Origin of the sequence: Chryseobacterium sp. HMWF035, assembly GCF_003094695.1 — a bacterium.
GTDB lineage: Bacteria > Bacteroidota > Bacteroidia > Flavobacteriales > Weeksellaceae > Chryseobacterium > Chryseobacterium gambrini.
Genome location: NZ_QEHP01000033.1, coordinates 1 through 41148, shown reverse-complemented (window position 1 = coordinate 41148; position 41148 = coordinate 1). Strand labels below are relative to the sequence as shown.

At 35.1% G+C, this 41148-nt stretch carries 46 protein-coding genes and 1 riboswitch; of the genes, 24 read left to right on the top strand and 22 right to left on the bottom strand.

What is annotated here, in order from left to right; translation table 11 throughout:
* The 6 genes from DD829_RS06020 to DD829_RS05995 all read right to left on the bottom strand — a co-directional run.
* Positions 1 to 701: PIN-like domain-containing protein (locus DD829_RS06020; protein WP_165814843.1), on the bottom strand; the 701-nt coding region annotated here is incomplete at its 3' end.
* Positions 702 to 852: 151 nt separating this feature from the next.
* Positions 853 to 1590 carry an SDR family oxidoreductase gene (locus tag DD829_RS06015; RefSeq protein ID WP_108411316.1) on the bottom strand — a complete coding sequence of 246 codons (738 nt, stop codon included), beginning with the start codon at positions 1588 to 1590 and terminating at the stop codon, positions 853 to 855.
* 69 nt (positions 1591 to 1659) lie between these two features.
* Positions 1660 to 2244, bottom strand: a complete 585-nt coding sequence (locus DD829_RS06010) for a TetR/AcrR family transcriptional regulator (protein WP_076396469.1) — start codon at positions 2242 to 2244, stop codon at positions 1660 to 1662.
* A gap of 100 nt (positions 2245 to 2344) precedes the next feature.
* Positions 2345 to 2884 carry a GNAT family N-acetyltransferase gene (locus tag DD829_RS06005; protein WP_116547620.1) on the bottom strand — a complete coding sequence of 180 codons (540 nt, stop codon included), beginning with the start codon at positions 2882 to 2884 and terminating at the stop codon, positions 2345 to 2347.
* 3 nt (positions 2885 to 2887) lie between these two features.
* Positions 2888 to 3211, bottom strand: a complete 324-nt coding sequence (locus DD829_RS06000; RefSeq protein ID WP_116547619.1) for a hypothetical protein — start codon at positions 3209 to 3211, stop codon at positions 2888 to 2890.
* A 160-nt stretch (positions 3212 to 3371) separates the two neighbouring features.
* Positions 3372 to 4046: a hypothetical protein gene (locus tag DD829_RS05995; RefSeq protein WP_123906820.1), complete on the bottom strand. Its 675-nt coding sequence runs from the start codon at positions 4044 to 4046 to the stop codon at positions 3372 to 3374.
* Positions 4047 to 4188: 142 nt separating this feature from the next.
* On the opposite strand from DD829_RS05995, the gene pafA reads away from it, so the two are divergent.
* Entirely contained in the window at positions 4189 to 5835 is a 1647-nt protein-coding gene (gene pafA / locus DD829_RS05990) for an alkaline phosphatase PafA (protein WP_108409611.1), read from the top strand.
* 62 nt (positions 5836 to 5897) lie between these two features.
* Here pafA and DD829_RS05985 read toward each other — a convergent pair whose 3' ends face one another.
* From DD829_RS05985 to DD829_RS05955, 7 genes are all read right to left on the bottom strand, one after another.
* Entirely contained in the window at positions 5898 to 6494 is a 597-nt protein-coding gene (locus DD829_RS05985; protein ID WP_108409610.1) for a Crp/Fnr family transcriptional regulator, read from the bottom strand.
* Positions 6495 to 6686: 192 nt separating this feature from the next.
* The gene (locus tag DD829_RS05980; protein ID WP_116547617.1) at positions 6687 to 6998 is read right to left on the bottom strand and encodes a barstar family protein; all 312 of its coding nucleotides are present in this window, start codon (positions 6996 to 6998) and stop codon (positions 6687 to 6689) included.
* Positions 6999 to 7064: 66 nt separating this feature from the next.
* The gene (locus tag DD829_RS05975; protein ID WP_116547616.1) at positions 7065 to 7373 is read right to left on the bottom strand and encodes a GIY-YIG nuclease family protein; all 309 of its coding nucleotides are present in this window, start codon (positions 7371 to 7373) and stop codon (positions 7065 to 7067) included.
* Between the two features lie 45 nt (positions 7374 to 7418).
* Positions 7419 to 7919: a ribonuclease domain-containing protein gene (locus tag DD829_RS05970; RefSeq protein WP_108410602.1), complete on the bottom strand. Its 501-nt coding sequence runs from the start codon at positions 7917 to 7919 to the stop codon at positions 7419 to 7421.
* A 305-nt stretch (positions 7920 to 8224) separates the two neighbouring features.
* The gene (gene nadE, locus DD829_RS05965; protein ID WP_108410603.1) at positions 8225 to 9016 is read right to left on the bottom strand and encodes an NAD(+) synthase; all 792 of its coding nucleotides are present in this window, start codon (positions 9014 to 9016) and stop codon (positions 8225 to 8227) included.
* 58 nt (positions 9017 to 9074) lie between these two features.
* Entirely contained in the window at positions 9075 to 9602 is a 528-nt protein-coding gene (locus DD829_RS05960) for a GNAT family N-acetyltransferase (RefSeq protein ID WP_185140306.1), read from the bottom strand.
* Between the two features lie 6 nt (positions 9603 to 9608).
* A complete protein-coding gene (locus DD829_RS05955; protein WP_108409360.1) occupies positions 9609 to 10247 on the bottom strand; it encodes a hypothetical protein in 639 nt (212 codons plus the stop codon).
* Between the two features lie 51 nt (positions 10248 to 10298).
* Here DD829_RS05955 and DD829_RS05950 point away from each other — a divergent pair, with 51 nt between their 5' ends.
* The 12 genes from DD829_RS05950 to DD829_RS05890 all read left to right on the top strand — a co-directional run bounded on the left by DD829_RS05950 (position 10299) and on the right by DD829_RS05890 (position 19347).
* Complete coding sequence (locus DD829_RS05950; RefSeq protein ID WP_108409359.1) at positions 10299 to 11282, top strand: gliding motility protein GldB; 984 nt, start codon at positions 10299 to 10301, stop codon at positions 11280 to 11282.
* A gap of 55 nt (positions 11283 to 11337) precedes the next feature.
* Entirely contained in the window at positions 11338 to 11664 is a 327-nt protein-coding gene (gldC, locus tag DD829_RS05945) for a gliding motility protein GldC (protein ID WP_076396489.1), read from the top strand.
* A 98-nt stretch (positions 11665 to 11762) separates the two neighbouring features.
* Complete coding sequence (locus DD829_RS05940; protein ID WP_108409358.1) at positions 11763 to 12902, top strand: cystathionine gamma-synthase; 1140 nt, start codon at positions 11763 to 11765, stop codon at positions 12900 to 12902.
* A 377-nt stretch (positions 12903 to 13279) separates the two neighbouring features.
* Positions 13280 to 13759: a nuclear transport factor 2 family protein gene (locus DD829_RS05935; RefSeq protein ID WP_108411060.1), complete on the top strand. Its 480-nt coding sequence runs from the start codon at positions 13280 to 13282 to the stop codon at positions 13757 to 13759.
* A 60-nt stretch (positions 13760 to 13819) separates the two neighbouring features.
* On the top strand, positions 13820 to 14260 hold the full coding sequence (locus tag DD829_RS05930) for a GNAT family N-acetyltransferase (protein WP_108411061.1): 441 nt from the start codon (positions 13820 to 13822) through the stop codon (positions 14258 to 14260).
* 87 nt (positions 14261 to 14347) lie between these two features.
* Positions 14348 to 14851: a DinB family protein gene (locus DD829_RS05925; protein ID WP_108411062.1), complete on the top strand. Its 504-nt coding sequence runs from the start codon at positions 14348 to 14350 to the stop codon at positions 14849 to 14851.
* Positions 14848 to 15282 (top strand): hypothetical protein, encoded by a 435-nt coding sequence (locus DD829_RS05920; RefSeq protein ID WP_123906819.1) that lies wholly within the window; start codon positions 14848 to 14850, stop codon positions 15280 to 15282. Before DD829_RS05925 ends, DD829_RS05920 begins: the two co-directional genes overlap by 4 nt.
* Before the next feature lie 703 nt (positions 15283 to 15985).
* Complete coding sequence (tnpA, locus tag DD829_RS05910; RefSeq protein WP_116547614.1) at positions 15986 to 16411, top strand: IS200/IS605 family transposase; 426 nt, start codon at positions 15986 to 15988, stop codon at positions 16409 to 16411.
* 208 nt (positions 16412 to 16619) lie between these two features.
* Positions 16620 to 17168, top strand: a complete 549-nt coding sequence (locus DD829_RS05905; protein ID WP_108411006.1) for an L-threonylcarbamoyladenylate synthase — start codon at positions 16620 to 16622, stop codon at positions 17166 to 17168.
* Between the two features lie 100 nt (positions 17169 to 17268).
* On the top strand, positions 17269 to 17613 hold the full coding sequence (locus tag DD829_RS05900) for a nuclear transport factor 2 family protein (protein ID WP_108411007.1): 345 nt from the start codon (positions 17269 to 17271) through the stop codon (positions 17611 to 17613).
* Between the two features lie 24 nt (positions 17614 to 17637).
* Complete coding sequence (locus tag DD829_RS05895; protein ID WP_108411008.1) at positions 17638 to 19059, top strand: CCA tRNA nucleotidyltransferase; 1422 nt, start codon at positions 17638 to 17640, stop codon at positions 19057 to 19059.
* Positions 19060 to 19347, top strand: a complete 288-nt coding sequence (locus DD829_RS05890) for a hypothetical protein (RefSeq protein WP_108411009.1) — start codon at positions 19060 to 19062, stop codon at positions 19345 to 19347. It abuts the gene before it with no gap.
* A 123-nt stretch (positions 19348 to 19470) separates the two neighbouring features.
* On the opposite strand, the gene DD829_RS05885 is transcribed toward DD829_RS05890, so the two are convergent.
* From DD829_RS05885 to cdd, 3 genes are all read right to left on the bottom strand, one after another.
* A complete protein-coding gene (locus tag DD829_RS05885; RefSeq protein WP_108409362.1) occupies positions 19471 to 20514 on the bottom strand; it encodes a DUF5074 domain-containing protein in 1044 nt (347 codons plus the stop codon).
* 16 nt (positions 20515 to 20530) lie between these two features.
* Entirely contained in the window at positions 20531 to 22360 is a 1830-nt protein-coding gene (locus tag DD829_RS05880; RefSeq protein WP_108409363.1) for a TonB-dependent receptor plug domain-containing protein, read from the bottom strand.
* Positions 22361 to 22390: 30 nt separating this feature from the next.
* Positions 22391 to 22567: riboswitch (cobalamin riboswitch) on the bottom strand.
* 1134 nt (positions 22568 to 23701) lie between these two features.
* Positions 23702 to 24184 (bottom strand): cytidine deaminase, encoded by a 483-nt coding sequence (gene cdd / locus DD829_RS05875; RefSeq protein WP_076396514.1) that lies wholly within the window; start codon positions 24182 to 24184, stop codon positions 23702 to 23704.
* 97 nt (positions 24185 to 24281) lie between these two features.
* On the opposite strand from cdd, the gene namA reads away from it, so the two are divergent.
* From namA to DD829_RS05860, 3 genes are read left to right on the top strand one after another with little or no spacing between them, the layout of a single operon-like run.
* Positions 24282 to 25334 carry an NADPH dehydrogenase NamA gene (namA, locus tag DD829_RS05870; RefSeq protein ID WP_108409933.1) on the top strand — a complete coding sequence of 351 codons (1053 nt, stop codon included), beginning with the start codon at positions 24282 to 24284 and terminating at the stop codon, positions 25332 to 25334.
* A 38-nt stretch (positions 25335 to 25372) separates the two neighbouring features.
* Positions 25373 to 25663, top strand: coding sequence for a DUF2752 domain-containing protein (locus tag DD829_RS05865; RefSeq protein ID WP_116547613.1), 291 nt, complete (start codon positions 25373 to 25375; stop codon positions 25661 to 25663).
* 30 nt (positions 25664 to 25693) lie between these two features.
* Complete coding sequence (locus tag DD829_RS05860) at positions 25694 to 26017, top strand: CCC motif membrane protein (protein ID WP_116547612.1); 324 nt, start codon at positions 25694 to 25696, stop codon at positions 26015 to 26017.
* Between the two features lie 148 nt (positions 26018 to 26165).
* On the opposite strand, the gene DD829_RS05855 is transcribed toward DD829_RS05860, so the two are convergent.
* Positions 26166 to 27701, bottom strand: a complete 1536-nt coding sequence (locus DD829_RS05855; RefSeq protein WP_116547611.1) for an endonuclease — start codon at positions 27699 to 27701, stop codon at positions 26166 to 26168.
* Positions 27702 to 27921: 220 nt separating this feature from the next.
* On the opposite strand from DD829_RS05855, the gene DD829_RS05850 reads away from it, so the two are divergent.
* Complete coding sequence (locus DD829_RS05850; protein ID WP_123906818.1) at positions 27922 to 28236, top strand: hypothetical protein; 315 nt, start codon at positions 27922 to 27924, stop codon at positions 28234 to 28236.
* 63 nt (positions 28237 to 28299) lie between these two features.
* On the opposite strand, the gene DD829_RS05845 is transcribed toward DD829_RS05850, so the two are convergent.
* Both DD829_RS05845 and DD829_RS05840 read right to left on the bottom strand, forming a co-directional pair.
* Positions 28300 to 28824, bottom strand: a complete 525-nt coding sequence (locus DD829_RS05845; RefSeq protein WP_076396528.1) for a DUF4136 domain-containing protein — start codon at positions 28822 to 28824, stop codon at positions 28300 to 28302.
* A gap of 1 nt (position 28825) precedes the next feature.
* Positions 28826 to 29008, bottom strand: coding sequence for a DUF5522 domain-containing protein (locus DD829_RS05840; protein ID WP_029294953.1), 183 nt, complete (start codon positions 29006 to 29008; stop codon positions 28826 to 28828).
* A 40-nt stretch (positions 29009 to 29048) separates the two neighbouring features.
* Here DD829_RS05840 and DD829_RS05835 point away from each other — a divergent pair, with 40 nt between their 5' ends.
* From DD829_RS05835 to hemL, 4 genes are all read left to right on the top strand, one after another.
* Positions 29049 to 29375 (top strand): hypothetical protein, encoded by a 327-nt coding sequence (locus DD829_RS05835; protein ID WP_116547610.1) that lies wholly within the window; start codon positions 29049 to 29051, stop codon positions 29373 to 29375.
* Between the two features lie 231 nt (positions 29376 to 29606).
* Positions 29607 to 30515 (top strand): 1-aminocyclopropane-1-carboxylate deaminase/D-cysteine desulfhydrase, encoded by a 909-nt coding sequence (locus tag DD829_RS05830; protein ID WP_116547609.1) that lies wholly within the window; start codon positions 29607 to 29609, stop codon positions 30513 to 30515.
* Between the two features lie 15 nt (positions 30516 to 30530).
* Positions 30531 to 31589, top strand: coding sequence for a glucosaminidase domain-containing protein (locus tag DD829_RS05825; protein WP_108409370.1), 1059 nt, complete (start codon positions 30531 to 30533; stop codon positions 31587 to 31589).
* 73 nt (positions 31590 to 31662) lie between these two features.
* Positions 31663 to 32946, top strand: coding sequence for a glutamate-1-semialdehyde 2,1-aminomutase (hemL, locus tag DD829_RS05820; protein ID WP_108409369.1), 1284 nt, complete (start codon positions 31663 to 31665; stop codon positions 32944 to 32946).
* A gap of 100 nt (positions 32947 to 33046) precedes the next feature.
* On the opposite strand, the gene DD829_RS05815 is transcribed toward hemL, so the two are convergent.
* The 3 genes from DD829_RS05815 to DD829_RS05805 form a co-directional block, all read right to left on the bottom strand.
* Positions 33047 to 34210 (bottom strand): hypothetical protein, encoded by a 1164-nt coding sequence (locus DD829_RS05815; RefSeq protein ID WP_228408136.1) that lies wholly within the window; start codon positions 34208 to 34210, stop codon positions 33047 to 33049.
* A gap of 193 nt (positions 34211 to 34403) precedes the next feature.
* A complete protein-coding gene (locus DD829_RS05810; RefSeq protein WP_108409368.1) occupies positions 34404 to 35627 on the bottom strand; it encodes a hypothetical protein in 1224 nt (407 codons plus the stop codon).
* 31 nt (positions 35628 to 35658) lie between these two features.
* Entirely contained in the window at positions 35659 to 38271 is a 2613-nt protein-coding gene (locus DD829_RS05805) for a TonB-dependent receptor plug domain-containing protein (protein WP_108409367.1), read from the bottom strand.
* Positions 38272 to 38458: 187 nt separating this feature from the next.
* Here DD829_RS05805 and DD829_RS05800 point away from each other — a divergent pair, with 187 nt between their 5' ends.
* The 3 genes from DD829_RS05800 to DD829_RS05790 all read left to right on the top strand — a co-directional run bounded on the left by DD829_RS05800 (position 38459) and on the right by DD829_RS05790 (position 40944).
* The gene (locus DD829_RS05800) at positions 38459 to 39136 is read left to right on the top strand and encodes a response regulator transcription factor (protein ID WP_076396546.1); all 678 of its coding nucleotides are present in this window, start codon (positions 38459 to 38461) and stop codon (positions 39134 to 39136) included.
* A 51-nt stretch (positions 39137 to 39187) separates the two neighbouring features.
* Positions 39188 to 40219: a sensor histidine kinase gene (locus DD829_RS05795; RefSeq protein ID WP_116547608.1), complete on the top strand. Its 1032-nt coding sequence runs from the start codon at positions 39188 to 39190 to the stop codon at positions 40217 to 40219.
* A 131-nt stretch (positions 40220 to 40350) separates the two neighbouring features.
* The gene (locus DD829_RS05790; protein WP_108411714.1) at positions 40351 to 40944 is read left to right on the top strand and encodes an IS1096 element passenger TnpR family protein; all 594 of its coding nucleotides are present in this window, start codon (positions 40351 to 40353) and stop codon (positions 40942 to 40944) included.
* Positions 40945 to 41148: the final 204 nt, after the last annotated feature.

The window sequence follows — 41148 nt, the reverse complement described above, 5'->3', positions numbered from 1 at the left end:
CCATAAGGATCATCAGGTTTATCTTTTATATCACCTAATCCAGGAAAAATTGTACGTGTTTTATTTAAGATATTTTCAATTTCGTTAGGTTTAATATCTTTTTTTAAATAATCGAATTTTGTTTTTAAAAGTATTGTTTCTTCATTATTTAGATTATCAATATGATTACATTGATATAGTAAATCTAGAAATTTATCTTTCCAAATTAAATTTTTAAATTCAGAATATTTATTGTCAGAATCTTTATTTAATTGATCAAGAATTAATTCTAATTCGTCCTTATGCTTCATTATTTCGGTTTCAACATATGGATAATCTTTTAATATAACTTTATGTTGTTCAATGAAATTTTTAAGTTGATTAACGATATTCGAACTAAAATCTGTAGGGATTTTTTTAGTAACCTTTTCAAAAAATTTCTTTATTACATCTTCTCTATTCTTCAAGAATTCTTTTTGAACCTGATGTGTAATTATAATTCTTTTTTTATTTTCATTTATAAAATCGAATAATTTTTCTCTCGCTGTAAAGGAAATACTATAGTATCTTAAAAGAACATTTGTATCTAAAAAAATTGGAAAATCAGTTTCTAATTTTAAAACCTTATCAAAATTTTTGGTATATCTATCTAAACATTCTTTATATGTTTTAATATCACAATTATTTAATTTGCTAACAAAATTTGTTTCTTCTGTAATCATTCGAATGGTTGAATTAGTTTGTATCAAATTTAATAAATTCATCCTTTATAAACTACGGATAACAGTAAAATTAAAACAAAAAAATCTCCCACGAAAAACCCATGAGAGATAAAATATATGGAATCAATTCCAATCAGGAACGATGAAATTTTTAATTATTGAAAGCTGCAAAGGCTCCTTCTGTAGCGGCGAAGAAATTGTCGTATAGTAAACCTGTATTTCCGACACGAATTTCATAAATATCTTCCTGAAGAGCTTTCACCAAATCATTCGCAACATCTGAAGCCGGAATTCCGTTTTCCAAACCGCCAATTTCTGCAGAGAAATCTGTGGCAACCAATGGTGGCATTAATTCAAAAACTTTTATATTAGTATCTTTTGCCAGCTCGTATCTCAACGATTTTGTGTGAGAATGAAGAGCAGCTTTTGAATCTGAATATGTAGGAAGATTTGCCCCCGGAACAAATCCTACAATTGATGAAACATTCACGATAGCAACTTCATTCTGTTGTTTCAACAGAGGAAGGAATTTTTCTGAAAGTCTGATCGGCGCAAAATAATTGGTTGTGAATTCTGCTACAGCTTTACTGTAAGCATCTCCGTCATTTGCAATATTGTAAACATAGGCATTTCCGGCATTGTTGATTAAAATATTCAATCCTCCGAAACTGGTTTTTACTTCTTCATACAACCTGTTGACATCATTTTCATCTGTAATATCCGCCTGAATTGTGAAAACATTCTCCAGATCTTTCGCTGCAGCATCTAATTTTTCTTTGTTTCTTCCTACGATGATGATTCTGTTGGCCGGGCTTAATGCTTTTGCGATTTCTAAACCGATTCCTGAACCTCCGCCAGTAATTAAAATTGTGTTGTCTGTTGTGTTCATAATAATTTGTTGTTTAAGTTATACTAAATTGTTTATTGTACTATTTGGTACAAAATAGAATAAAATTTTTTATTGTAGTATTTTAAGATTCATTTCAATAAGAGAATGAAGAGTTTCAGGAGAATGTTCCATTCTTCTTGTGACGTGAATTCCATTCCACAGATTAATTAGATGACAAGCCAGAATTTCCGGACTTTCCTGAGTTTTTAATCTTCCTTTTTCCTGAGCTTTTTTAATTGCTTCGAAAAAGATTTTCTGTAAACCTTTAAGTAATTCTGCAGTTAATTTCTTAATGTCCTGATCTTTTTCCGACAGTTGAACCAAGGCATTCCCCAAATAACATCCCCTTTCTGCATCGCAGTCTTTCACATGCGCAAGGTTTAAGAAAAACTGTCTTATAAATTCAATCTCGTCATCAGAATTTTCAATAGCCTGAACCATTTTCAGATTAAAATTTTCAGCAAACTGTTTAATTGACCGGAGATATAATTCCTGTTTTCCACCTTTAAAAGCCAGATAAAAACTTCCTTTCCCGATTCCCATGGCATTCAGCAATTCGTCTGCGGAAGCGGTGTCGTAGCCTTTATTTCTAAAAACTTCGGTCGCTTTTTGTATCGCTTCCTGCTCGTCGAATATTTTTGGTCTTCCTGCCATTTCTTTATTTTGATGAGACAAAGGTATACAATTGTACTATTTGGTACAAAATAAATTTTCAAATATCTTTAATAGTTTATGTCGATAATGTTCTGTTTTTCTACGTCAAAACATCAAAACTCATAAACAAAGCCGTTTCAGTGGAATCATTGTAGAGTTTTGTATTAATTCCCGTAAATTGAAATCCTGCCTTCCGGAAAAATTTTACTGCAGGATAATTGGTATTGCGAATTTCAGTTTCCACAATTCTGCACTGCAATTTTCTGGCTTCAAGATTGATATTTTTGATCAGTAACCTTCCAAGATTCTGCCTCCGGAATTTTTCATTGATCCATATATTTTCAATAAAAAGACTGTTGTTTTTCAGTCTGTAATCGCAGATAATCCAGCCCGTCAGTTCCTCTTTTACATAAACGCCGAAAGAATGACTTTGCTGAATAATGGCATTTAAATACTCAATATCATAGAAGCCGGGCTCCAAGATCTTTTTATAATATTGATTTTTTTCTCTTAGGGTAAATTCAAAAGAATATCCGGTTTCGATGGTTGAAACCACAAAAATTTTTTCAGTTTCATAACCCTTGAAATCCTGATTTAAAAAGAGATTTTCTGTAAATGGAGCTAATCTTCGGATTTCCATCAGTTAGAATTTAGAATTCTGAGCATGAAATCTGCTTTTTGTTGCGTACAACCAGATCTGTATCATCACAAGAACAGAAATCACAATAATCCTTATCATGGCATTTTCCGAAAATCTTTCGCGGATCACTTCCATGTAATTGATCTTTTCAATGGTAAATTCCTTAAGCTGATCGATATTGGTAAAAGCATTTACCTTTCCGACTTCTGAATTGATTTCGGCTTCATTCAGCGTTGCCGCAACGTTGATGAGGTTGATATTGCTAATAAACAGCCATCCGAATAACAATAGAGATACCGAAAGAAGAAAAGGTCTGATAATTTTCATGAATAGAAATATTTTGAAGTGGAACAAGATGTGTTTTTACATTAATTTCAAAGCTAATTAAAATCGATTTAATATCAATAAAATAATGAAAATGTTTTTTAAAGAAGTTACTTGAAAATAATATTGTTGTAAATTCTGAAATTTTATCATTTCATAATAATCAATTGATGATTACGAATTTTTTACAAAAAACATCTTTGTCTTTTTCAAAATAATTAGGAGAAGTTTCTTTTAATTGATGTCTTGTAAGTTCTGTAATTACTTTGTAGTTAGAATATTTAACAATATTGTACTTGGTAATTCTATAATCGAAAGGTAGATCGATTGATGCATATTTAACTTTTTTATCTTCGAATTGATAATAATTAATGATTTGTTTTCCAGGATAAGAATGTCCTACATCAAAAATAATTTTACCTTCATCCAGAATTAACGGATAATTTTCTGTGAAATATATTGTTTCATTATCTTCATTAAATAATAGAAAATCATCAACTTCAAATGCATTCAGTTTGAAAATGTAAAATTTTTTTTCTTTTGTAATTAAAAAAATGTTTTGTCTTTGACTACAATAAGAGATTTCTGAAATTTCTCCTCTGGAAAAAGTTTTAGCTTGAATACAATGAGTAGAAATCTTGTTGGGAAATTTTTTCTGAAATTCTGTGTAAAGCTTCTCATTTTCTTTTATTAACGGTTTTTTGGATAATACAACCGTATCTTTTAGTGATGATAAGTAATCTGATTGATTTATAAATCTTATAGAAGTATTTGTATTAGATTCTACATTGAAATTAAAATCATCACAATCAAATGGAATATATTTTTGAGCAGACAATTTTATGAACGGAACGGCTATTAAAAACAACACAAAATATTTCATAGTTATTAAGTCAAATTAGAACTTTAAAATTAATTATAATTTCACACATCAAAACTTTCAAAACCCTTAAATTTGTTGTCAATAAAAATTTTACTGGATGCTTAGGAAAATTTCGGTTGCGGCGGCTGCTTTTTTGTCCGTCCTTACAATCAATGCGCAGAAGAACAAAAATTCTCAGTTGGAGAGACCAAAACTGGTAGTAGGTTTGGTTGTGGATCAGATGAGGTGGGATTATTTATACCGTTTTTATAACAAATACGGCAACGAAGGCTTCAAAAGACTTTTAAATACAGGATATTCTTTAAATAACATTCATATTCCCTATGTTCCTACCGTTACAGCTTTAGGACACACTTGTATCTACACAGGTTCTGTTCCGGCAATTCACGGGATCGCAGGAAACGACTGGACGGATAAGGAAACAGGGCAAAATGTCTACTGTACCACAGATGAAAGTGTAAAACCTGTAGAAACAGCCAATGCTAAAGTAGGGAGTCATTCTCCGAAAAATCTCTGGTCTACCACAGTTACGGATGAGCTGAGACTTGCCACCAACTTTCAGGGAAAAGTAATCGGTGTTTCTTTAAAAGACAGAGCTTCCATTTTACCGGCAGGACACACACCGAACGGAGCATTCTGGTTTGATGATTCCACCGGAGATTTTATTACAAGCTCTTGGTATATGAATGATCTTCCGCAGTGGGTAAAAACCTTCAATTCTCAGGATCTACCGGATAAATTGGTTGCCAACGGCTGGAATACCTTACTTCCGATCGATCAGTACACAGAAAGTTCTCCGGATAATTCTTCATGGGAAGGATTGTTGGGAAGTGCCAAAACCCCTACGTTTCCTTACAGTAATTTAGCAGCAGATTATCAGGCTAAAAAAGACAATATCCGTTACACGCCATTCGGAAACACATTAACGCTGAAATTAGCCGAAGCAGCTGTAGAAGGTGAAAAGTTAGGAGGAGACGATATTGTGGATATGTTAGCCATCAATTTGGCATCGACGGATTATGCAGGACATAAATTTGGTCCGAATTCCATCGAAGTGGAAGATGTTTATCTGAGACTTGATAAAGATTTAGCACAGTTTTTCAATTATCTGGATTCTAAAGTAGGAAAGGGGCAATATACGGTTTTCCTTTCAGCAGATCATGGCGGTGCGCATTCTGTAGGCTTTTTACAGGAACATAAGATCACCACAGGTTTCTTCGGAGACGGAATGGACAAAAATGTCAATCTTAAGTTAAAAGAAAAATTCGGGGTTGATAAACTGATCAATGCAGTGGATAATTACCAGATTTATTTCGACAGGAAATTACTCAAAGAAAATAATATTAAATTAGAAGACGTTGTAGATTTCACCGTAAAAGAAATTGAAAGTGATCCTTCAGATTTATACGCTGTTCCGGTAAATAAAGTTTCAGAATCTTCTATTCCGGAGCCGATTAAACAAAGAATCATCAACGGAATCAACAGACAGAGAAGTGGTGATATTCAGTTGATTTCACATGATTCCATGCTTCCTCCGTATTCAAAAACAGGGACAACGCACAGTGTATGGAATTCTTACGACTCGCATATTCCTTTAATATTTATGGGATGGGGAATTCAGCACGGTGAAAGCAATAAAGCGTACTTCATGACCGATATTGCACCTACAATTTCTTCATTGCTTAAAATTCAGTTTCCAAGCGGAAATGTAGGAAATCCGATTACGGAAGTGATTGGAAAATAGTACTTTCCTGTAAAGATAAATGATAAAATCCTTAACCAAAAAGTTAAGGATTTTTTTTGTTTTTAAACATAAATTTTACTGTTGTCGATCTTTACCATATTCTGCTGTTCCATTTTTTTAATTGCGCGGATTACGGTTTCTATCCGCATTCCTGTGAGCGATGCTAACTGCTGTCTTGTATAAGGAACTACAAAGGAGAATTGTTCTTCAAAACCAAAATGCGCTTTTACATGAGACATAATAAGAGTAAGCTTTGTAATCGGATCTCTGAAAGAAAAAGGTGCTGCAGTGATGTGTCTGTAACGCATACGGTCTGCGGTGTAAGAATACACAGAAAGCAGAAGTTCAGGCTTTTCTAATAAGAGTTTTAAGAATTTGCTTTTTTCAAGCCTGATGATTTCACAATCTGTAATCGCAACTCCGCTTACAGCATACTTTTTATTGTGGAAAATATACGTTTCGGCAAGACAATGACCATCGAAAGGAATCCCATGAATGAATTCTTTGCCGTCTTCCAGAAAGCTGCTCAGCTTTACCGTTCCGGTTTTTATCTGCAGATAATATTTGGGACTGCTTTCTTCTTTAAAAATATAATCGCCGGAATTATAGTGTTGCAGTTCAGCACCATGAGAAAACAGGAGGTTTTCACAAATGATCATAAGTCTTAATTATTAATTTGATCTAAAATTAACAATTTGAAAGGGGGATTAAAAATTTATTAATACCACATAGATGCCTTACAGATGCCTTATTTTAAGAGATGAATCAGCAGTATTCTAAGCATTTTTATTAGATATTAAAAACTTTATAAATGAAAAACCCGCAGATTATTCCGCGGGTTGTAGATTATATTATTCTTCCTCTTCGTTCAGATCGTCTTCATCATCTTCATACTGTTCGAGAAAATAAGTGAACGTGAAGTCTTCCGTTTCTTCCTCAGCGTCTTCAAGCGTGAGAAGAAGATCTTCAAAAATTTCCAGCTGATCGACCGTCATATTTACAAATTCAATATGAAGAGGCATTTCCAGTTCTCCGGTAATCACATCAGAAAGTGCATCCAGGTTATCTCCGAAATGATCCGGAAGTTTGATCTTTTCTTTCAGTTTGGCATAGAAATCTTCATAATCTCCGATGTCCGTAAAATCTATATATATTGTACTCATAACTTTATTTTTAATTTTAAATCAGTGAGCGTAAGTCATTGCGAGGAGCTAAGCGACGAAGCAATCTCAATAAGGATTCATAATATCTCTAATGTCTTCAATTAAATCTTTCCATTCAGGATTGAATGAATTAATTAAATCTAACTTGTCTTGCCGAGATCCAGCTTTTATTTGCTTTTCTCTAAAAATTGCATCTCCAATTTCCTGAAATGCTTCCCAATAAACTAATTTATGTAAATTATATTTTGCAGTAAAACTTTGTTGATATTGATTTTCCTTATGTTGTTGAACGCGTTTGGGCAAGTTTGAAGTAACTCCTGTATATAGAGTAGTGTTGTTTTTATTAGTCATAATGTAAATAAAACCTACTTTCATATTTTTAGATTGCTTCGTCTTTTCGCTCCTCGCTATGACCTACAACTACTGTTTCTCAAAACTTTTATAATGGTTTTTCGTCAGATAAACATTACCGTCTTTCGTGAAAACAATCCGGTCTGCATTTCTGTTTCCGCAGTGATAATTTACATCCGCTTCAAAATACTTTTCACCTTCAGGCAATGTTTTTTCCCTGTTGCTGAAGTGATCTCCGCCAATCGCTTTTCCCGGCAAAACCTCACACAGATTCCCTTTGGAAGGATTCCAACCCATCTTTCTTGCTTCATTTTTGGTGATGTAATACTCAGGAAGCTGATGATTTTTTTTAACATAAGCAATAACCTTTTTTTCTTCTGTCAACTGATCAATAGATTCCTGACTCGAATATGCCGAACCCGAAATCTCAGAACTGCCGTATTCAATTCTTGGATTTTTGGAGGAAATTTCCTTTTTATCCGCAATGAAGTTATTATAAACGTACATCACAGACATCCCGAAAAGAAGCCCTAAACAAATGAAAAAGACAGATCTTATTTTACCATTCATAGTATTAAATTAAAAAATGTAACAATAAGTTTGTTTAAACTTTTATTAAACCGCAAAAGTAACAAAAGACAATCTTAAAGCGAATTTCTATAATAACCAAAGCGCTCAAAAGAATAAAAATCAAAGATTTTTAAAAACTATTGTGAACTTTTTCATTTATAATGATCAACTTTAAATAAAAGTTTAGTTCACCTTTTGTCACTTTTGCGGTTAATTCTGAAATAGTTTAAACAACTTTAATGTATCAATCTATCAGTTTAGCAATCCATTGTTACATTGTTAAACTTTTAAATTGTTACATTAATTTATGCTCTCCAGTCTTCCGGAATATCGCAGATCGGAATCGGAACCATTTTATGTTTTGCCGCTTTATGCATTCTGTCGAAAATCTGGAAAACCTCTTTATCTCTGCCTTCGTAATCTTCTGCTGTTTTTGTTCCGTATTCTTTCTGAATTTTTTCCAGTTCAGGATAGGTTGCCCCGATTTGGTCTTCATCCGTTCTTTCTGCATCCCAAAGTCCGTCCGTAGGAATCGCATTCTGAATGCTTTCAATTAAATTTAAAGCTCTCGCTAATTCATACACTTCCGTTTTATAAAGATCTGCGATTGGAGAAACATCCACACCGCCGTCGCCGTATTTGGTGTAGAAACCAATTCCGAAATCTTCTACTTTATTTCCTGTTCCGCACACCAAAAGTCCGTGAAGCTGCCCGAAATAATATAAATTCAGCATTCTGAAACGTGATCTTGTATTCGCAAGAGCCAGATTGTTATTAGGATTTCCTTCTGAATGTGCGCTGACAATATTTTCAAAACTTTCGAAAACAGGAGTTAAGTTAACGGTTTCTGATTTTACGTTTGGAAATTTCTTTTTCAGATCCTCAATATGATCCTGCGCTCTGTTTACCTGATCGGCTTTTTGACGGATCGGCATTTCTAGCGCAAGAACTTCAAGCCCTGTCATCGCACAAAGAGTAGAAACGACACCCGAATCCACACCTCCCGAAACTCCGATTACATATCCGTTTAATTTTGCTTTTACGGCATAATCTTTCAGCCAGTTTACAATATGGTCTATAACTTTTTGTGTCTGCATTGTTTATATTTTTGTCTGTTTTTATTTAAAGAAATTCAAAATTAAAAATTCTGAATGTTTATTTGATGTAATTTTTATGTTGAAGCTCATACCAGAAGCAAATTCCGTCCGGTTCGGTGAATTCGCCAGTTTTTTCAAAGCCTAATTTTCTTAAAATATGATTGGAACCTTCGTTTTCAGAATGGGCATGAGCATAAATGGTTTCAGCTTTCAGATGATGAAATCCAAAATCAAGCGAAGCTTTTGCCGATTCCAGCGCATAGCCTTTTCCCCAGTATTCAGGAATGAAACGATATCCGAGATCGTAAATATTGTTGTAGCCGTTTATTTCCTGAGTAATTAATTTTAGTCCGCTCCAGCCGATCAGCAGTCCGCTTTCTTTTTCAATTACAGCAAGTCTTCCGACACCGTTATCAAGATATTGCTGCTGGATCATTTTAATCACATTTTCAGATTCGGTGATGTCGGAAAGAGGAGGTACTCCTATGTATTTCATCACTTCAGGATCGGAGTCGAGGAGAAACAGACGTTCTGCATCTGTTTCTTCAAATTTTCTCAGAATAAGTCTTTGTGTTTCTAAATACATAAAAAATTACTGTTGCTGAAATCCAAAAACCGTTACATTGGCTGCTCCTTTTTTAATGTCTGTTTCCTTGATCGGATTTTTCATCACGTTTAAGGTTTCCAGATTGATATTTGCGGAAATATCCAGTTTTTGAATCTGATTATGCTCAAGATTTAGCTTTTTAAGATATTTAAGCGAGCTTAGATCAATGGTTTTTATTTTATTTAAAGATACGGTTAATTGATCAATTCTGGGTGTCGTTTTCAGCGAAATATTTTCAATCTGATTGTTGTCGAGATACAGTGAAGCCAGAATTTTTAGATTTTCTGCTTTAAAATTTGAAATTTTACATCCTGTACACGAAAAAAGCTGCAGATGATCCATATTTTTCAGGGAAAGATTTACAATGCTGTTATCATCCAGTACGATCATTTTTGCATTTTTAAAATAGGGAAGATCTTCTGCATTTGTAATGCCTTTATTCACTAAAAATAAATTTTCAATTCTGTCGGCTTCAAACTGATTCATTTTTCCGTCTTTGTTCAGATCAAAATTTTCAATCACCGCTTTTTCAAGATTTTTATCTTTAAAAATGAGGCTTTGACTGTAAAAACAGGATACAGAGAAAATAAGAATGAGGATCGGAATTATTTTATTTTTCATCATTACATTATGTTTAAATCCGTATTTTTGTACACTTAAATTTCATGTAAAAGTATGAAGATTTTCAGAATTACTGCACTTTCTTTAGTATTAATTTTAGGATTGAATTCCTGCAAAAAAGAATCCGGGAATCAATGGAACGTAGAAATTACAAGTCCGGCGGAAAAAGTAGAAATTACGGATATTTCCAAAGAACTTTACGATCCGAATGTTTCATCGGAAAGTTTTAAAGCTAAATTTCCTTGGTTTCAGGGAACGGTAAGCGATGCAGATTTTGCCAAAAGAAGAGCAGATGCTGAAGAAATTAAAATTTACAAAGAGGCTACCTCAAAAATAGATCAGAAAAAATTGCAGACTGATCTTCAGGATTTGTTTTCGCACATCAAATTTTATTTTCCTGCATTCAAAAGTCCGAAAGTATTTTTATTTTCATCGGCTTTGCAGATGGTTCAGGATCCTATTTTTTATGATGCCAAAGGAAATCAGCTTTTTATTGATATTACAGGCTTTATGGGAGACGGAAATCCCAATTATAAAGGTTTGGAAATGTATTTCCAGAAATCCATGAACCCGAATAATATTGTTCCGAAAGTCGCACAGATTTTCGCGGAAGGTTTTGTAAAAGAATCTCCGGATCATCAGAAATTCATAGACATGATGATTCTCAACGGTAAAATCATGATTCTTAAAGACGCTTTTTTACCAACATATCCGGAATATCTGAAAATGAACTACACCCAGAAGCAGTATGAATGGGCAGTTTCCAACGAAGCCAACATCTGGAATTATTTCGTGGAAAATAATATCATTTTTGGAGACGATCACAGATTGGAAGACCGTTTTATCGCTCCGGGACCATTCTCGAAATTTTATACGGAAATTGATAACGAATCTTCTCCGCAGATTGCCATTTTCACAGGATGGCAGATCTGTAAAGAATATCTGAAGCAAAAGCAGGAAACCAAACTTCAGGATTTCCTAGGATTGGATGCAACCGTGATCTTTAACCAGTCTGGGTATAAACCGAAAGTAAAATAATACGCTGAATGTAAAACATTTGGCAAGCAATATATAGTATAATAAACAGAACGTTATGAGAAAAACTCAGATTACGATAGATGTAGAACTGGATGAGAACCACATTCCGGAAAACATCACTTGGAACGCACAGGACGGCGGAATTGAAAAAGAAGAAACAAAAGCAACCATGATCTCGGTTTGGGACGAAAAAAATATGGAAGCTTTGAGAATTGATCTCTGGACAAAAGAAATGCCGGTGGATCAGATGAAAATGTTCATTCATCAAGTGCTTGTTTCTATGGGGAATACCTACCAAAGAGCAACAGGAGAAGAAGATGTGGCACAATGGTTGGAGCAGATGGCGGAAGAGTTCGCAGTAAAATCGGCGATAAAAATGTAAAACAAATTTGAAAATTTGAGAATGAAACAATTTGAAAATGAATGCAGTGGAGATAATTTCCAAATTCTCAGATTTTTAAATTAATAAATTATAAAATAATGAATTTTAATACAAAAGTAATACACGGAGGACAGCATCACGAATCTGCAACGGGTTCTGTGAATGTACCTGTATTTTTAACGTCTACCTTCGCACAGAAAAGTCCGGGAGTACATTCCGGCTACGAGTATTCAAGAGCGGCAAACCCTACAAGACAGGCTTTGGAAGACTCTTTGGCAAGCATCGAAAACGGAGCGAGAGGTTTAGCTTTCGGTTCCGGTTTGGCGGCAATCGACTGTGTTTTAAAATTATTAAATCCGGGAGATGAAGTGGTTGCAGTAGACGATTTGTACGGAGGAACGTACAGAATGTTCACCAGACTTTTCGAAAAATATCAGTTGAAATTTACCTTCGTGAATTTTGATGATGTTTCTAAAATCAATGACGTTATTACAGATAAAACAAAACTAATCTGGATTGAAACGCCAACCAATCCTTTGATGAAACTGGTTGATATTAAAGCAGTTGTTGAAGTGGCAAAAGGAAAAGATATTCTGGTTGCAGTGGATAACACTTTTGCAACGCCTTATCTTCAGAGACCAATTGATTTGGGAGCCGATATCGTCATGCACTCCGCAACAAAATACTTGGGAGGTCACTCCGATGTTATTGCGGGAGCTTTAATTGCAAAAGATGCCGAACTTGGAGAGAAGCTTCACTTCATTCAGTTTGCAAGCGGAGGAATTTTAGGACCTCACGATTCTTATTTGGTGTTGAGAGGAATTAAAACACTGGCTTTAAGAGTTCAGAGACATTCTGAAAACGGAATGGCTGTTGCAAAATACCTTGAATCTCATCCTGCTGTAGATCAGGTGATTTATCCGGGATTAGAATCTCATCCGCAGCACGAACTGGCAAAATCTCAGATGAAAGATTTCGGAGGAATGGTTTCCTTCACTTTTAAATCGGGTAAAAAAGAAGATGCCATCAAATTTTTAGAAAGAGTAAAAGTATTCACTTTAGCCGAATCTTTAGGAGGAGTAGAATCTCTTGCCAATCATCCTGCTTTGATGACTCATGCTTCCATTCCTGCAGAAAAACGTGCAGAATTGGGAATTACATACGATTTGGTTCGTTTAAGCGTAGGAATCGAAGATGCAGAAGATCTTATCGCAGATCTGGAAAGAGCTTTTTCTTAGTTTAAAAACAATTTATAACACTTTGCCATTCTGTATAGAACGAATTGGAGTAAAGAATCTAAATAGAATTTATTTAAATTTTTGGAGCTATTTCCCGCTTTCCACTATATCTTTTGCTACGCTTTGCTTCACAAAAGGATGCCGTTGCAATCGTGGCTAGGATTGTAGTCAATTCTTTCAGTATTTGAAAAATACGATCAAAGTTTGTCATCCTGAAAGGATCTTTAGATAGTATTAGAAAGTCGTTTGAAAAAATTAGAGCCAAGATTCCTGCGGAATGACAAACGTTAGAATAGAAATTCAAAAATTTATTAAAAAAGATTCTTCCTAACGTCAGAATGACAGAGTGTTGAACAACATTTTAAAATAAAAACATAATGAGAAAGATCCAGATTTTATTCCTGTTAATGGTAAGCCAGATTGCCTTTTCTCAGGTTAAAAATACTGACGAACTGTACAAAACGGCGAAAAAATTAGACAGTCTGATATTCGATATCGGATTCAATAAATGCGATCTTTCTCATTATGATTCTATCGTAAGCGAAGACTTGGAATTCTACCACGATAAAGGCGGAATTACTTCCGGAAAAGAAGCCTTCAAAGCCTCCATTAAAAACAATATTTGTGGCGGTCCCAATAAAGTGAAACGCGAACTGATTCCAAATTCCATGAAAGTATATCCTTTGTACAACAATAATGCTCTGTATGCTTTTATTCAGGAAGGAGAACATGATTTTGCTGAATTTTACAACGGAAAATGGAACAAGGGAAGCCGTGCAAAATTTACCATTCTCTGGATTCTGGACGGAAAAGACTGGAAAATGAAGCGTGTTTTCAGCTACGACCATCACTTATAATCTACTTTGTCAAAGCTTTATGAAGTTTTTTGCGCTTTGACAAAGTTTTAAACTCCCATTATGACAAGAAAAGCCCAACTTGCAGATGTACAGCAGTTATCTGAACTGTTCGATCAGTACAGGATCTTTTATCATAAAGATTCCGATATTCCTGCTGCGGAAAAATTTTTAACAGAAAGAATTGAAAATAACGATTCCGAAATTTTTGTTGCCGAAAATGAAGGGAAATTAGTCGGTTTTGTTCAATTGTATCCGTTATTTTCCTCTACAAGAATGAAAAGATACTGGCTTTTGAATGATTTGTATGTGAATGAAAATTATCGTGGAAAAGGGTTTTCAAAACAACTGATTGAAGCATCCCAAGAAATGGCAAAATCAACAGATGCCGCCGGAATTCTTCTGGAAACCGGAAAATCCAATGATATCGGAAACAAGCTTTACCCAAGATGCGGATTCGAAATCTACGATGAAGTGAATTTTTACGAATGGAAGATTTCATAATGTAACAATTTACCAGTGTAACAGTTTACGAAATCTTAATTGTTACTAAAATATTACTCATTACCAATTACTTATTATTCATAATATATGTCTGATTTTCAAAAATACGTTCAAAGATATTTAGATTTAATTCCCTCAGAAAACTGGCTGGAAGAACTGAAAAGATCCGGAGAAAAAACGGCTGAAATTTACTCAAAGCTTTCAGAAGAACAATCTCTTTTTGCCTACGCCGAAGGAAAATGGACGCTGAAAGAACTCTTTCTGCATCTATCCGATACGGAAAGAATTTTTCAGTACAGAATATTGGCTTTTGCAAGAGGCGACCAAAATGAATTACCGGGTTTTGACGAAGAATTATATGCGAAACGGTCTTTCGCGAATGAAAGAACATTGAGTTCATTATTGGAAGAATATCAACTGATCAGAAAATCTTCTCAGATTCTTTTAGAAACTGCAAATTCCGAAGCCTTAAAAAATGTAGGATCCGCTAACGGAAACCAGATTTCTGCCGAAAACATCGGAAAATTGATTGTTGGGCACAATATTCATCATCTGAATATTATTGAGGAAAGATATTTGCCGAAGTTGTGACGCATTTAAAAATAAATATTGTAATTTTAATCAGTTCGGTGATTTTTTTAATATCATTGACTCAAGATTGTGTAAATTATCAATATTTTGGTAGCATACATTATCCATCTTATTTAGCTTTTTTATTGGGTTGGACTTACTTTGACGGATTTCGTTGGGAAGGTTTTGTTTGGGTTGCAAATCTTCTTTATTTTTTAGGAATAGTTTTGATGATCAAAAGAAATTACAAAGCAGTTTTTGCTTTTATTATTTCGTCATTTTTAGCAATTTCATTTATGTTTTTTGATAACATAACAATTACAAAAAGTGGAAGAATAGCTCCAATAATTGAATTAGAATCAGGTTATTTTTTATGGTTGATTTCAATTTTATTCCTGACTTTTTCTTCGCTTTATTTAAAGGTTAAAGCAGAAAAGCAATGCGTAGTTTAAAGAACTTAGATATTCAAAAAAGTATTGAATATGGAAAGCTTATTTATAATGAGAGCATTTCAGATAAAATTGACAGGTATACCAATTATTTGGTTTTTGGAGCCTTATTTTATTTTTCAATAGCTGGTTTATACAAGATTAAGCCATCTGCAAATAATGATCTTGAATATATTGTATATAGTATTGTTCTAATTTTTGTACTTTATTCTTCATATTGTTTATTTACAGAAAAAAGACTGAAAGAAATCAGCTTCAGTATTCATAAAGAAGAAGCCAAAAGACGAATTTTAGAATATGTCAAAAAGTATCATTACAGAATTTCAAATATTTCCAATAATCTGATTTATCTTAATGAACCAATAAATAGCTTTAGTTTTCTAGACAAAGAAAGAACAATCATAATTTTTTTTAAAGATCAGTCGGTTTTATACACGGTGATTAAGAGTGGAAGGAGAATAAATGCTCCGGTTTTATTTTCACAACATATCATCCGAAAAGATATAAGAAAAATTCTGCATCAGAAAAAATTTACATTAACTAGGAAAATAAGTTACTTTGACAGATTTTTCAATGATCCTTCTTGATGATGAAACCGTCATTTATCAATAGAAACGGGCTTTAGCCCGTTTACTGATTTAAAATCATTCTTTCGGCTTTAGCCAAAACTTAATATAGATTTCATATTTTTGGCTAAACAACACAAATGCCATTTATTAAAATTTATATCCATGTCGTTTTCTCGACGAGAAATAGAATTCCTTATTTCAATACTCAGGAGTTAAGAATAAAAGTATGGAAACACATAAAAGAAAATGCCTCGCAAAAAGGAATTTTTGTGGATATGGTGAATGGTTATTCGGATCATTGTCATTGTTTAATTTCTCTGGGTTCCAATCAGAATATTGAAAAAATTGTTCAATTATTGAAAGGAGAATCTTCACATTGGATCAATAAAAATGTATTGACAAAAGAAAAGTTTTTTTGGCAGGATGAATATTTTGCTGTTTCAGTTTCTGAATCTATGATTGAAACAGTTAGAAATTACGTTAAAAATCAGGAAAGTCATCACAAAAAGAAATCGTTTGCGGAAGAATATCAGGAATTTTTGGATAAATATAATTTTAAATAATAAAGTTTGGCTAAAGCCAGATTTGATTTTAATGATTTTCAAAATGGGCTAAAGCCCATTCCTATTGAATATAAAAATGCTGTTTTTAAAAGATTTTGCGCTAAGATTTGTAAATTTACAACGTTAAATTAATAGAAGCAGAATTTAATCCTTTTTATTAAAAATAAATTGAATACTGGCTCTAGCCAAAGCGTGAAATTGATTATACATGGAAAAAATAATAGAAATTTTAAAATCCGGCGGCACAATTCTTTACCCAACAGACACCATTTGGGGAATTGGCTGTGACGCTACCAATATAGAAGCTGTCAATAAAATTTTTGACATCAAAAAACGGGAAAAAAACAAATCCATGATCATTCTGGTGGAATCTGAAAAAAGATTACAGGATTTGGTTGATGTTCCGGAAATGGCTTGGGAAATTATTGATCTGAGCGAAAAGCCCGTAACAATTGTTTATGAAAACCCGAGAGGATTGCCAAAAGAATTGGTGGCTGAAGACGGAAGCATCGGAATCCGTCTGGTAAAAAACGACTTCTGCAAAAAACTGATTACAAAACTCAACAAACCTTTGGTTTCTACTTCTGCCAATTTCAGCGGTGAAAAAAGTCCTTTGAAATTCTCGGATATTTCTCCTGAAATGATTGATCTTGTAGACTATGCAGTAGAAGAAGACCGCGAAAAAGTTTCAAAATATTCGGGTTCGTCGGTAATAAAAGTCTGGAGCGACAACAGGATAAAAGTTCTCAGAGAATAATCGGCGTTTATCATATATTTTAAAGTCTTATTCATCCGCATCGGCAGGATTTCTTTTTTTAGTTTTATCTTTGCAGAACTTCAATTTTAAAACAATTGCGATGGATCATCAAAAGTTTGCTGAAGAATGGATTAAAGCATGGAATTCGCATGATCTGGATATTATTTTATCTCATTATTCGGATGATATAGAGATCGTGACGCCGATGATAAAATTAGCAACAGGAGAAAAAGAAAGTTCTTTAAAAGGAAAATTTGCGGTTCGCGGATATTGGAAGACAGCATTGGAAAAATATCCTGATCTTCACTTCGAACTTATAAAATCTACGGCAGGAGTAGATTCTGTGGCTTTATTTTACAAATCCATTATGGATAAACATGCGGTCGAAGTGATGTTTTTTAATGAAGACGGAAAAATTAATAAAATGTATGCTCATTACGATTAATGAACGGCATTAGCGTATTAGAAAATGAAAATTAACCTTACTCAAAATAAAAATTTAAAACTTTTCAAAATTATTTCGGAGGTTGCAGCCCGAAACAACCAGTCTGTGTATGTCGTCGGAGGCTACGTACGCGATCTTTTGATGAAAAGAAAAGCATCAACGGATATTGATTTTGTGACCGAACAAAGCGGTATCGAGCTTGCCCAAAACGTAGGAAAAGAAATTGATCCGAAAATGAAAGTTTCGGTTTTCAAAACGTATGGTACAGCGATGATCAAATACAAAGATCTTGAGCTTGAATTCGTAGGCGCAAGAAAGGAAAGCTACACCGAAAACAGCCGTAAACCGGAAGTGGAAGGCGGAACCATTGAGGACGACCAGAAAAGAAGAGATTTTACGGTGAATGCCATGGCAATTTCGTTAAATCAGGATAATTTTGGTGAACTAATCGATCCCTTCAATGGAGTAGATGATCTGGAAAAAGGAATTTTAAGAACGCCTCTGGAACCTGCACAAACCTATTCTGATGATCCTTTGAGGATGATGAGAGCCATCCGTTTTGCTTCTACGCTTCAGTTTCAGATCGAAGAAAATTCTTTGGAAGCCATTAAGCAGGAAGCCGAAAGGATCAAAATTGTTTCGACGGAAAGAATCATGGTGGAATTTAATAAAATCATGCTTTCCAAAAAGCCATCTATTGGTCTGAAATTAATGGAACAGACGGGTCTGATGAAATTAATTATTCCTGAACTGATTGATCTGAAAGGAGTAGAAGAGGTGGAAGGACAAACCCATAAAGACAATTTTTACCATACTTTGGAGGTGGTAGACAATATTTCTGAAAACACGGAAAATTTGTGGCTTCGTTGGTCTGCATTGCTTCACGACATTGGAAAGGCGCCGACCAAAAAATTCGTTGAAGGAACAGGATGGACATTCCACGGGCACGAGTTTTTAGGCTCAAAAATGGTAAAAACATTATTCCAGAGACTGAAACTGCCTTTAGGTTCGGACATGAAATATGTTCAGAAGATGGTAAAACTTTCGTCTCGACCGATTGCTCTGATTACCGATGATGCTTCGGATTCTGCGTTGCGAAGATTACTGTTTGATGCAGGAGAAAATATGGAAGATCTTTTCACTCTTTGTAAAGCCGATATTACCACCAAAAATTCTAAAAAGCAGGAGAAATTCAAGAAAAATTTTGAATATGTTGCTGTTAAGATTAAAGAAGTTGAGGAAAAAGATCAGGTAAGAAATTTCCAGCCGCCAATTTCAGGAGAAGAAATTATGGCAATGTTCAATCTAAAACCGGGTCGCGAGATTGGAATTTTAAAGGAAAAAGTAAAAGAAGCCATTCTGGAAGGCGAAATTGGAAACGACAGCGAGGAAGCGAGAACTTTTGTGATTGCTGAAGCGGAAAAGCTTGGATTGACACTTGCCTAAATGTTTTTCGGGACATTTGATTATATCATTTTAGTATTAATTTTCCTTGTCAACATTGTTGTCTGGAAGTTTAAAATAATTAGAAAACGCAACTGGATTTTATATCTGGTTGCGTTTTTATTTTTTGGATTTGTTATTCCGCTTTTATCTGTTGATTTTGAAATTGAAAAAGCGACAAAAGATCAGCCAATTGTTGATAATTTTACATTGCTTTATAACTATTTCAGGTTTCCTGTTTGGTGGTTTGTGGGGATTCTTCAGCTTCTTATTTTAAGGAAAAGAGATTGAGTATTTCAACCAAGCCGATAAATTCAAAAAATAAATATTCAGTTCTTATTATAGCAAAAACACCTTAAATAATTACGGCGGAGCTGAAAGCTCCGCCGTAATCTTTTATTATTTCAAAAAAAATTAATTTAAATAAGCGGCATTAGATCCGATGCCTGTTACAAATTTTTTCAGAACTGTTCCTGAAGTGTTATATACTGTAACTTCAGATGGAGCGGTAAAACCTTTTACATCAGATGCAAAGATTTTTCCGTCTTTTACAGAAAAGCCGTACAGCGTAAAATATTGCCCTCCGTCTACAAAATTGATAAGAGGGGCAGAAGGAGCTGTTGTTGCATTCATATCCATTGTATAAATCTTGTTGGCAGAGGTGAAGTAATATTTTCCACCATCAATTTCAAGATTTCTTGCATTGGCGATACCGGTTAAAGTTGTAGTTTTTGTAATCGTTCCTGCAGGAGAAATTTCGTAGATATAAGAATTAGATGTTCCTGAAGCAATTACATACACATTGTTATTGTAACTGATGGTTTTTTCGATCTCACCGTTAGGAACAGCAACCGTATTAATGATCTCATTGGTTGAAGTATTGATTCTCGTAAGCGTACTTCCATAGCTGTAAGTAGCATTCTGCACAAATACCGTTCCTCCTGCTTCTACCACTCTTTCCGCTGTAGAAGTGGAAGCGAAAGGAATTTTCTTCACAAAAGAAAGATCAGAAAGCTTGTAAACATTCACATATTTTCCTCCGTTATACTTATCGTTAGAAACATAAAGATTTCCGTTGCTGATTGTCATATATCTAGGATTATCCAACTGAGCTGTAATTTCTCCGGTCTTTTTGAAATTGTAACGGTTAACAACCTGTACTTTATTAGAATTGTTCAGAAGCAAAAAAGCTCTGTCATCACTGAATGTGATCGTCTGCAAAACATCACCCAGATTTTCGTTGTTATTTTTCTTATAAATATCGTTTTCCAATACAGAAAGATCTTTAGAAATAAAAGAAACATTCGCTGTAGGTGTTCCGAAGTTTCCTTCATTCGCAATAAAATATCCGTTTTCATAATCACCTCGCGACGGCATTACATATTCATCATCACTACATGAAACATTAATCACAAGGATCAAAGCCAGTAAAAGCTGAAAAAGTCTGTTGAATTTCATAATATAATAATTGATTTTAAAAATTTAAGTTGATGTAAAAACTGTAGTTTCTTTTAGGTAATGGATAATATGCCATCGTTTCATAGATCTCGTCGGTAATATTATTTACCCTCAATCCTAAAGTATACTTTTTGGCAACAGTTGCAGACAATCCTGCATTCAGGACGAAATATGGTTTTATAAGATAATCGTTATTCTCATCAGAAGTGGTAAAAGTCTTACCCGTAAACATTCCCTGAACATACAGATTCATAAATTGGTACTGATAATCTGCATTCCCGAAAACCTTATGAAGAGGAACATACATCAGCTGATTTTTCGTCTCAAGATCTACAGATCTCGTATAGCTGTATCCCGTATTTATTTTTAAAGAATGTTCCTTTGAAAACTTTTGCTGAAATCCAATTTTAGACTCAAGACCATAAGACTCAACATTTCTTACGTTTCTTGGTGACCAATATCCCATAGAAGTGGGAATCCATTGGATCATATCCTTTATTTTCATGTAATAAGGCGTGAGACTCAACATGAATTTTCCGAACGCCAATTCGTGGCTCATTTCAGTCTGCAAAGACGTCTCAGCCTTCAGATCCAAGTTTCCGCCCGGATTCCAGTAAAGATCATTAAAAGAAGGAAATCTGAAATTCTTTGAAAAACTTGTCCCTAAACTGTACCAGTCAGAAAGCTTCCACTTTCCTGAAAAAGAATAAAGCACAGGCGATTCTATATTGTCAATAAAATCCTTCTTGATTCCAGCTTCCAGTCTCAGCTTTTGGGTAGGGAAATATCTGAACAATCCTGCAACAGAATAAATATTTCTTTTTACATTCTCAATTCCGGATTGATAGCCTTCTCCTTTATTGATCTGAAATTCTCCAATAACATTAACATTCAGTTTAGGCGTGATGAAATAATTGAAGTCATCTTTAAAAATCAGAATTTTTCCCGTTCCGCCACTGGTTTTAGGAGCTTCAAAAACACCGAAATACTGGAAATTTTCTTCCGTGTAAGCCGCTTTCAGGCTGTTTGAAATCGATTTTGAATTAATATCGTGGGTAAGAAGGCTTCGGAAAGTCTGCGCTGCATATTTCGTACGATTGCCGTTTTCCGTGAAAATAGGATAATTCTGTTCCGCATCATACAACTGGCTTTGCCAAGAAATTTTCTGATTTCGGGCAATTTTGTAACTGAAGCCAATGTTCGCTGTACCGTTAAAATATTTACCGTTTCGGTTGATATACTGCTTTTCAGGAACCTCATAATTATTTTGACTGATGAAATAATTTCCGGATGCCTTAAAACTGAAATCCGCATTGCTGAAAGAAGTTTTAAAATAATTCTGGAACGTCTCATAAGAAGCCACTTCACTATGTAAAGTTGCTTGAAAACCCTCATTAAATTTCAGTTCATTGTTAAGGTGAATACTTCCTCCGATCGCTCCGCTTCCGTAAACCACACTTCCGCCGCCAGCTTTCACTTCAAGCGCATCATAACCGAAAATCGCGATATTATTAACATCTCCCTGTCCTAAAAGAACAGAATTGATGTTAATTCCATTCCACACAAAAGCAGTCTGCTGCGCCGTTGTTCCCCTGAAAGAAGGCGAAGAAACCGCGCCACGTCCATTTTCCTTAATGTAAACAGGAGACTGAAAACGCAGCGTCTCAGAAAGATTGGCGGAATTTTTTTCGATATCTTTGGGAGTAATTGTAGTAACCGGATGAAAAAGTTTTACCTTATTCATCTGATTGTCAAAAACATAAACGGTGTCAATAGCTTTCTCCTGTGCGTAAAGAAAACAACCGTATGATGCAAAAAGCAGTACTAAAGATCTTTTTAATGCCATTCCTATTTTACTTTTCCTCCGAAAGCAATGTTTTTAAGATTACATTTTGGCAGGTCTCCTGACTTTCGCTTTCTACACCTTCCCGTTTTCACAGTGGTTTATCGTAGAAATCTTGTATGCGATTTACAGTTGCGGGGACAGTTTGGGATTTTCGCCCAATTCCCTTTTCATTCCAAATTAATGGAAACCAAAATTTTTGCAAAGATAACTTTTTTAATTTATTGACAAAAAAAATAGCCGTTAAGTACCTTTTTAATAAAACAATGATTTGTTGTGTTGCAGACAAAAAATAAGATCAGGAGCTTTTTCCAGCTTTCGCTACTCGCTTTTTTTGGATTCGGCGGCTGCAAAAGCCGCCGCCGAATCCAAAAAAGAGCTCAGACATGCCGCTCAATCTGGACTAGGAAAATAAAACCGCAGAAAATAAACAGTTTTATAAAACTCAGATTCTATTGAAAAATAAATAATAATTTTCAGTAAGAATTATTTAAAATGTATTAAAATCTTACTTTAAGTTTCTTTAAACTCATTTTAAATTTAGCCGCAAAAAAGACAAAAGACTTTATTGAATTGATTTAAAGTATTTCAAAAGTCTGCAAAGAGAAAAAATCTTTGATTTTTTAAACTTATGTGCTCTTTTTTTTCCATTTAAGGACTAAACTTAAGAAACTAAATTGTTTAAATCTTTTGCATCTTTTGTGGTAAAAGTTTAAGCAAGTTATTTAATTACTTTAAAATAAACATCACTAAAGAAGAAAATCATAGATTTTTAAAGACTAATGTGTTCTTCTATTTTAAATACGCATCATTCAAAATCTTATGTGATGAAAGAAAGTCCCTTCTTAAAAAACTTTCCCTTAAATAAAAGTCCAAACAGAAGTTAAGAGTTTGTTTAAACTTGTTAAAATAAAGATATTCTTATTGAAAAAAACTAAGGTGAAAGGTTTGATAAAAGTTCTATTCTTTTAAGACGCAAGAAGAAAATTAAAGATTTTCTTTTATAATGCTGATGAAATTTTATCGCATATAAAATCCTTGCGCCTTAAAGCATACTATCTTAAACAACGTTGTGACTTTGCGAAAATCCAACCTGAATTCTTATTTACTATTATTTAAACATTTTAAAAGTCTGTTTAAACTTTATTTAACCGCAAAAATCACAAAAGATCTACTAAATTTTTTATTTAAAGTTGATTATTATAAATGAAAAAGAAAACAATAGTTTTTAAAAATCTTTGATTTTTATTCTTTTGAGCGCTTTGATTATTCTGGAAATTCGCTTTAACATTATCTTTTGTCCCTTTTGCGGTTAATTCTGAAATTAGTTTAAACAAGTTTTAACTATAAAAAAGTACCGTCAAAATAAAACGGCAGAAGATCCTTAATAGAATGTACCTTCACCACCTCATCATTCAGATTAGAAAAATAAAGCTCAATATTTTCATTCTGCTTCGTTTCATATTCTATAATGCTCTGTCTGCACGATCCGCATGGCGGAATCGGCGGGTTTTTCTCAGAAAACTCTTTCGGTCCGCCTACAATAAAGATTTTCTTTATTTTTTCAGACGGAAAATTTGCCCCGATCCAGAAAAGAGCAGTCCTTTCCGCGCAAAGTCCCGAAGGATACGCCGCATTCTCCTGATTGTTCCCGGTATAGATCTCTCCGTTTTCCAGAAGCACAGAACAGCCAACCAGAAAATGAGAATAGGGAGCATAAGCATTCTCGCGCGCTTCTTTCGCTTTTGCAAATAATTTTTTTTCTATATCGTTCAGTTCGCCTTTATTGTTAAAATATTCGTAACTGATATGAGTTTCTTTTTTCATATATTGTGGGTTAAAAAAAGGGGGATAAATTTACTTCTTTTTCATGAAGTGGGCAATATTATCTCATTCTTTAAAATTTCAAAAAATCAGATCAAAAATGTTATACACTCCAATCAGATTCAGAAATGTTGAGTTGAAAAACCGTTGGGTAATGTCTCCAATGTGTATGTATTCTTCCGAAAACGGATTAGCCAACGATTTCCATTTTGTACATTACGGAAGCAGAGCGCAGGGCGGAATCGGACTAATCATCCTTGAAGCAACGGGAGTAGAACCCCGCGGAAGAATTACCAACCACTGTATGGGAATCTGGAACGACGAACAGGCAGAAAAACTAAAGAAAATTGTAGAATTTGTACACCGGAACTCAGAAACCAAAATAGGCATTCAGCTTGCGCATGCCGGAAGAAAAGGATCTGCATGGAACAATGTACAGATCCCGATTGAAGAAGGCTGGGAAACCATCGCACCAAGTCCGATTCCGTATCATCCGACCGAAAGAATTCCACATGTTTTAACCATCGAGGAAATCAAAGAACAGGTTGAAAACTTCAGACAGGCAGCAAGAAGATCGGTAAAAGCAGGCTTCGATGTCATAGAAATTCATGCTGCACACGGTTATCTTATCCATCAGTTTTTATCACCGCTTTCCAACATCAGAACCGATGAATATGGCGGAAGTTTCGAGAACAGAATACGGTTTTTAGTTGAAATCGTAAACGCAGTTAACGAAGAATTAAATGAAAACGTTGCCTTATTTGTAAGAATTTCCGGAACAGAATATGCAGAAAACGGCTGGGAAATAGAAGACAGTGCTGAGCTTGCTAAAATCCTTAAAAATCATTCGGTAGATCTGGTAGATGTTTCAAGCGGAGGAAATATTCACGGAGTAAAAATTCCGGTTCACGACGGTTATCAGGTTCCGTTTGCTTCGCAGGTGAAAAATGAGGCAGAAACAAAAACAGGAGCAGTAGGATTAATTACGAGAGTCAATCAGGCGGAGGAAATTCTGCAAAAAGGAGAGGCAGATTTAATTTTCATCGCCAGAGAAAGCTTAAGAAATCCTTACATCGCCGTTCAGGGTTCTTTTGAAATGGATGAAGAATGCTTCTTTCCGCATCAGTATTTAAGAGCAAAAATTTCTAAATAATTTTTTTATATATTTGAGAATCATAACCCTGTATTATAATGAAAATAGAAGACTTTATGCTGCCTTGTCCCATCAAGAAATTCTTTGGAATCGACTGTTTTGGGTGTGGAACGCAGAGAGCTATTGTCATGGTTTTTGAAGGCAGGTTTGGAGAAGCATTTCATATGTTTCCTGCAGTTTACACTTTATTGCTTTTTTTCGGAACGGTTTTCCTCAATTTTGTAGACAGAAAAAGGAATTACGGAAATTTACTTGTTTTTTTGGCTGGTTTAAATGCAGTAATTATGGTCGTTTCTTACTTTTACAAACATTATTTTATGAATCATTAAAACAACAAACATTTATAAAAAATTAAAACTATGGAACAAAAATTGCCAAATGCACAAACGGTGCTTATTTTAGGAATTATTTCAGTGGTAGGAACTTGCTGCTGCACAGGTTTAATCGGAATTATTTGTGGATTAATTGGTCTAAGCAAGTATAATAAAGATAAATTACTTTATGATGCAGCCCCTCAAGCATATACTGATTTTAACAATTTGAATACAGGACGTATTTTATGTATTATTGGACTTGCTTTAGGAAGTCTTCAGGTTCTTTATATGGTTTATATCCTTGCTACTGTGGGATGGGATGGTTACATGGAACAAATGCAGGAAATTTCTAAAATGGGAAGAAAATAATTTAAGATTAAGCAATAAATTAGGATATTATATTTACAGGATTTATGGATGGGAGAAATTCTGTTTGTAACTATTATTAATATTTTCTAATAAAAATAAAAGCCTTCTTTCAATTGAGAGAAGGCTTTATTATTTCTTAAAGGAAAATTTATTTCACAATAAACTTCAATGAAGAAGCATCTAACTTTAAAATATAAATTCCCTGCTCCAGATTTTTAATTTTAATAGAATTTTTACTGTTTTTAAAAGGCTGATCGATTGTCTGCATTACTTTTCCGTGAAGATTATAGATCTCCGCTTTCTTAATATTCTGCGTTTCCCCTTTTACAAAAATTTCATTGTTGGAAACAGGATTAGGCGAAATCTGTAACGTATTCTGATCTGAAATTAATTCGGAAGAAATACTTTGAACCTGTCTTGCCGTTCCAGAATAACAGGTCCAGCTCAGATTATCAATAGCAACTCTGTTGGTGGTAGAATTGTTTTCTAAAGTTATAACGACGTTCCCCGAAATATTAATATTGCTGATAGTAGTATTTGTTGCAGAGGTATTGTAAGGTACGGTTCCTACCGCTGTTCCGTTTACTTTAACGGTGAAGGTGTCATTGGAACCTGTAAATTTCAGTTGGGTAGTTACCGTTAATGAGCCAATTCCGTTGGCTGAACTGCTTGATGTTAATGCGCCGTCTCTAATCGTGATTGCTTTGGTGGAAATCGTCTGATCTGTTCTTGCATCTGTTGCTATCCATGTAATACCATTATTTGTCCATGTTCTTGTTAAATAAGAAGCCGAACTTTCAGAAGGAATTGTCTCAAATGTTTCGTTGCCGCAGCTTGAGGAGCTTGGTGGAATAGATGTACCTCCGGAACCAGAAGCGGAGCCCCAGATTTGGGTCACGTAGTTAGGATTATCGATAAAAGGATTTCTGTTTCCCTGATAAGTATAAGAAGCATTGTTTCTGTTAATTTCCGCCTGAGAAACAGGATCCTGATTATGCCATGCCAATAAAACATTCAGTTCCCAAGTCTGCAAACCCGGAAAAGCAGAACTGCCCAACATATTTCCGGATGTAAACGTGGAGAGTTTGCTTTGGTATCTCGTAACAAAATAAAATACCATTCTTGCTACATCGCCTTTAAATTCATCAATAGGCTCGAACACTGTTCCCGAAAAACCTGAAGAAACAGAATTTCCAAGCTTAGAACCGTTTTTTGAAGTAAACGTTGCAGTTCCCACCTTTCCGAAAGGATAATTAGAGCGCATTCCGTTTACTTTTCCGTCCGTAGCTCTGATAAAATGGATATCTGAAACCATAGGAGAGGCTTCATTAAAAAAGCTCTGAGGAATAATATGTTCACGGTTATAGCAGTTTCCTTCCACCGAATACGTTCCGCATTGGTTTGTAACCGGAGTAAATTTGTAAGGATCTGTACCTACAGGTTTTTCTGAGTAAATGTCCAGAATAGAACCGTCATTCTCATAATTCTTGTCGATGTCAGTTGTTTTGTACGCCGTCCAAAGTCCGTTGTAGCCTTTGTCAAGATGTCCATTCGTGATAATAGCGCTTAATGCCGTTTTTAATGAAGCTCCGGAAAGTCCGTTAGCAGAGTTGTAGTATCCCGAAGGAGCCTGAGCATTTGCTAAAACAGAAGCAAATACAACCATTAGTAAATGTTTTTTCATGTCAAGATTTTAGACTTTAAGATTACTATAAATTTATCAATAAAAAATTACGGAATTGTTAAATTTAATTATGCGTAGAATGGTATGCAAGGTGAAATTTTGTTTTTTATTGAAAATGAGATGATTTTGAATGGTTTTAAGTAATATTGAAAATAAAAATTTAGAATGTATTAAAATTACATTTGGCAGATATTTTGTCTTATTCTGGAAAATCACCATTATGAATCACAAAATAAAAATCGCACTGGCATTAATAACAGGAGGAACGCTGGTATATCTGAGCCGAAAAATGAAAAGTGCAAAAAATGAATCCAAAACATTTTTAGGAGAAGACGATAACACCTATCAGAAAGATGAAACTTATTTTACAGCAGACGGCAAAATGTACAAAAACGGAAAAGAAGTTCATTTTAAAATACCCGAAATTTCAGAAAAATCTGTAAACCGAAATTTCCAGAATGATAGAATTCAGAAAAATTATGAAGCTCATCCCCAAAATGTCGGCTATCATCATAAAGGAACGAGACATCATTAATTCAATAAAAAAGTCAATGCAATTACTGCATTGACTTTCTTATATATTTGATTGATTTATATCTTATTTCATCGGAGGATAATTCTTCATTATTTCCGCCATAATTTCAGGAATTTGCTTTTGTTTCGCTTTAGGTCTGTCAACAGAAATTCCGCTTCCGATTCCCTGCCAAACCAGTTTATTAGTTTTAGCATCTACCAGATCCACAATAATTGCTCCTTCATTATAATTGCTCGTCCATGTTCTGTTCATGCCGATTCCCCATCCGAAAGGTCCGCCCCAACCCCATGCTCCGTAAGGTGAAGTGGTGGTTACGTCCGTTACTTTTTTATGGTTGGCTTTTACATTTACAATCAGATCAGGATTTTCTCCGGATTGAAGACCTTTGCTTTGAAGCTGTCTCGACAGTTCATTCAAAACTCTGTCTTTATCAATATCATTCAGTTTTAAATCATCAATTCTTAATTTATAAGTTTTGTATGAATTAAAATTTGCCGTGTCCGCATAGTCAGAACGTACGTTGAAAGGACTGCATGACGTTAAACCCAAAGTAGCCGAAGCCAACAGTAAGAAGATATATCGCTTCATTTTATTTATTTTTTTTATCGTTTTTAATAAATGTATCGGTCTTTTTATCGTATCCGTAAGGACAATGTCTACAGCCACTTTTACAGCAATGTCCTCTCTTCAGATGAAACTTTTCCGTAAAAACTTTATACCCCTGCTCGTTGTAGTAAAAGTCTTCACCTTCTTTGATGTCAAAAAGTGCCATAGGTTAAATCTCTAAGTCAAAAAACTTTATATTTGTTAGTATGATAATTATATGCCAAAAGCCTTTAAAAAAATTAAAAATCAACGGCATCGCTCTGTTCCCTTTTATCTTCATTAGGAATCCCGAAGATAAGAAAAATAAAATATTGATTAATCATGAAAAAATACATTTAAGACAACAGTTGGAAATGCTCATCATTTTCTTCTACATTTTTTATGTAATCGAATATTATTACTGGTTTTTTAAACTGAATAACAGTTATCAGGCGTACAAAAGAATTTCGTTTGAAAGAGAAGCTTATTCCAACGAACATAATTTAAATTATCTAAGGAAAAGAAAATTCTGGAGTTTCAGAAAATACCTTTAAAATTAGAAAATAGTTAGTCGATAATGGTTATCAGAGATTAGATTTTCAATAACATGTCACAAAATTCCCCTCCTCTGGAGGGGTGGCGAAAATTCGAAAGAATTTTTGACGGGGTGGTCAAATATGTAAAAATAAAATTGCCCATCCTTACCTTCAATGATAAACCTCACCTGTACAAAGCAAAACTTAACACCCAAAAAACACTATTTTTGTAAAAAAGATTCAGCCTAAATGGTATTAAATATTCCATCCGAAAAAATCCCGATTCAGGAAATTCCCATTGATAAAAAGGTAAAACTTTTTATGAAAAGAGAAGACCAGATTCATCCTCAGATTTCAGGAAATAAATACTGGAAGCTTTTTTTCAATATTAATAATTATCTGTCCGGAAATCCGGAAAAACCCTACATCATTACTTTTGGAGGTGCATTTTCAAACCATATTTCTGCCGTTTCAGCGGTTGGAAATTTAGCAGATATTCCGACTTTAGGGATTATAAGAGGAGAGGAGCTGAAAGACAAATGGCGCGACAATCCGACTTTACTTTTTGCCAGAAGAAACGGAATGAATCTGAAGTTTGTAACGAGGGAAGAATATCGTCACAAAGAAAAACTGACTGAATTTTTACAAAAAGAATTCCCGGAAGCGCTCATCGTACCGGAAGGAGGAACCAATGAAGCCGCTGTAGAAGGCGTAAAAATGATGCTGAATGACGATACAAAAGATTTTGATTATCTTTGCACCGCAGTCGGAACAGGAGGAACGGTTGCCGGAATTTTAAAATTCAGTGAAGAAAATCAGAAAGTTATAGGTTTTAAAGCGGTTGACGATGATTCACTGGAAAATAAAATCGCTGAACTAACTTCTAAGAAAAATTTTGATCTAATAGATTCAGGTTTTGGAGGTTATGGCAAAATAAAGGACGAAAATGTCCGTTTTATTAATGATTTTAAAGAGAAATACGGAATTCCGCTGGAGCCGGTCTATACAGGAAAAATGATGCAGAAAATTTTCGAATTGATAGATGAAGATTATTTTCCTGAGAACAGCAAAATTTTGTGCTTCCACACCGGCGGTTTGCAGGGGATTGAAGGAGCCAATTTGCTTTTAGAAAAACAGAACAGAAATTTAATTATATAATTTAAATTGAAAAACATGAAAAGACTTTTCACCATCGTAAGCCTTTTAGTTTTATCAAAATTCTCAGCCCAGACCTGGGCAACCGAAGATCAGTACATCCAGAAATTTGCAAAATATGCAGTGGAAGAAATGGAAAAATATAAAATTCCCGCTTCTATCACGCTTGCACAGGGACTTTTGGAAACAGGAGGCGGACAAAGCCGATTGGCTCTGGAAGGGAAAAACCATTTCGGGATTAAATGTAAGGAAGACTGGACCGGAAAAACAATGAAGCATACCGATGATGCTCCGAATGAATGCTTCCGGGTTTACGACGATCCGAGACAGTCGTATGAAGATCATTCCATCTTTTTATCCACAAGAAAATATTACGCCAATCTTTTCAATTTAGACATGAAAGATTATAAAGCGTGGGCAACAGGTCTTAAAAAAGCAGGTTATGCAACAAATCCCCGATACGCTTCCATATTAATCGGAAAAATTGAAAGGTATAAATTGTACGAATTCGACAATACCAACTCAAAAGAAGCTTTATACGCCGTTCTGAAACTGTATCCGGATCTGAAAGACGACAGAACTTTCATGGCTCAGCTGGAACCGGAAAAATATACCAGAAAAGTAAAAGAACCTGTAACCGTTGAGGTTCCTTACAAACAGACTTCTTACGCTCAGCAACAGAAAAGAGTGGAAAGAATTAAAACAAAAGCGGAAATTCTCAATACCATTCTAATAAAAAGTCATCCGAATGACGGATTAAAATACATCATCATTCCTGAAGATACCAACGTGGAATTCATTGCCAAAAAATTCAAGATCAGTGAAAGCAAACTCATGAAATGGAATGAACTCGAAAGTGATATTCTGAAGAAAAATGAAATTGTTTTCCTCGAATCTAAAAATTCTGACGGAGTTACTGCAACCTACAAAGCCGAAGCAGGCGAAGATATGCATGATATCGCCCAGAAATTCGGAATTAAATTAAATAAATTATACGCCAAAAACAGAATGGATGAAGGGCAGAAACCTTCTGCCGGACAAGTAATTTATTTGATTGATAAAAAACCCAGAAACTAAAATTTGTTGATGGTTGATTGTTGTTGGTTGATTGTTAAACCGACAGCTATCAACTGTCAGCCAACAACTACATATGAAATACCAAAGAAGTTCAGCTTTATTCGAAGAAGCTTACAAATACATTCCGGGAGGTGTAAATTCTCCGGTAAGAGCATTCAAATCTGTAGGAGGAGTGCCTGTTTTTATGAAATCTGCAAAAGGAGCCTATCTTACGGATGCGGATGACAATACGTACATCGATTACATCAATTCTTGGGGACCTGCCATTTTAGGACATATACATCCTGAAGTTTTGGAAGAACTGAAAATTCAGGCTGAAAAAGGATTCTCTTTCGGAGCACCCACAGAACTGGAAACGGAAATCGCAAAATTCATTACAGAAAACGTTCCGAATGTAGATCAGATCAGAATGGTTTCTTCGGGTACGGAAGCCTGTATGAGCGCGATCAGATTGGCGAGAGGCTTTACAGGAAGAGATAAGTTTATAAAATTTGAAGGCTGCTATCACGGTCATTCAGATTCATTTCTGATAAAAGCGGGTAGTGGTGCAGCTACTTTCGGAAATCCGAATTCTCCGGGCGTAACGGCTGGAACAGCAAAAGATACTTTACTGGCAAGATATAATGATTTTGAACAGGTTGAAGATCTTTTCAGACATAATCAAGGCGAAATTGCAGCGGTCATTATTGAGCCGGTTGCCGGAAATATGGGTTGTGTTCTGCCGGAAAATGAATTCCTTCAGAAATTAAGAACAATCTGCGACGAAAACGGAGCTTTATTAATTTTTGATGAGGTGATGACAGGTTTCAGATTAGCTTTTGGAGGAGCTCAGGAACTTTACAATGTAAAAGCAGATTTGGTAACATACGGAAAAGTGATCGGAGGCGGACTTCCGGTAGGTGCTTTTGCAGGAAGCAACGAAATTATGGATCATCTGGCTCCAAAAGGAGGCGTTTATCAGGCAGGAACATTAAGCGGAAATCCTTTAGCCATGAGAGCCGGACTGAAAACTTTACAGCTGATAAAAAATGATCCGGAATTCTTCAACAGACTGGCAAAAACTACGGAAACTTTGGATTTTGAAATCGGCAAAATTTTAAACGAAAAAGGAATTGCCCACAAAATCAACAGAAAAGGATCTATGATGTCGGTATTCTTCCATATTAACAGAGTTTCTAATTTTGATGAAGCTCAGGAAGCCAATCATGCATTGTTCAATAATTTCTTCCATCAGATGCTGCAAAACGGAGTTTATCTTCCTCCAAGTGGTTATGAAACGTATTTCATCAGTGATGCGATTAAAGATAAAGAAATTGATATGACGCTGGAAGCAGTAAGAAAATTCGAATATTCTTAGTTGAAAAAATATTAAAGGATAGATGATTTTCAATCCTTTGTTCAAACAGAATCGGCTTCAGATTTATCTGAAGCCGATTGTTTTATGCATACAATTAATTTTACTGTAAAGAAGACCAACCGATTGCCCAAGCCGGACTTCCAAGCTTATTTCCTGCCCCAATTGCATCTGTTTTTTCGTTGTAGGTATTGCTTAAGAGTGTTACACTGGAACCTGAAGTTGAGGTAGCAGTTACTTTATTCGTAACATTTGTATCGAAAAAAGCATCTTTAATTTTACTTTGTCCGTTAATATAGGTCACAGTCGGATCACTTTCAATAGAAAATCCGTTGGTCCAGTTAGAAACCACTACACTTTCAAAACTCGCATACGTTCCGGAATACAATCTGATGGCTTTGGATTCTCCCGAAGTTCCACCCAAAAGCGTCACATTTTTAACAGTAGGGCTGGAAACTGGAGTTGCAGCAGGATTCGAAGCATTGTTAAGTCCTTTTATTGCGGCATTTCCAGAACCGTTTGTTTTTCTTTTAGTGAAAATATTGGTAGCGGTTCCGATCCATCCGTCTGTCCATACAAAAGCATCATCTTCGTTTCCAATGGAGACGATGTTGGAAAGATTTACCGTTCCTCCATACATCTGGATTCCGTCTTCTGCGCTATTAATTAGAGCAATATTTTCTACTTTCGTATCACTTCCTACCCCAAAAAGAGAAAGTCCGTTGAATTTTACATTGGTTGAAAAACTCACTCCCGCGTTTTCAATTTTTACATACGTCAGAGAACCGGAATTATCTGTTGCTGAAGTTCCCCCGTAAGCGGAATTTAAAATTTCCGAAGCGTTGGTTGTACCGGTATTTACAGGAGCTTTTCCGCAGATAACGACACCGCCCCAACTTCCCGAAGCTTCTGTGGAAGATCTGAAGGAAACCGGCGAATTAAAGGTTCCGTTCGCGTACAACTGTCCGCCTTGTTCCACTAAAAGGTAAGAAGATGCTCCTGCTGTGGCAACAATTCTCGTTCCTGCCGGAATAACAAGTTTTCCTCCGTTTTTTACAGTAACAGCACCATTAAGGACATATACTTTTGTGGCATCCAGAGTTACAACCTGTCCATTGGTAACTTCCCCTTTGAAATTACTTGGATCTTTTGCAATTCCTACAACCGGAATAGTCGCAACGTCCTCATCTTCTTTATTACAAGAATGAACAACAAGCGATGTACTGATAATAAAAGCTGCTAAAATATGCTGAAAGCGGTTTTTCATAATGTTTTTAGATTTTACTTCTTTAAACAGACTGTTAAAGATCTGTTTATTTGAAAAGACCAAATTACCATTTTTCTTCTTATTTTCCCAATTGTATTTTAATGAATATAAAATTGTATCTATTCATGAAAACGGCATCGGAAAAATCTTTCCGATGCCGTTTTTTGAATTTAATATGAAGAAAAATACTTTTTTATTGTAATGCAGCCAAAAGGTTAACTCCATCTACCATAGCCCAAGCTCCCGGAGTTAAAGAAACCTTCGTAACCGCAGTTGAGTTAGTGAAAGTTTTTCCGCCGTTTGTCTGTGCATATCCCCAAACACCTGCGTTATCAGAATTTAAATAATTAATTGGAGATACGGTAACCTTACTAGGGTTTGCATTTACCTGATTGGTATTTGTAGCATCATCCTGAATAAGAACTGCATAAGCATTTTTTCCACCTGTATTTTTGTATCCGCTGATGTAAACGTTCGAAAAAATTCCTGTTCCTTGTCTCTTGAACTGAATTGCTGAAATTTCCACAGAACCTGCTACTTCAGGGTTGGTATTATTGTCTCTTATTAATGTAATGTTAGATATTTTCGGTGCTGTATTGTCTACGTTTGCAGAGGCTTCCACTTCCATTCCGAAGTTTCCTGTTCCTGTCTGGAAAGCATACCAGTTGGTATTGTTTTGTCCGCTCCACGCATCCTGCCAGTCGAAAGAGTCATCATAATTTCCGTAAGAAACAAGATTTTTAGCACTTACAGTTCCTCCAAAGAATTCATATCCGTCGTCTGTTCCTTTATAAGAAACAAGGTTTTCAAGAGTTGTTCCTGCTCCTACTGCATAGAACGTCATAGAATTGGTTTCGGAAGTGCCGTCATTTATTTTCTTTCCTCCATATTCTACACGAACAAACTTCATTGTTCCTGAGTTGGAATTAGCATCATTACCACCGTAATAAACACTGTTTCCATCTTCAGAAAGAGCTTGTGAAAGACCGTTTACAGCTTTTATAGGAGCGTTTCCGTAAATGGTAATTCCGCCCCAGTCTCCCGGCTGTTTGTTTGTGGTAGTAAATACAATAGGTTCTGAAGCCGTTCCTACAGCATTTATTTTTCCATCTTGTAAGATAACCAAGCTGCTTGATTTTGTAGTTACTGCGTTGAAAATGGCACCTGCTTCAATAGTGATAGTAGCTCCGTTGGTCACCTTTACGATTCCGTCTAGAATATATGTGCCTTTTTTAATAAGAATATCTTTAGTAATTGTTCCGGAAAGCGTTCCGCTGCCGCTCAGTACACTCTCTGTTGTGCCCGGAGTTACTGTTGTGCTGCCATTATCTCCATCATTAATATCAATGGTACAAGAAGATACCGAGAAACTCAATGCAAGAGTTAAAGAAAGTAAAGTTAAAAGATTCTTTTTCATTTTATACTAAGATTTAATTTTTAATAATTTTTTAGAATGTGTAGCCAACGGTAAAATTGAAGTTGGTTCCGTTGAAATAATTGTTAAGTGTGTAGTTGTCTTTTGTATTGACAGGGTAGTAGCTGTTGTCTCCAAGTTCTACTCTATATTTGCTGTTCAGAATATTTTGTACTCTGAATTTGATGTTCCAGTTTTTGTCGATCTGGTTCTGATAAACAAAATCTAACTGATTAAATGGTTTTTCATAGTAATTGTCTGTACCGGAACCTCCGACAGCATATATTTTTGATCCGGAAACGTTATATACTAAAGACAATGTGCTGCTGAGATTTTTGGAGTTTTTGTACTCATACTTCAAGTCTGCATTGATGGTGTACGGAGCCGCACCTTGCAATCCTCTTTTGTGAAGCTGATCGTCTGTAAATCCCGGTATATTAGGTCTTTCTGTTTTTAGCTGGTCTTCACTTCTCTTTACATCAGAGTACATAAAAGTAGCGTTGGTTCCTAATGTAAATTTTTCCAAAGCATCTGAGATTCTTCCCAAGCTGATAATACCTTCCAGTTCAACTCCTGCTATTGTAGCTTTTTGTGCATTGTAGAATGTGATAACAACACCACTTGCATTTCCTGAGGGAGCAATGGATTTTTCAATAGCATTATCAATTCTTTTGGCAAAAGCATTGATCGCAAACATTTCCTTGTTGGTAGGATAGTATTCCCATTTCAGGTCGATATTGTAGTTTTCGCTGTTTACAATATTCTCGTTACCTCTTACAGTGGTATTATCCGGATTGATGTATTCAATAGGCATTGTCTCAATAAGTATAGGTCTTGTAATTGTTTTGCTTACTGATAATCTGATGTTATTTTTATTATCAATTGCCTTTTTAATGGAAAGAGACGGGAGAATATAATTTTTGTTTGTAGTAAGATTTAATCTGGTAGAATTTCCTGGTTTGCTGTAACGAATGATTCTCATGTCATTTTCCACTCTACCGCCTACTAAGATATCCCAACTATCGCTCGGTTTGTAATCGAAATTAAGATAACCCGCATTTACAAACTGGTAAATGTTAGAAAGATAAGAATATGCATCGGTATCTTCCTTGTAAAAGAGCTTGTCGTTGATGATGGAGTTATTCAATGTAGACTGAATATTATCCACATCAATATAAACAGGAGTGTTCACCCCTTTCGGAGTTCCGAAGATAAAACGGTAAGAATTTTTTCTGATATCAGAAAACCCGTTGTATCCTACTGTAAGCTGAAGCGGATAGTCCTTACGATCTCCCTTCTGTCCAAGAAATACAGAATATTCTCCAAAACCTGAAGCATAAAATTTTCCATTTACATCAAGATACTGTCTGATGAGATTGTTTCCTCCATAGGAAAATACAGCATTGCTGTAATCATTAGGTAAAGTAAGTTCAAAGATTTTTCTGTCCGGCTGGCTGTAGTTGTTCATTACATAGCTACCTCCGGCTTTGAATAAATGGCGTTCTCCAAGCTTCTGTGATGCCGTAAGCTGCAAATCTAAGAATTTTGAAATATCCTGCTGATTGGTTCTGAAGAAACGGTTGTCTTCAACACTGAAGTTTTTATATCCAGTGAAATCTTCAATAATGTTCGAGGAATTCTGAAGATAAATAGCATTTAAATTAACATTTGTTCCTTTATTTTTATATCCTACTCCAAACAATGCAGAAGACTCAAGCTCATATACATAGCTCTTTTTTCTTAAAAGATTGCTAAGTTCCACAACCTGTCCGTTATCTCTGAACTGATTATTGTCACCTTCTCTGTACGTATATTTTGATCCCTGATTCAGAGATAATAAAACTCCTATATTTCCTGTTTCTCCGACCTTCATTTTTTGAACCGTCGTAAAACTGATGTTTGTATTAGGTAAAGTTTTGATATTATCCACATTCCATGAATCCTTAAAAGAATTCTGAGATTGCTCTTTGGAAAAATTATAAGTATTTGGTCTGTAGTCTCTTATTTCGCTAGGAAGCCTTCTGTCTCTAGAATTAAGTCCAAGATAAGCCTCAATTCCTTTAGCTCCTTCAGCTACTTTAAAGTTATCTCTGAAAGTACTTAGCGTATTTACTCCAACACTAAATTCTATTTTAGAAAAAGCCTTGTCAATCGTTAGTGTTTCAATATCGAAAGTGGCTCCCGCAAAATCTCCGTAAAGATTCGAGTTGAAAGTCTTATAGATGTTCAGTTTGCCCACAACATCCGTTGGGAATTGTTTCAAGGCAATAATTTTTTGGAAAGGATTGTTAGAGGGAGATCCAAGTCCGTTTATCAATAGATAGTTGTATCTCTCTTCAAGACCTCGTACAAAAAGACCACGCCCCTCTACAGTTGTAATCCCTGTAACTTTGGTAAGACCTTGCTCTACGTTGGAAATTCCTTTTCTGGAGATTTCTTCGGCACTTACTGCTTGTTTTTGAACAATCGCTTTTTTTTGCTCAATCATCACCGCGGTTTCAGTTTTCTTACTGCTGCTTCCTTGAATAACTACACCTTCGATTTTCTTTTCTTTCTTTACGGTGTCGTTTTTGGTCTCTTGAGCGTAAAGTACAGTTCCCGATGTTGTTAAAAACAAAACTGCGATACTCAGTTTTCTAAAATTCATTTCTTTTTTACTATATTCTTTCGGTGCAAAGGAATAAAGAATTAACGAGGGAAATGGTTTAGGGAAATTTAATTTTTTCTTAACTAAACATTAAGAAAAGAATATAATTGTTAACTTTATGTGAACGATATCCGTTTTGTTAAACAGTGATTAAAATATTATTAACTTTGACTCGTAAAAATTAAAAATGAACCAAAAGAAAATCCTCTTAATCGACGACGAACTGGATATTTTAGAGATTCTGTCTTACAACTTGGAAAAGGAAGGCTACGACATTTATACAGCCACTAATGGAAATGAAGGTATCGACAAAGCAAAGGAAATTGTTCCGGATCTGATTTTATTGGATGTCATGATGCCCGAAAAAGACGGTATCGAAACTTGCCAGGAACTTAGAAAAATTAAAGAACTGCAAAAAACATTAATTGTTTTTCTTTCCGCAAGAAGCGAAGAGTTTTCACAATTGGCCGGTTTTCAGGCAGGTGCAAACGACTATATTGTTAAATTAATCAAACCGAAAATTCTGATCTCTAAAGTAAACGCTTTATTGCAGTTAACTTCTCAGGTATCTGATAATTCTAAATTAATCGAAATCGGAGATTTAATTATTGATAAAGACAACTTCAGGGTTTCTAAAAACGGACAGCAGTTTCTGCTTCCTAAAAAAGAATTCGATCTTTTGTATTTATTGGCTTCCAATACGGAAAAAGTTTTCAAAAGAGAAGAAATTCTGGAAAAAGTCTGGGGAAATGACGTTATCGTGGGAGAAAGAACCATCGACGTTCACATCAGAAGACTGAGAGAAAAACTGGGAATCAACACGATTCAGACATTAAAAGGAATTGGGTATAAACTTATTGTTTAATACTCAATTTCAATTTCTTACCTTTACATCAACCATTAAAATTTTGTAAAATTGAAATTTTACAGACTTACCCTCGTCGCCTCTTGTCTTCTGACATTGGTGATGTTTCTTTTAGTAATCATTTTCGATTCACTAAAGGATATCTATTACAGTACACCATTTTTTAAAATCGGACTGATTATTTGTCTTGTCCTGATTTTTATCATCAATTATATCGTATTGGAACTTTTGTTCAATTATTATGGTAAAAAGCAGGTTCGTGGTCTTTCACAGCTCTTGCCGCAGGAAATTGTTCATGATGATGATGAAAATATCACCATTAAAGAACTCGGAGAAAGATTCTCAGATCTCAATCAGAGAAAAGTTACCGAACTTGATATGATGAAAGAAATGGAAAGTTACCGTAAAGAATACATCGGAAACGTTTCCCACGAACTGAAAACACCTCTTTTTTCCATTCAGGGATACGTGGAAACTTTGCGCGACGGCGGAGTGGATAATCTTACCATCCGGGATAAATATCTGGAAAGAATTGATAAATCCGTAGAGCGTTTAATTGCCATTGTAACGGATCTCGATATGATCAACAGGCTTGAAGCCGGCGAAATTAACCTTACCGTTTCCAAATTTGATGTCAATTTATTAATTAAAGAAATTTTTGATCTTCTCGACCTCGAAGCAGAAAAGCATAATGCAAGTCTGCAGATCCAGACTTTGCAGCCACAGATTTTTGTGGAGGCAGACAAGCAGAAGATTTCACAGGTCTTTATTAATTTAATTTCAAACGCGATTCATTATGCCAACAGACAGGAAGCAAAAGTTGTCGTAAAAACCAGCGTTCTTAAAAATAAAGTCTTAATTGAGGTCATAGACAACGGGATGGGCATTAAATCCGAAAGTTTACCAAGAATTTTCGAAAGATTTTACCGCGTGGAAACCAGCAGAAGCAGAAGAGAAGGAGGTTCCGGACTTGGTCTTGCCATCGTAAAACATATCCTCGAAGCGCATAATGAAAACATCACCGTGGAAAGCGTTTATCTGGAAGGAACAAAATTCAGTTTCATGCTGGAAAAAAGCAAATAATTTTTGCAAAATGTATGAAAAAAAAATATTTTAAAAAATAATGAAATATTTTTTTGTCACATCTCATTTATTTTATATTTGCAACAGAGATTTATCATAATAACAACGGCAAAAAAGTAATTTAAAAACTGATGGTTTATAAAATCCGCGTAATATTAGATGCAAAAGAAGATATTTTCCGGGATATCGAAGTAAAAGGGAAACAGACGCTTTGGAACTTACATTTAGGCATTAAGAGTGCATTCAGCTTGCAGGGAGATGAGCTTTCCACTTTTAATCTGCTTGAAGAAGACGGAACGGTAGTAAAAAGTGTTCCGCTAGAAGATATGAGTGACGATGGCGACGGAGAAATTATGTCGGATGTGTACATCGATGAGGCATTCGAAAATGCAGGAGATAAAGCTCAGTTCCAGTACGGACTTCTTGACCTTTGGGAATTTTTCTGTGAATTGGTTGAAGTTATCGACGAAACAAAAGGCGTTAATTACCCGATCACGGTCTACAGATTTGGAAATGTTCCTTTGAAAGCGCCTAGCAAAAACGGAAGTGGAGGATCCAAAAAGAAATCGGCAATGCCATTAATGGATGATGATTTCGGGTTCGATGACTTCGGAGCTACCGGAAACTTTGCAGACGAAGATGATGATGCTTTTGATGATGAGGAAGAAGAAGACTACAACGACGATGCTTTCGATGATGAAGACGACAACGATGATGAAAGATAATCCGAAGGAAATTCTAAAATATACCGCCCTGAACATAAGTTTGGGGCTTTTTTATTTTGTACTGTAATCAGGAGCTGTTTCGTGCTTTCGCTACTCGCTTTTTTGAGGTTTCGGCGGGCTTTGCCTAGTCATGGTCGGAAGAAATCCGACCTCTTTTATGTTTTGAAAACTTTGTCTGGATTTCCTCCTGCAAAAATGATTAAT

What these genes read in the sequence shown, in the direction of transcription:
- DD829_RS06015 (WP_108411316.1), bottom strand. Translation starts at nt 1,590, where the DNA reads ATGAACACAACAGACAACACAATTTTAATTACTGGCGGAGGTTCAGGA.
- DD829_RS06010 (WP_076396469.1), bottom strand. Translation starts at nt 2,244, where the DNA reads ATGGCAGGAAGACCAAAAATATTCGACGAGCAGGAAGCGATACAAAAA.
- DD829_RS06005 (WP_116547620.1), bottom strand. Translation starts at nt 2,884, where the DNA reads ATGGAAATCCGAAGATTAGCTCCATTTACAGAAAATCTCTTTTTAAAT.
- DD829_RS06000 (WP_116547619.1), bottom strand. Translation starts at nt 3,211, where the DNA reads ATGAAAATTATCAGACCTTTTCTTCTTTCGGTATCTCTATTGTTATTC.
- pafA (WP_108409611.1), top strand. Translation starts at nt 4,189, where the DNA reads ATGCTTAGGAAAATTTCGGTTGCGGCGGCTGCTTTTTTGTCCGTCCTT.
- DD829_RS05985 (WP_108409610.1), bottom strand. Translation starts at nt 6,494, where the DNA reads ATGATCATTTGTGAAAACCTCCTGTTTTCTCATGGTGCTGAACTGCAA.
- DD829_RS05980 (WP_116547617.1), bottom strand. Translation starts at nt 6,998, where the DNA reads ATGAGTACAATATATATAGATTTTACGGACATCGGAGATTATGAAGAT.
- DD829_RS05975 (WP_116547616.1), bottom strand. Translation starts at nt 7,373, where the DNA reads ATGAAAGTAGGTTTTATTTACATTATGACTAATAAAAACAACACTACT.
- DD829_RS05970 (WP_108410602.1), bottom strand. Translation starts at nt 7,919, where the DNA reads ATGAATGGTAAAATAAGATCTGTCTTTTTCATTTGTTTAGGGCTTCTT.
- nadE (WP_108410603.1), bottom strand. Translation starts at nt 9,016, where the DNA reads ATGCAGACACAAAAAGTTATAGACCATATTGTAAACTGGCTGAAAGAT.
- DD829_RS05960 (WP_185140306.1), bottom strand. Translation starts at nt 9,602, where the DNA reads ATGTATTTAGAAACACAAAGACTTATTCTGAGAAAATTTGAAGAAACA.
- DD829_RS05955 (WP_108409360.1), bottom strand. Translation starts at nt 10,247, where the DNA reads ATGATGAAAAATAAAATAATTCCGATCCTCATTCTTATTTTCTCTGTA.
- DD829_RS05950 (WP_108409359.1), top strand. Translation starts at nt 10,299, where the DNA reads ATGAAGATTTTCAGAATTACTGCACTTTCTTTAGTATTAATTTTAGGA.
- gldC (WP_076396489.1), top strand. Translation starts at nt 11,338, where the DNA reads ATGAGAAAAACTCAGATTACGATAGATGTAGAACTGGATGAGAACCAC.
- DD829_RS05940 (WP_108409358.1), top strand. Translation starts at nt 11,763, where the DNA reads ATGAATTTTAATACAAAAGTAATACACGGAGGACAGCATCACGAATCT.
- DD829_RS05935 (WP_108411060.1), top strand. Translation starts at nt 13,280, where the DNA reads ATGAGAAAGATCCAGATTTTATTCCTGTTAATGGTAAGCCAGATTGCC.
- DD829_RS05930 (WP_108411061.1), top strand. Translation starts at nt 13,820, where the DNA reads ATGACAAGAAAAGCCCAACTTGCAGATGTACAGCAGTTATCTGAACTG.
- DD829_RS05925 (WP_108411062.1), top strand. Translation starts at nt 14,348, where the DNA reads ATGTCTGATTTTCAAAAATACGTTCAAAGATATTTAGATTTAATTCCC.
- tnpA (WP_116547614.1), top strand. Translation starts at nt 15,986, where the DNA reads ATGCCATTTATTAAAATTTATATCCATGTCGTTTTCTCGACGAGAAAT.
- DD829_RS05905 (WP_108411006.1), top strand. Translation starts at nt 16,620, where the DNA reads ATGGAAAAAATAATAGAAATTTTAAAATCCGGCGGCACAATTCTTTAC.
- DD829_RS05900 (WP_108411007.1), top strand. Translation starts at nt 17,269, where the DNA reads ATGGATCATCAAAAGTTTGCTGAAGAATGGATTAAAGCATGGAATTCG.
- DD829_RS05895 (WP_108411008.1), top strand. Translation starts at nt 17,638, where the DNA reads ATGAAAATTAACCTTACTCAAAATAAAAATTTAAAACTTTTCAAAATT.
- DD829_RS05890 (WP_108411009.1), top strand. Translation starts at nt 19,060, where the DNA reads ATGTTTTTCGGGACATTTGATTATATCATTTTAGTATTAATTTTCCTT.
- DD829_RS05885 (WP_108409362.1), bottom strand. Translation starts at nt 20,514, where the DNA reads ATGAAATTCAACAGACTTTTTCAGCTTTTACTGGCTTTGATCCTTGTG.
- DD829_RS05880 (WP_108409363.1), bottom strand. Translation starts at nt 22,360, where the DNA reads ATGGCATTAAAAAGATCTTTAGTACTGCTTTTTGCATCATACGGTTGT.
- cdd (WP_076396514.1), bottom strand. Translation starts at nt 24,184, where the DNA reads ATGAAAAAAGAAACTCATATCAGTTACGAATATTTTAACAATAAAGGC.
- namA (WP_108409933.1), top strand. Translation starts at nt 24,282, where the DNA reads ATGTTATACACTCCAATCAGATTCAGAAATGTTGAGTTGAAAAACCGT.
- DD829_RS05865 (WP_116547613.1), top strand. Translation starts at nt 25,373, where the DNA reads ATGAAAATAGAAGACTTTATGCTGCCTTGTCCCATCAAGAAATTCTTT.
- DD829_RS05860 (WP_116547612.1), top strand. Translation starts at nt 25,694, where the DNA reads ATGGAACAAAAATTGCCAAATGCACAAACGGTGCTTATTTTAGGAATT.
- DD829_RS05855 (WP_116547611.1), bottom strand. Translation starts at nt 27,701, where the DNA reads ATGAAAAAACATTTACTAATGGTTGTATTTGCTTCTGTTTTAGCAAAT.
- DD829_RS05850 (WP_123906818.1), top strand. Translation starts at nt 27,922, where the DNA reads ATGAATCACAAAATAAAAATCGCACTGGCATTAATAACAGGAGGAACG.
- DD829_RS05845 (WP_076396528.1), bottom strand. Translation starts at nt 28,824, where the DNA reads ATGAAGCGATATATCTTCTTACTGTTGGCTTCGGCTACTTTGGGTTTA.
- DD829_RS05840 (WP_029294953.1), bottom strand. Translation starts at nt 29,008, where the DNA reads ATGGCACTTTTTGACATCAAAGAAGGTGAAGACTTTTACTACAACGAG.
- DD829_RS05835 (WP_116547610.1), top strand. Translation starts at nt 29,049, where the DNA reads ATGATAATTATATGCCAAAAGCCTTTAAAAAAATTAAAAATCAACGGC.
- DD829_RS05830 (WP_116547609.1), top strand. Translation starts at nt 29,607, where the DNA reads ATGGTATTAAATATTCCATCCGAAAAAATCCCGATTCAGGAAATTCCC.
- DD829_RS05825 (WP_108409370.1), top strand. Translation starts at nt 30,531, where the DNA reads ATGAAAAGACTTTTCACCATCGTAAGCCTTTTAGTTTTATCAAAATTC.
- hemL (WP_108409369.1), top strand. Translation starts at nt 31,663, where the DNA reads ATGAAATACCAAAGAAGTTCAGCTTTATTCGAAGAAGCTTACAAATAC.
- DD829_RS05815 (WP_228408136.1), bottom strand. Translation starts at nt 34,210, where the DNA reads ATGAAAAACCGCTTTCAGCATATTTTAGCAGCTTTTATTATCAGTACA.
- DD829_RS05810 (WP_108409368.1), bottom strand. Translation starts at nt 35,627, where the DNA reads ATGAAAAAGAATCTTTTAACTTTACTTTCTTTAACTCTTGCATTGAGT.
- DD829_RS05805 (WP_108409367.1), bottom strand. Translation starts at nt 38,271, where the DNA reads ATGAATTTTAGAAAACTGAGTATCGCAGTTTTGTTTTTAACAACATCG.
- DD829_RS05800 (WP_076396546.1), top strand. Translation starts at nt 38,459, where the DNA reads ATGAACCAAAAGAAAATCCTCTTAATCGACGACGAACTGGATATTTTA.
- DD829_RS05790 (WP_108411714.1), top strand. Translation starts at nt 40,351, where the DNA reads ATGGTTTATAAAATCCGCGTAATATTAGATGCAAAAGAAGATATTTTC.